The sequence below is a fragment of the Streptomyces sp. a15 genome (assembly GCF_059026085.1).
In genome coordinates this window covers 53,763-109,281 of sequence record NZ_JBWLKM010000005.1, presented here as the reverse complement: position 1 = coordinate 109,281, position 55,519 = coordinate 53,763, and the positions used below count along the sequence as shown (strand labels likewise).

Genomic DNA, 55,519 nt, shown 5'->3' with positions numbered 1-55,519 from the left:
TGAGCGGCACCTCGAAGACCGCGCCATAGGGGTCGGTCTTCACCGGCTTCAAAGGGTTCGACCAGTCGGTGGGGTTCGCGGCGCCCGTCCAGACGTGCAGGCCCCAGCCGTCGTAGTTCCCGTCGGCGCGGTGGTAGTGCAGGACGGCCTTGGACTTGTCCTGCGCCGGGTAGTCGGGCCGCTCGGTCCGTACGGCCTCCTTGCCCTGCTCGATCCAGATCTCGCCGGTCTTGCTGACGTCGATCGTGCGGTCGGCGGAGACGTCCTTGTTGCCGTCCTTGTCGATGACGAGGAAGCCGACGTTCGAGGCGCCGGGCTTCAGCTTGACGTAGGCGAAGGCGCCGTACGCGTCCCGGCCGATGAAGGGATGGCTGTCGGGCCAGTCGGTCGACTCGCCGTCGGCGAGGTCGCCCCAGGCGTACAGGCCCCAGTCGGCGTAGGCGCCGTCGGTGCGCTTGTAGTGGACGACCGCGTAGTCACGGGAGGAGGCGGAGGGGATCTCCTCGGCGGGCGGGGTGCCGGTCACGCTGTCGGCGGTGGCGCTCGCCGTGCGACCGGCCGAGTCGACGACAACCGCCTTGTAGCGCAGGATGGTTCCGGCCGGGACGTCCTTGCCGAGGGTCTGTGTGACCTGGTACGGGGCGTGGTCGGCGGAGCCGAGGGTCTGCCACTTCCCGTTGCCGACCTGGGCGGCGAAGACGACCCGGTTGAGCTGACCGCCGGCCACGTCGGCGGTGACCTCGACCGTGCCGGTGGCGCCGGCGGCGGGGGCCTTGAGGGTGATCGTCGGCTGGGTGGCGGGCCGGGCGAGCCTGCCGGCCGCCTTGAGGACGATCGCCGAGCCCGCCGGGACGGTGACGGTGATCTTCTTGTCGGCGTCCGACCTGACCGTGCTGTCGGTGCCGTGGATCCCGCGGAACGTCATGTCCGCCGAACCGGTCGCGAAGGTCGCCTGCTTCGCCTCGTCCGCGTTGTTGACGGCCACGACGTACTCGACGCCCGTCTTCGCGTCCGTACGGGAGAAGGCGTAGACACCGGAGCCGTCGGCCGCGTACCGCTCCGTCTGTACGCCGTCCGCCAGCGCCGGGTTGTCCTTGCGGAGCTTCGAGAGGGCGGCGAGCTGCCGGTAGAGCGGCGCAGTCGTGTCGTACGCGTCGTCCGCGTGCGTACGGTCGGTGCCGAGCCGGTCGTCGTCGAGGTAGTCCTCGGTCTTCGAGGCGAACAGTGTCTGGCGGGCGTCCTTGTCGCCGCCCGCGCCGGTGAAGCCCTGTTCGTCGCCGTAGTAGACGACGGGGTTGCCCCGGCTGAGGAACATCAGCTCGTTGGCGAGCCTGTCCTTGGCGAGCAGCTCGGCGTCGGTGGCCTTCGGGTTGTCCTGCTTCAGGAAGTACCCGATGCGCCCCATGTCGTGGTTGCCGAGGAAGGTGACCTGCTCGTACGCGTTGGCCTTGTCGGTCGTGTACTTGTAGTCGTCGCCGAAGACCGCGGCGAGCTTTTGCGCGCTGCCGCCCTGGGAGGCGTACTGCCGGGCCGCCTCCTGGAAGGGGAAGTCGAGCGTGGCGTCGAGGCGGCCCTCGGTGACGTACGGCGAAGTGATCGACGTGTCGGCCGAGTACACCTCGCCGAACATGAAGAAGTCCTCGCGCCCTTGCTTGGCGGCGTAGGCGTCGAGGGCGGTGGCCCACTGGGTCCAGAACTCCGTGTTGACGTGCTTCACGGTATCGATGCGGAAGCCGTCGATGTCGAAGTCCCGCACCCAGCGCTGGTAGATCTTCTCCATCCCGCTGACGACCTCGGGCCGCTCGGTCCACAGGTCGTCGAGGCCGGAGAAGTCGCCGTTCGTGGAGCTCTCGCCGGCGAAGGTGGAGTCGCCGCGGTTGTGGTACATCGTCGGGTCGTTGAGCCAGGACGGGACCTTGGCGCTGTTCGTGACCTTCGGCGTGCGGGGGAAGGAGTCGGCGTCGACCTCCGGGAAGTCCTTCGTACCCGCGTAGTCCGCGTCGTCGAACGGCTCTCCGTCCTTCGTCAGATACGGGAACGCGCCCTTGGAGAGGTAGTCGTAGGACTTCTCCTCGTAGTCGACGACGTCGGCGGTGTGGTTGGTGATGACGTCGAAGAAGACCTTCATGCCCTTGGCGTGCGCCTTGGAGATGAGGGTCTCGAGGTCCTTGTCGGTGCCGAAGTGCGGGTCGACCTGGGTGAAGTCGGTGATCCAGTAACCGTGGTAGCCGGCGGAGGCGTTCGCGCCCTCCCCCTGCACGGGCCGGTTCTTGAAGATGGGGGCCATCCACAGGGCGGTGGTGCCGAGGCCCTTGATGTAGTCGAGCCTCTTGGTCAGGCCCTTGAGGTCGCCGCCCTGGTAGAAGCCCTTGTCGGTGGGGTCGTAGCCGGTGCTGAGGCGGGAACCGGTCAGGCCGCCCCGGTCGTTGCCGGTGTCGCCGTTGGCGAAGCGGTCCGGCAGGACGAAGTAGAACTGCTCACGGGTGGCGTCGTGCCGGGCGGGCTCGGCGGCGAGCTTCGCGTCGGACGGCGGTGGGGGCGGGGCGTCGGCCCGGGCGGCCAGGGGCTGGACGAGCGCCGCGACCAACGCGGTCACGGTGACCGCGGCGACCCGGCCGGCCTGGGCAGTACGGCGCCTGGGCGCCGTCCATCTCGGTATCACGGACGTGGACTCCTTGCGATGACGGCTCTCTTGGGTCCGACCCCGCGCGACCGTATCGCCGAGGAAAGGCTTACAGCAAGAGTCCTGAAAGTTCTGGTAAGAACTTTCAGCAGCTCGACTTGCCCGCGTAGATCGCCAGGGCCGTGTTGGCGCCCAGCGTCGCGGTGAACTGGCCGCTCGAATTGACCGTCACCGTCGTGTTGTTCTGCACGTTGCAGTACGTCCCCGCGGGCAGCGAGGTCTGGTAGGTGCGGCTCAGGCTGCCCGACTCGTGGTTGATGGCGACATAGCCCTTGGCTCCCCGCCCGAAGGCGATGGCGTCGGCGCCGTTGTCCCACCAGTTGGTGAGCGACTCGCCGCGCACCGCGTTGCGGAAGGCGACCATGCGCCGGAGCTCCGGCCAGGCGTGCTGGCACTTCCAGCCGTCCTGCCAACAGGCGTTCACCGCACCGCCGTTGGGCGGCCCCGCGTCGGTGTCGGAGAACTCGTAGCCGGAGTTGATGTCCGGGGCGCCGTACGGATGGGCGAGCATGAAGACGTTGGCGAGCGTGTAGTTGGCGCCGTCCTTGTAGCTGAGCGTGGAGCCGTTGCGCTCGGTGTCGTGGTTGTCGACGAAGACACCGGAGACCGAGCTGTTCAGGTACCCCCAGCCCTCGCCGTAGTTCTTCAGGTAGGCGAGGTTCTCGCTGTTGAAGACCCGCTTGAGGTCGTAGGCGTAACGGAACTCCTGGACGTCGCCGTTGCCGGTGTACTCGGTGGGCTGGACGGCCTCTCCACTGCCGTGGATGACCTCCTGCTTCCAGTACACGGACGGGTTGCTGAGGCGCGACTTGATGTTCGCCAGGTCGGTCGCCGGGATGTGCTTGGCCGCGTCGATGCGGAAGCCGTCGACGCCGTACCCGAGCAGGGAGTTCAGGTAGCCGGCGATCGCCGAGCGGACGTAGTTCTCTCCCGTGTCCAGGTCGGCGAGGCCGACGAGTTCGCAGTTCTGGACGTTGGTGCGGTTGCCGTAGTCGCTGATCGTGGCCGTGCAGTCGTCGAAGTCGTAGGAGGAGTACAGGCCGGGGTAGGTGTACTTCGAGTACGACGAACCGCCCGTGCCGGTGCCGCTGCCCGCCGACATGTGGTTGACGACCGCGTCGACGACGACCTTCACACCCGCCGCGTGACACGTGTCGACCATGCTCTTGAAGGCGGTGGCGTCACCGAGCCGGCCGGCGATCCGGTAGCTGACCGGCTGGTACGAGGTCCACCACTGCGAGCCCTGTATGTGCTCGGCGGGCGGGGAGACCTGGACATAGCCGTACCCGGCCGGGCCGAGGGTGTTGGTGCACTCCTTCGCCACCGAGGCGAAGTTCCACTCGAAGAGGACGGCGGTGACGTCCTTGGTGCCGGGCGGCGCCGCCTGTGCGGTGCCGGCGGGGGCGACGAACGCGGCGGCGCCTGCCATGAGGGCGCATGCTCCGGCGAGGGCTCTTCTGGCCATGTGGGCCCCTTCTTCGTTGAAGGTTCTTGCTGAAAGCTTGCAAAGCCGTGCGGTGTCGCAGATCGTAGAGGCCCGCCTCCCCAAGCGGAAGGCGGGCCTCGAAGATTCCTGCAACTTCTTGCAGGGTCGGTCAGTTGACCGCTGTCAGTTGGCCGTCCACCACACGGTCGTGTCCGCCGGCAGCTTCGCCTCGCCGTCCGTCTCGGCGATCTCGCCGCTGGCGAGAAGCACACGGCCGTACGCCGGAGTCGTGACCGACTCGCCGCTGGTATTGGCGACACACACGAACTCGCCGCGGCGGAAGGCGAGGACGCCCTCGGGAGCCTTCAGCCACTCCACGGAGTCGCCCGCGCCGAGGTCGGGCTGTTCGCGGCGGGCGGCGAAGGCGGCGCGGTACAGCTCCAGGGTGGAGCCGGGGACACCGGTCTGAGCCTCGATGCTCAGCTCGCCCCAGCCCTCCGGCTGCGGGAGCCAGCTGCCGCCGCTGCCGAAGCCGTACGACGATCCCTCACGCGTCCACGGGATCGGCACCCGGCAGCCGTCGCGGAAGCCGTCCTGGCCGGCGCCCCGGAAGTACGCCGGGTCCTGGCGCACCTCGTCGGGCAGGTCGACGACGTCCGGCAGGCCGAGCTCTTCGCCCTGGTAGACATACGCCGATCCGGGCAGCGCCAGCATGAGGAGGGTCGCGGCCCGCGCCCTGCGCAGGCCGAGTTCGCGGTCGCCGGCCGTGCGGATCTGGGTGCCGAGGCCGGGCGGGTTGGCGAAGCGGGTGGCGTGGCGGGTCACGTCGTGGTTGGACAGGACCCAGGTGGCGGGGGCGCCGACCGGGCGCATCGCCTCCAGGGTGCGGTCGATGACCGTCCGCAGTTCCTCGGCGTCCCACTCCGTGCTCAGGTACTGGAAGTTGAAGGCCTGGTGGAGCTCGTCCGGGCGGACGTAGTTCGCGGTGCGCTCGACCGTCGGCGTCCACGCCTCCGCGACGAAGATGCGCTCGCCCGCGTATTCGTCGAGGATCGTGCGCCACTGCCGGTAGATGGCGTGCACGCCGTCCTGGTCGAAGAACGGCATGACATCGTTGCCCAGCAGCTTGAGCTGCTCGTGGGATCCGAGGTCGGGGAGCCCCTCCGCCTTCACCAGGCCGTGGGCCACGTCGATGCGGAAGCCGTCGACGCCCATGTCGAGCCAGAAGCGCAGGATGGAGCGGAACTCGTCGCCGACGGCCGGGTGATCCCAGTTGAAGTCGGGCTGCTCGGGGGCGAAGAGGTGCAGGTACCACTCACCGGGCGAGCCGTCCGGTTCGGTGACGCGGGTCCACGCCGGGCCGCCGAAGATCGACTCCCAGTCGTTGGGCGGCAGTGCGCCGTTCTTCCCCTTGCCGGGCCGGAAGTGGTAGCGGTCCCGCAGCGGCGAGCCGGGGCCGTCCGCGACGGCCCGCTTGAACCACTCGTGCTGGTCGGAGGAGTGGTTGGGAACCAGGTCGACGATGATCCTGAGGTCCAGGTCGCGGGCGGAGCGGATCAGCGCGTCGGCGTCGAGGAGGTTGCCGAACATGGGGTCCACGGCCCGGTAGTCGGCGACGTCGTAGCCGGCGTCGGCCTGCGGGGAGGCGTAGAAGGGGCTGAGCCACACGGCGTCCACGCCGAGGTCGCGCAGGTACGGCAGTCGGGAGCGGATGCCCTCCAGGTCGCCCATGCCGTCGCCGTTGCTGTCGGCGAAGCTGCGCGGATAGACCTGGTAGATCACCGCGTCCCGCCACCAGTCGCGGCGCTTGGCGACGGTGGCGACGGCGGAGTTTTCGGCCGGGTCGGCGGAGTGCTGGCTCATGGCGTCCTTGATGCGTAACGGGGTTCGGGTCACGTTTGGAATTGTGCGGCTTGCAGGTTTTCGGCGATTTACGGAAGCCTCGGGGTCTGCCGGGCAACGGATGTGAGGCGGCCGCGGTGACAGCGGGGTCGGATGGACACCGCGGCCGCCTGCCCGCGCGGTCAAGCGCGCGGGAGTCTGTTCGCGAAGGACGGTCAGCCCTTCGTGCCGCCCGCGGTGAGTCCGGTCACCAGGTTCTTCTGCACGAAGTAGAAGAACGCGGAGACGGGTATCGCGATCAGCACCGCGGTGGCGGCCATGAGATTGCGCTGCGCGTCGTGTTCGCTGACGAAGGTCTGCAGTCCGACGGCGAAGGTGTACTTCGTGTCGGACAGCATGAACGTCGCGGCGAACGCGACTTCCCCGAAGGCGGTGAGGAAGCTGTAGAAGGCGGCGACCGCCAGGCCCGGCTTGGCGAGCGGCAGGATCAGTCGCGCGAACGTGCCGAAGGGGGTCAGCCCGTCGACCCGTCCCGCCTCGTCGATCTCGAACGGGATGGTGTCGAAATAGCCCTTCATCAGCCATGCGCAGTACGGAACGGTGGTCGTGCAGTACACCAGGATGAGCCCAAGGTAGCTGTCGATGAGCTGCAGTTCCGAGAGGATCTGGTACATCGGCACCATGAGTACGGCCACCGGGAACATCTGCGTGACCAGGAGCACCCACATGAACTTCCGGTAGCCCGGGAAGCGCATGCGCGAGACCGCGTAACCGGTGGTCGCGGAGATGACCACACCGATGAGTGTGGTGCCGAGGGTGACGATCATCGTGGTCTGCAGCCAGTCGAAGAACTTCGTCTCCTGGAGCACGAACGTGTAGTTGTCGAACGTCATCTTCCCCCAGATGCGTCCGGGATGCAGGTAGTCGTCCTTGTCCGGGCCGAGGGACAGGAACACCAGCCAAGCGACCGGGAAGAGCGCGATGAGGCTCGCGGTGATCAGGATGCCGTGGGAGGCGAGGCGGACGGCGGGGGTGCTCTCGCCGCGCTTGGTGGCCTTGCGCGGCGCGGGCGCCATGGAGTCCTCCTTGTTCGCCGCGGCGGAGGTCTCGACGGTGGTCGTACTCATGGGGACTCCTGCCTCAGATCGCGAGCTGCTGGTCATTGCGGTTCAGCCAGCGGCGGTAGAAGGAGGTGAAGACGATCAGGATGGCCAGCAGCAGGATGCCGTAGGCCGCCGACTGCGCGAAGTCACGCGGCTGCTGTCCGAAGCCGAGGTACCAGGCCCAGGTGACGAGGATCTGCGCGTCGGGGGCGGTGTTGCCGAACAGCAGGAAGATGATCGCGAACTGGTTGAAGGTCCAGATGATGCCGAGGAGGACGACGGTGGAGCTGACGGACCTCAGGCCCGGCAGGGTGACGTACCGGAACTTCTGCCAGGCGCTCGCCCCGTCCATCTCTGCGGCCTCGTACAGCGAGGTGTCGATGGACTGCAGGCCGCCGAGCATCGACAGCATCATGAAGGGCACCCCGCACCAGGTGTTGACCATGATCGCGGAGAACCGCTGCCAGAAGGTGTCCTCCAGCCACAGCGGTGTCGGCAGGTGGAGGGTCTCCAGGAAGGAGTTGATGATCCCGCCGTCGGCGAGCATGAACCGCCAGCCGAAGACGGTGACGAAGGTCGGCACGGCCCACGGCAGGATCAGAACCAGCCGGTAGAAGGTGCGCCCGCGCAGCTTCAGGTTGAGCAGCAGGGCGAGGCCCAGGCCGATCGTGTAGTGCAGGGTGACGCAGAGCGCGGTCCAGACGATCGTCCAGATGAAGTGCGACCAGAAGCGGTCGTATGCCGTGTCGCCCCACAGGATGTCGGCGTAGTTGTCGAGGCCGATGAACTTGTAGGTGGCGTCGATGTGGTTGACGCCGATCGTGCGGGCGGTGTTGAGGCTGTTGGCGTCGGTGAGCGTGAGGTACAGGCCGTACGCCAGGGGGTACAGCACGAGGACGCCGAGGACGACCACCACGGGGGCGATCATCGCGTACGCGTACCAGTGCTTCTGATAGCCGTGCCGCAGGCGCCGGCCCAGCCCGGACTTCGGCTCGCGGTCACCGCGGCGCTTGCCGGTCGCGCGGTCGATGGCGACTGTCATTGGTTCGACACCTTCTTCGACACCTTCTCCGACACCTTCTGGAAGATCTTCGGCCTGCCCGGCCTGCACGGCCCGGTCACAGGCCGGTGGCCGCCGGATCCCTCCCCCGGTTCGCGGGGGATCCGGCGGCCACTCGGGGTCACTTGGCGAAGTCCGGGACCAGCTTGGCGATCGCGGTCTCGGCGGTGCCCAGGCCCTTGTCGAGGGATGTCTTGCCTCCGGCGATCTGCGGCAGCTCGGTGTCCAGCGGGCCCCACAGGGAGCTGTACTCGGGCAGCGCCGGGCGCGGCTGGGCGGCGGGCAGGACGCCCTGGAAGCCGGCGATGCCCGGGTCGGCCTTGACCTCGGCGGTGTAGGCGTCGTCGCGGGTCGGCAGGGTGGAGTTCTTCAGCGCGATGCTCGCCTGGGACTTCGCGGAGGTCATGAAGTTGACGAACTTCAGGGCCGCCTTCTGGTGGGCGGAGTCCGAGCCGGCGTACACCGAGAGGTTGTGGCCGCCGGTCGGGGCGCCCGCCTTGCCGGTGGAGCCGGCCGGGACGGTGGCGATGCCGAGGTTGTTCTTGTCCTTGAAGGCGGTGCCCTTGTAGAAGTTGGTGATCTCCCACGGGCCCTGGATGATCGAGGCGACCTTGCCGCTGACGAACGCCTCCTGGATGTGGGCGTAGGCGTCGGCGGTGGTGTCGGCCTTGTGCAGGCCCTTGCCGCCGAACAGGCTCAGCCAGGTCTCGTAGCCCTTCTTGGCGGGCGCCGAGTTGACGGTGACCTTCTTGGCGGCGGCGTCGACGGTGTCGGTGCCCTCGCCGTAGAGGAAGGTCTGCGCGTAGTAGGCCTGGGTGGAGCCCCAGTAGCCGTCGACGCCGGTCTTGTCCTTGATCGTGGCGGCGGCCTTCTTCAGGTCGTCCCAGGTCTTCGGGGCCTCGACGCCGGCCTTCTCGAAGAGCTCCTTGTTGTAGACCAGCGCGAGGGTGTCGGTGACCAGCGGCACGCCGTAGGTCTTGCCGTCGTACTTGGCCTGCTCGATCAGGTTGGGCTGGAACTTGCTCTCGTCCGCGAGGGCCTCGGTGCCGTCCAGCGGCAGGAAGTAGCCCTTCTTCGCGAAGGCGGGGGTCCAGCCGACCTCGGAGCGCAGGATGTCCGGGGCGCCCTTGGAACCGGCGGCGGTGTCGAACTTGTTCTGTGCCTGGTCGAAGGGCACGTTGACGTACTTGACCTTGACGTCCTTGTTGGCGGCCTCGAACTCCTTGATCAGGGCCTGGTACGTCGGCGCCTCGTTGGTGGCGTTGGAGGTGTCCCACCAGGTGATGGTGACCGGACCGTCGGCCGAGTCGCCGCCGTCACTTCCGCCGCAGGCCGTCGCCGCGAGGGCGAAAGACGCCACCAGCGCGGTGGCCGCTATGCCACGCCGCATGAGTTCTCCTTGAGGGTGAAAGCCCGTGTGCTCACAGAGGACGGCCCCGTCTGCCGCCTCTGTCGACTTGCCGACTGCGCCGTTGCCGCCGCCGGGCGTCGCCGAACGTAACAGCGATGTAAGCGGGTACGAAAGACCTTGCAGCAAAAAAGTGCAAGAGAGCTCCGAAGTTATCCGTGCGTGACCCGAGAGCGACCGCCGTGAGACGCTTATTTGCGGCCGTCGAGCAGTTGGGACGGGTTGTGCAAGACTCTGCAAGCTCTTGCCATCACTTTCACGAGGGAGCGCGATGACCCAGCAGCCCGGACCGGGCCGGCCAACAAGTCGCACACGGCGCCGGATTGGTGTGCAAGGCGAGACCTGGCCGGTACAGTCCACCCCTGTGACCACACGGCTTGCCGACATCGCTGCTCAGGCGGGGGTGAGCGAAGCGACCGTCAGCCGCGTCCTCAACGGCAAGCCGGGCGTCGCCGCCACCACCCGCCAGTCCGTGCTGGCCGCCCTCGACGTCCTGGGCTACGAACGCCCGGTGCGTCTGCGGCAGCGCAGCGAAGGCCTCGTGGGCCTCATAACCCCGGAGCTGGAGAACCCGATATTCCCGGCACTGGCCCAGGTCATCGGCCAGGCGCTGACCCGGCAGGGCTACACGCCGGTGCTCGCGACCCAGACCCCGGGCGGTTCCACGGAGGACGAGCTGACGGAGATGCTCGTCGACCGGGGCGTGGCCGGCATCATCTTCGTCTCCGGTCTGCACGCGGACACCTCCGCCGACATGCAGCGCTACGAGCAGCTGCGCGCGCAGGGCGTGCCGTACGTGCTGGTGGACGGCTTCTCGCCGAAGGTGCAGGCGCCGTTCATCTCCCCCGACGACCGGGCGGCGATGACCCTGGCGGTCACGCACCTGGTGTCGCTGGGGCACACGCGGATCGGCCTGGCGCTCGGTCCCAAGCGGTTCGTGCCGGTGCAGCGCAAGATCGAGGGCTTCGTCCGCACCATGCAGGACCTGCTGGGTCTGGGTACGGAGGCCATCGAGACGGAGTTCGTCCAGCACTCCCTCTACACCCTGGAGGGAGGCCAGGCCGCGGCCACCGCGCTCATGGAGCGTGACTGTACGGCGGTGGTGTGCGCCAGCGACATGATGGCGCTGGGTGCGATACGGGCGGCCCGGCAGCGCGGCCTGGACGTCCCCAAGGACATCTCGGTCGTCGGCTTCGACGACTCCCCCCTGATCGCGTTCACCGACCCGCCGCTGACGACGATCCGCAAGCCGGTCCCGGCGATGGGACAGGCAGCGGTCCGCACCCTCCTGGAGGAGATCGGCGGGACGCCCGCGCCCCACAGCGAGTTCGTGTTCATGCCGGAACTGGTGGTGCGCGGCTCGACCGCCTCGGCTCCCGGGGAACGCGGACGCCACTGAGGTCGCACGGCTCGTGAGGCTCGGGGCGCGGCTCGTTCTCAGGGTGGAGAAATCGACCTTTCCGCAGTGCGCTGGTAGGAGGTTTCAGGGGTCTTCCGGGCGTAGAAGGTGCGGCCCGGACCCGACCGGGGGATGATCGGCGGGGGAACGCTTTTCTGGCAGACTCTGTGCCTATGACTGAGACGACCGTGACGACGCAGGAAGGGCCCGACGAGGCCGTTCCGCAGCCCGTCACGGCCGGGACCGGGCCGGGTCTCCTGCACCGGCTGCGCACCCCGCGCCGACCTCGCTTCTGGTTCGAGATCCTCTTGATCGCGGTGAGTTACTGGACGTACTCGCTCATTCGCAACGCGGTCCCGGAGCAGCGGTCCGAGGCGCTGCGCAACGCCGACTGGATCTGGAAGGTCGAGCACCAGCTCGGTATCGCCGTCGAGGAGTCCGTCAACCATGGCGTGAACTCGGTGACTTGGCTCATCGTCGGGATGAACTACTACTACGCGACCTTGCACTTCGTGGTGACGCTGGGTGTGCTCGTGTGGCTCTACCGCAGGCATCCCGGCCGCTACGCCGCGACCCGCCTCGTGCTCTTCGCGACCACCGGTGTGGCCCTGGTCGGTTACTACCTGTATCCGCTCGCCCCGCCGCGGCTGATGAACGGCGGCGACTTCGTCGACACCGTCATGGTCCACCAGACGTGGGGCTCGATGGCCTCGGGCGACCTGAAGAACATGTCGAACCAGTACGCCGCGATGCCGTCGATGCACATCGGCTGGTCCCTGTGGTCCGGTCTGACGATCTTCGCGCTGGCGTCGGTGCCGTGGGTGCGGGTGCTGGGCCTGCTCTACCCGACGGCCACGCTGGTGGTCATCGTCGCCACCGCCAACCACTTCTGGCTCGACGCGGTGGGCGGCATGGCGTGTCTCGCCTTCGGCTTCACGGTGGCGCGGGTCTGGTACGGGGCGCTGCCGTACACGCTGCCGAAGCTGGTGCCGGCCCGCGGCGGGCCCTTGCCGCCGAAGAAGGCCTGGGCAGGCTCTTAGCCCGCCGCCTCCCGCAGCGCCCCGATGAACGCCTCCAGGGCCGGCTGCGGCGGGGCCGTCTCCCGTACCGCCGCGTGGATGCTGCGCACCGGTTCCGGGCGCCGCACCGGGCGTACGACCACGTCGGGATGGCGGCCGCCCAGGCCCAGCCGTGGGATCAGGCTGACTCCCAGGCCCGCCGCCACGAAGCCCTGCGCGGTCACGTAGTCCTCGCTCTCGACCACGAACCGCGGCCGGAACCCGGCGGCCTCGCAGGCGTGGAGCTGTGCGTCCAGGCACGGTCCGGGCCACTCGCTGCCGACCCAGGGCTCCTCGGCCAGCTCGGTGAGCGCCACGGACCGCCGCGCCGCGAGCCGGTGCCCCCTGGGGAGGACGGCGAGGTAGGGATCGTCCAGCAGGTGCAGCAGTCGTACGCCGTCGCTCCCGGCCCCCTCCCCCACCACCAGCGCCAGGTCCGCCCGCCCCTCCCGCACGTCCGGCAGCGGGTCCTCGGGGTCGGTCAGCCTCAGCTCGACCTGTACGCCGGGATGGTCGGCCCGCAGCCGTGCCACCGCCGGGGCGACCAGCGAGGCACCGGCCGTCGCGAAGTACCGCACCGACAGCCGGCCCGTGCGCCCCGCCAGCAGGTCGGCGAGCGCGGTCTCCGCCTCGGCGACCTGCCGGCCGATCGTGTCCGCGTACTCCGTGAGCAGCAGCCCGGCCGCCGTGGGCCGCACCCCGCGCCCGACCCGCTCGAGGAGCTCGGCCCCGGCCTCCTTCTCCAGCGCGGCGACCTGCTGACTGACCGCGGACGGCGTGTAGCCGAGCCGCGCGGCCGCCGCGGTCACCGATCCGCAGGCCACGACGGACCGCAGCACCTGCATACGCCTTACATCCAACATGCAGGACAGCTTAACGGTGCATGCACAATACTTCACTTGTCCTCACGCTTCCGTGGGCGGACCGTGGGGGCATGCAGCGCTCCTCCACCGTCCGCATGGCCGTGCTCGCCCTCCTGTGGGGCTCCGGCTTCCTGTGGATCAAAGTCGCCCTGAACCACGGCCTGTCCCCCGCCCAGATCACCATCGCCCGGTGCGCCCTCGGTGCGGCGGTCCTGCTCCTGCTCGCCCGCTCGGCGGGCCAGCGCCTGCCGCGGTCCCGCTCGACCTGGAAGCACCTGGTCGTCGCCGCCTTCTTCTGCAACGCGCTGCCCTTCGCCCTGTTCAGCGTCGGCGAACAGACCGTCGACTCCGGTGTCGCGGGCGTCCTGAACGCCACCACCCCGCTGTGGGCACTCCTGATCGGCCTGCTCCTCGGCACCGACCGGGCCCTGCGCCCCGTACGCCTGACCGGCCTGTCCCTCGGATTCGCCGGGACGCTGCTGATCTTCGCGCCCTGGCACCGGTCCGGGCTGCTGAGCTGGGGCGCCCTGGCGCTGCTGGCCGCCGCCGTGAGCTACGCCGTGGCGTTCGCCTACATGGCCCGCAAGCTCACCGCCGGCCGGGATCCGCTCGCCGTCTCCGCGGCCCAGCTCCTCACGGCGACGGCCTGGAGCGCCCTGGCCCTCCCGGCCGCGGGCCCCCTCGACACCGACCTCACCGGACTGCTCGCGATCACCGCACTCGGGGTCCTCGGCACAGGCGTCACCTTCTACCTCAACTACCGGCTGATCGCCGACGAGGGTCCGACGACGGCCGCGACGGTCGGCTATCTGCTGCCCGTCGTATCGGTGTCACTGGGCGCGCTGCTCCTGGACGAGAACGTGGGACCGCGGGTGCTCGCCGGAATGGCGGTCGTGCTGGTGGGGGTGGCGCTCACCCGCGGGCGGCGGGCGGCCGGGACAGTGGCGAGTGTCCCGGCCCCGAAGGCCTACGCCCCGTAGAACAGCTCGTCCACCACGCCCCGCGCCCGTCGTGCCGTACGCCGGTAGTCGTCGAGCATGTCGCCGACGTGCCCGGGGCCGTAGCCCAGGTACCGCCCCACCGCGCCCAGTTCGCGGGCGTCCGAGGGGAAGGTGTCACCGGCGCGGCCGCGTACGAGCATCACGGCGTTGCGTACGCGGGTGGCCAGGACCCAGGCCTCGTCGAGGGTGCCGGCGTCCTCGTCGGAGAGGAGGCCGGCCGTGCGGGCGGCGGCGAGGGCGGCGCGGGTGCGGGTCGTGCGCAGGCCCGCCACCCGCGCGCCGTGCCGCATCTGGATGAGCTGCACCGTCCACTCGACGTCGGACAGGCCGCCGGGCCCGAGCTTGGTGTGCAGCTTCGGGTCGGCGCCGCGCGGCATCCGCTCGGACTCCATCCGGGCCTTCAGGCGCCGGATCTCGCGTACGGCGTCGTGGCCGAGGCCGGCCGCCGGATAGCGCAGCGGATCGATCAGCTCGATGAAGCGGCCGCCCAACTCCTCGTCCCCGGCGACCGGTTCGGCCCGCAGCAGGGCCTGCGACTCCCAGCCGAGGGACCAGCGGCGGTAGTAGGCCTCGTAGGAGTTCAACGTCCGTACGAGCGGGCCGGACTTGCCCTCCGGCCGCAGGTCGGCGTCGATCAGCAGGGGCGGGTCGGCGCTGGGGATCTGGAGGAGGCGGCGCATCTCGGAGACGACCTTGTTGGCCGCCTGGGAGGCCTCGCGTTCGTCGACGCCGTCGCGCGGCTCGTGCACGAAGAGGACGTCGGCGTCGGAGCCGTAGCCGAGTTCGTGGCCGCCGAAGCGGCCCATGCCTATGACGGCGAACCGCGTGGGCAGGGTGTCCCCCCAGCCTCCCCCACTCTCAACTTCGTTCGAGCGGGGGGACCCCCATCGGACCACCGCGCGCAGCGTCCCCGAGAGGGTGGCCGCCGTCAGGTCGGACACCGCGCCGCCGACCCGGTCCACGAGGGCGCCCTGGTCTGCCTCGACCGGCTGGGACTCGGTGCCGTAGGAGCCGACGATGTCCGCGGCGGCCGTACGGAACAGCTCGCGGCGTCGGACACCGCGCGCGAAGGTGACCGCCTGCACGGCGCCGTCCGCGCGGCCCACCGCGGCGAGGATCTCCTGCTCCAGGGCCGCCCGGTCGCGCGGCTCCAGGCCGCCCGCGGCGCCGTCCCCGAGCAGGGCGACGGCCTCGGGCGCGCGCATCAGCAGGTCGGGGGCGAGGCGGCCGGCGGACAGGACCCGGGCGAGGTTCTCGGCGGCGGCGCCCTCGTCCCTCAGCAGCCGCAGGTACCAGGGGGTCCTGCCGAGCGCGTCCGACACCTTGCGGAAGTTGAGCAGCCCCGCGTCCGGGTCGGCCGAGTCGGCGAACCAGCCGAGCAGGACCGGCAGGAGCGTGCGCTGGATGGCCGCCTTGCGGGTGACCCCGGACGCCAGCGCCTCCAGGTGCCGCAGCGCCGCCGCCGGGTCCTTGTACCCGAGCGCGACCAGCCGTTCGCGGGCCGCTTCGGGGCTCAACCGGGTCTCGCCTGGGGCGAGTTGGGCGACCGCGTCGAGCAGGGGGCGGTAGAAGAGCTTCTCGTGCAGCCGTCGTACGACACTGGTGTGCCGTTTCCACTCGCGGGTCAGCTCCGCGACCGGGTCGGCGCGCAGACCGAGCGAGCGGCCCAGGCGCCGCAGGTCGGCCTCGTCCTCGGGGACGAGGTGGGTGCGGCGCAGCCGGTAGAGCTGGATGCGGTGCTCCATGGAGCGCAGGAAGCGGTAGGCGTCGTCGAGCTGGACGGCGTCGGCGCGGCCGACGTAGCCGCCGGTGGCCAGGGCCTGTAGGGCCTTGAGCGTGGTGCCGCTGCGGAGCGAGACGTCGGCCCGTCCGTGCACCAGCTGGAGGAGCTGGACGGCGAATTCGACGTCCCTCAGGCCGCCGGGGCCGAGCTTCAGCTCGCGTTCGATCTCGGCGACGGGGATGTTCTCCACGACGCGGCGGCGCATCTTCTGCACGTCGGCGACGAAGTTGTCGCGCTCGGCGGCCTTCCAGACGAGGGGTTCGAGGGCGGCGACGTACTCCTCGCCGAGCTCGATGTCGCCGGCCACCGGGCGGGCCTTGAGCAGGGCCTGGAACTCCCAGGTCTTGGCCCAGCGCTGGTAGTAGGCGAGGTGGCTGGAGAGCGTGCGCACCAGCGGACCGTTTCTGCCCTCGGGCCGCAGATTGGCGTCCACGGGCCAGATCGATCCCTCGACGGTGGTCTCCGAGCAGATCCGCATCAGGTGCGAGGCGAGCTTGGTGGCGGCCCTGACGGCCTTGCCCTCGTCGGCGCCCTCGGCGGCCTCGCCGACGAAGATGACGTCGACGTCCGAGACGTAGTTCAGCTCGTGGCCGCCGCACTTGCCCATCGCGATGACGGCGAGCCGGCACAGCGCCGCGTCGTCGGGCGCCGCCGCGCGGGCGATGGCGAGCGCGGCGCGCAGGGTGGCGGTGGCGAGGTCGGCGAGTTCGGCGGCGGTCTCCGCCAGGTCGGTGGTGCCGCACACGTCCCGGGCGGCGATGGACAGCAGGCAGCGGCGGTAGGCGACGCGCAGGGCGACCGGGTCGGCCGCCTCGGCCAGTCCCCGCTCGAACTCCTCCACCCCGGGATGCAGATCCCGCGGCTCGTACATGACGAGGGCGTGCCAGTCGCTCGGGTGCCGGGCGAGATGGTCGGCGAGCGCGGCGGAGGCGCCGAGCACCCCGAGCAGCCGGTCGCGCAGCGGCTTGGCCGCTATCACCGTGTCGAGCAGTTCCCGGCGGGCGGTGGGTGCGGGCTGCGCCTCCAGCAGCCGCACGAGACCGTGCAGGGCCAGGTCCGGGTCGGCGGTCGCACCCAGCGCCTCCAGCAGGACCGGGTCGTCCCGCACATGCGCGAGCTCCACGCTGTCCAGGAGCCGCTCGGCGGCGGAGGGATCGGTGAAGCCGTGCCGCAGCAGCCGCGTGAAGGTACTGCTCCTGCGCCCCGGCGCCGTCATGTCCGGCCTCCTGTCGGATCAAGGTCGTACGGGGCCGAGCCTAACCGGAGAGCCTGGGAGAAGCTCCGGGGCGGGCGGCGACGAGTCGGGGCGGCAGGTGGGGTCTGTACCGGTGCGGGCGGGGAAGGTCTGTGGTGAGACATGTCTGGAGGGCCGCCATGACCGACAAGGAAACCGAGCGGGCACCCGAGGCCCGGCTCGACCCCCGCTACAGCGACGAGGCCGCCACCGCGATCCCCTGGCCCGACGCCGAGGCACTGCTGTCCGCGGCGGAGCTGTTCTGGATCTCGACGGTACGGCCGGACGGGCGGCCGCATGTGACACCGCTGCCCGCGGTGTGGGCGCACGGCGCGCTGCACTTCTGCACCGGGCCCGACGAGCGCAAGGCGAAGAACCTCGCGCGCAATCCGCACGTCGTGCTGACGACCGGTACCAACATCTGGGACAAGGGCTACGACCTGGTGGTGGAGGGCGAGGCGGTGCGCGTGTCCGACGACGGCAGGCTGCGCGAGCTGGCCGCCGCGTGGGAGACGAAGTACGGCGAATTCTGGCGCTTCGAGGTACAGGAGGGGTATTTCCACCACGGTCCTGGACACGCCGTCGTCTTCGCGGTGGCGCCCCACACCGTTTTCGGCTTCGGTAAGGGGGAGCCGTTCAGCCAGACGCGCTGGCGGTTCGTCTGACACTCCCGTCAACGGCGACTTGGAGAACCATCGATGGACTTCACCCTCGAAGTGTTCCCGCTGCCCGTGACCGACATCGACCGGGCCCGGGACTTCTACCGGGACAAGGTCGGTTTCCACGTGGACATCGACCAGGAGGTCATGCCGGGCATGCGGATCGTCCAGCTGACCCCTCCGGGCTCCGGCTGCTCGATCGCCCTCGGCGACAGCATCTGGGAGATGGTCCAGGGGCAGCGCCCGGCACCCGGCTCCTACCAGGGCCTGCAGCTCTGCGTGAGCGACATCAAGGCGGCCCACGCCGAGCTGGTCGAACGCGGCCTGGAGGTCTCCGAGCCGGTCCAGTACACGCCCGACGACGGCGCGACCTTCATGTACTTCCAGGACCCGGACGGCAACGGCTGGGCGGTCCAGGAGTACCGGCGCCGGGTGACGGAGCCGCTGCACCAGGTACTGGCGAAACTGGCGGGACAGTAACGCCGCCAAGGGGCGCGGTGACCCCGCGCCCCACGGCGATTGCCTACAGCACCGGCAGGTTCTTCCGCAGCTCGAAGGCCGTGACCTCGCTGCGGTACTCCTCCCACTCCGACTTCTTGTTGCGCAGGAAGAAGTCGAACACGTGCTCGCCCAGCGTCTCGGCGACCAGGTCGCTGCGCTCCATCAGCGTCAGCGCCTCGCCCAGGTTCTGGGGGAGCGGCTCGATGCCCATCGCGCGGCGCTCGGCGTCGGAGAGGGCCCAGACGTCGTCCTCGGCGCCCGGCGGGAGCTCGTAGCCCTCCTCGATGCCCTTGAGGCCGGCGGCCAGGAGCATCGCGTACGCCAGGTACGGGTTGGCACCGGAGTCGATGGAGCGGACCTCGATGCGGGCCGAGCCGGTCTTGCCGGGCTTGTACATCGGGACGCGGACCAGGGCCGAGCGGTTGTTGTGGCCCCAGCAGATGTAGGAGGGGGCCTCGCCGCCGGCGCCCGCCGTGCGCTCCGAGCCGCCCCAGATGCGCTTGTACGAGTTCACCCACTGGTTGGTGACCGCCGCGATCTCCGCCGCGTGCTTGAGCAGGCCCGCGATGAAGGAACGGCCGACCTTGGAGAGCTGGTACTCCGCACCCGACTCGTAGAAGGCGTTGCGGTCGCCCTCGAAGAGGGACAGGTGCGTGTGCATCCCGCTGCCGGGGTGCTCGGAGAACGGCTTCGGCATGAAGGTCGCCTGGACGCCCTGCTCCAGCGCCACCTGCTTCATGACCAGGCGGAACGTCATGATGTTGTCCGCCGTGGAGAGCGCGTCGGCGTAGCGCAGGTCGATCTCCTGCTGGCCCGGGGCGCCCTCGTGGTGGGAGAACTCGACCGAGATGCCCATCGACTCCAGCATGGTGATCGCCTGGCGGCGGAAGTCCATGCCGATGTTCTGCGGGGTGTGGTCGAAGTACCCGGAGTTGTCGGCCGGAGTCGGCCGGGTGCCGTCCAGCGGCTTGTCCTTCAGCAGGAAGAACTCGATCTCCGGGTGGGTGTAGAAGGTGAAGCCCAGGTCGGAGGTGCGGGCCAGGGCGCGCTTGAGCACGTACCGCGGGTCCGCGAACGACGGGGAGCCGTCCGGCATCAGGATGTCGCAGAACATGCGGGCCGTGCCGGGGGCCTCCGCACGCCACGGCAGGACCTGGAATGTCGACGGGTCGGGCTTGGCGATCATGTCGGACTCGTAGACCCGGGCGAAACCCTCGATCGCGGAGCCGTCGAAGCCGATGCCCTCGTCGAAGGCCTGCTCCAGTTCGGCCGGGGCCACGGCCACGGACTTGAGGAAGCCCAGCACGTCCGTGAACCACAGGCGTACGAACCGGATGTCACGCTCCTCCAACGTCCGGAGCACGAACTCCTGCTGCTTGTCCATCTTCCGCTTCCCCATCCTTGCTGGTCAGGCCGCCTGTCTCCCGTACCACAGGAGGCGGTCGGGCACCCGAGCATCCCACCACAACACCATTTCATGCGCGTTGCGTGCCTTGATCGTCCGGCCGACCCAGGAGTGAACGCCTCACGTAGGGCGGGTGTACCGCTCTCCCGCCCATCTTGCCTGCTCGGACCCGTATACGTAATGCCGGGAGGTCCGGAACCTCCCGGGGGCCGGGTCCCCCGGTACCCGATCCTCCCCGGGTACCCGATCTTCGGCCATTCCTGTGCCCTCCCTACGAGAGTCCACTCCTCCCCGATTACCATCAGCGGACCCGACCGGCTCCCTTTCCCCAGAAGGACACACGCATGGGCTCCGCCAAGAACAGCAGCAGCGCCGCCCGCAAGGCCCGGATAGAGGAGATGCGGCGCGCCGAGCAGTCCCGTGACCGCCGCAACCGGATCCTCACCATCGCCGCCAGTGTGGTGGTCGTCACCGGCCTGGTGGTCGGCGGGGTGGTCCTGGTGAACTCGCAGTCCGACGACGACAGCACGGCGGCCGACGGGAAGACCACGGGGAAGTTCGTCACCGGCGCGGACGGGGTGAAGACCTGGGACACCAAGCTGAGCCAGACCCACGTCACCAAGGATGTGAAGTATCCGATGGAGCCGCCGGTCGGCGGTGACCACAACCAGGTCTGGATGAACTGCAACGGCGACGTGTACACCGAGGCGATCAACAACGTGAACGCCGTGCACTCCCTGGAGCACGGGGCGGTCTGGGTGACGTACACCAGCAAGGCCGCCAAGGCGGACGTGGAGGCGCTGGCGGCGAAGGTGAAGAGCACGCCGTACACGCTGATGAGCCCGGACGAGAAGCAGGCCGACCCGATCATGCTCTCCGCGTGGGGGCACCAGCGCACGGTGACGAGTGCCGACGACCCGAACGTCGCCAAGTTCTTCGAGAAGTTCGTGCAGGGCGAGCAGACGCCCGAGCCGGGCGCGGCGTGCACGGGCGGTCTGTCGAAGTGAGGTCCGCGTCCGTGGCCGTCGCCGTGGCGGGCGTGCTCGTCGCGGCCGGCGCCATCAGTTACGCCGTCGCCGAGGACGAGGGTTCGAGCACGGTGCCCACCGCCGACTCCGCGGACGCCGGGTTCGCGCGGGACATGGCGGTGCACCATCAGCAGGCCGTCGAGATGTCGTACATCGTGCGCGACCGCACCGACGACGAGGACGTGCGGCGCCTCGCGTACGACATCGCGCAGACGCAGGCCAACCAGCGCGGCATGATGCTGGGCTGGCTCGACCTGTGGGGGCTGCCGAAGGTGTCGGCGGACCCGCCGATGACCTGGATGGGCATGGGCGCCATGGCCTCCGGCAAGGACGGGTCGCTGATGCCGGGCATGGCGACCAACACCGAGCTGAAGAAGCTGGGCACGCTGAACGGCAAGCAGGCCGAGGTCTTCTATCTCCAGCTGATGACGGACCATCACAAGGGCGGGGTCCACATGGCCGAGGGCTGTGTGGACCGGTGCACGGTCGGCGTGGAGAAGCGGCTCGCGCAGGGCATGGTCAATGCGCAGGAGTCGGAGATCGGCCTGATGACGGACCTGCTCGAGGAGCGGGGCGCCGAGCCGCGTTCGTAGCGCGGCAATCCTCAAATGGCTTTGTCATTGCGTTAATTGGGCTCTTCTTGGCACGCGTATTCCCCTGGCGTGAACGGTTCGTCGCGAGAGTGGCCACCGTCGAGTGATCCACTCGCGACGAACCGCACAGGGGGCTCCATGAGATCCAACCGCGCCAAGGTGCGCGCCGGGGTGAGCATGGCGGCGACACTGCCGATGCTCGCGGGCGCGCTGGCGCTCGGCATACCCGCGGCACACGCCGTGGACAATCCGGGCCGGGACACGCTGGCCGGGACCAAGCCCGCGTGGGCCACGGCCAAGGCCGACAAGGGCGCGACCGCCGACAGCAGCGCGGTCTCGGCCCGGGTCTATCTCGCCGGCCGGGACGCCGCCGGCCTCGCCGCGTACGCGAAGGCCGTGTCCGACCCGTCCTCCGCCTCGTACGGCAAGTACCTGAGCACGCGAGCGGCACAGGACCGCTACGGCGCGACCGAGGCCCAGGTGGCGGCGGTCAGGTCCTGGCTGACGTCCGCCGGTCTCAAGGTCACGGGCGTCACGCAGCACTACGTGTCCGTCTCCGGTGACGTGTCCGCCGCCGAACAGGCCTTCGGCACCCAACTGCACAACTACGCCAAGGGTGCCAAGACCTACCGCGCGCCCGCGAAGACGGCCTCCGCGCCGGACAGTCTGAACGGTGCCGTCCTGACCGTCACCGGCCTGGACAACGCCCCGCACCTGGCGAGCCACAGCGACACGCTGCCGCCGCCGGACGCGGTGTTCAAGAACGCCGGGCCGTTCTCCTCGTACTACGGCTCCAACGTGGCGAGCACGCTGCCGGACGCGTACGGCGGGAAGATCCCGTACGCCGTCGAGGGTTACACCGGCAAGCAGCTGCGGGCCGCGTACGGCGCGGGCAGCTACACGGGCAAGGGGGCACGGGTCGCCATCACCGACGCGTACGCCTCCCCGACCATCGCCTACGACGCGGCCACCTACGCGAAGAAGCACGGCGACGCGGCCTACACGGGCGGACAGCTGAGCCAGGTCCTGCCCAAGAAGTACGCCCACACCGACGAGTGCGGGGCGGCCGGCTGGTACGGCGAGGAGACCCTCGACGTCGAGGCCGTGCACGCGGTCGCGCCCGCCGCGGACATCACGTACGTCGGCGGCGCGTCCTGCTACGACGACGATCTGCTCGACTCGCTGAGCAAGGTCGTCGACGGGCACCTGGCCGACATCGTGTCCAACTCGTGGGGCAGCATCGAGTCCGCCGAGACGCCCGACCTCCAGGCCGCCTACGACCAGGTCTTCCAGTTCGGCGCGGTCGAGGGCATCGGCTTCTACTTCTCCTCCGGCGACAACGGCGACGAGGCCGCGAACACCGGGACGAAGCAGGTCGACTCCCCGGCCAACTCGGCGTGGGTGACGGCGGTCGGCGGCACCTCGCTGGCGGTCGGCAAGGGCGACAAGTACCTGTGGGAGACCGGCTGGGGCACCGAGAAGGCCATGCTGTCCGCGGACGGCAAGAGCTGGACGGACTTCCCCGGCGCGTTCACCTCGGGCGCGGGCGGCGGCACCAGCGCGACGGTCGCCGAGCCCTTCTACCAGCAGGGTGTCGTCCCCGGCGCGCTCGCCACGGCCAACAGCGCCGCCGGCAACCGCGTGGTCCCGGACATCTCGGCGATCGCCGACCCGAACACCGGCTTCAAGGTCGGCCAGACGCAGACCTTCCCGGACGGGTCGCAGCAGTACAGCGAGTACCGCATCGGCGGCACCTCGCTGGCCTCGCCGGTCATCGCGGCCGTACAGGCCCTCGCCCAGCAGGCGCGCGGCGGCAAGGCGATCGGTTTCGCCAACCCGTCGATCTACGCGAAGTACGGGACGAAGGCGTACCACGACGTCACGGACAACCCCACGGGCTCCGGCCTCGCGGTGGCCCGCGTCGACTACACCAACAGCTACGACGCGTCGCAGGGCCTTCTCACCTCCGTGCGCACCCTCGGCGCGGACAGCTCGCTCAAGGCCGTGAAGGGCTACGACGACGTCACCGGCGTGGGTACGCCGGCGGGCGGCTATGTGGAGTCGTACCGGCGTCGCTGATCCGGTGAGCGGAACGGGATCTCTCTGATCCGGCAGTACGGGATCTCTCTGATCCAGCGGTACGGGATGGGGTGGTCGTGAAGTGGCCCACACTTCGCGCCACCCCATCGCGTCGCACTGACGATTACACTGGGCCCGTGCCTCAACTACGTCTCGCCCTGAACCAGATCGACTCACGCGTCGGTGACCTCGCCGGGAACACCGAGACGATCCTCCGCTGGACCCGGCACTCCGCCGAGCAGGGAGCGCACCTGGTGGCGTTCCCGGAGATGGCGCTGACCGGGTATCCCGTCGAGGACCTCGCCCTGCGCTCGTCCTTCGTGGAGGCGTCCCGCGCGGCCCTGCGCGAGCTCGCCGCACGGCTCGCCGAGGAGGGCTTCGGGGAGCTTCCGGTGGTCGTCGGCTACCTCGACCGGTCCGAGTCCGCGCAGCCGAAGTTCGGCCAGCCGCCCGGCGCGCCCCGCAACGCGGGAGCGGTGCTGCACCGCGGCGAGGTGGTCCTGACCTACGCCAAGCACCACCTGCCGAACTACGGCGTCTTCGACGAGTTCCGCTACTTCATGCCCGGCGACACCATGCCGGTCGTGCGCGTGCACGGCATCGACGTGGCCCTCGCCATCTGCGAGGACCTCTGGCAGGACGGCGGCCGCGTGCCGGCGGCGCGCTCCGCCGAGGCCGGGCTGCTGCTGTCCATCAACGCCTCGCCGTACGAGCGCGACAAGGACGACACCCGGCTGGAACTGGTCCGCAAGCGCGCCCAGGAGGCGGGCTGCACCACCGCCTACCTCGCCATGATGGGCGGGCAGGACGAGCTGGTCTTCGACGGCGACTCGATCGTCGTCGACAAGGACGGCGAGGTCGTCGCGCGGGCGCCGCAGTTCTCCGAGGGGTGTGTGGTGCTGGACCTCGACCTGCCGGCCGCCTCGGTGGACGCGCCGACGGGTGTCGTGGACGACGGTCTGCGCATCGACCGGGTCGTCCTGTCCGAGGACCCGCTGCCGGCGTACCAGCCCGAGCTCGCCGGGGCCTACGCGGACCGTCTCGACGACGCCGAGGAGGTCTACTCGGCGCTGGTCGTGGGCCTGCGGGCGTACGTCGCGAAGAACGGCTTCAGCTCGGTCCTGATCGGCATGTCCGGCGGTATCGACTCGGCGCTGGTCGCGGCGATCGCGTGCGACGCGGTGGGCGCCCAGAACGTGTACGGCGTGTCGATGCCCTCGAAGTACTCCTCCGAGCACTCGAAGGGGGACGCGGCGGAGATGGCCCGGCGGACCGGGCTGAACTTCCGTACCGTGCCGATCGAGCCGATGTTCGACGCGTACATGGGTTCGCTGGGCCTGACCGGGCTGGCGGAGGAGAACCTCCAGTCCCGTCTGCGCGGCACGATGCTGATGGCGATCTCCAACCAGGAGGGCCACATCGTCCTCGCGCCCGGCAACAAGTCGGAGCTGGCGGTGGGGTATTCGACGCTGTACGGCGACTCGGTGGGCGCGTACGGGCCCATCAAGGACGTCTACAAGACGTGGATCTTCCGCCTCGCCCAGTGGCGCAACAAGGCCGCGGCCGAGCGGGGCCAGACCCCGCCGATCCCGGAGAACTCGATCACCAAGCCGCCGAGCGCGGAGCTGCGGCCGGGGCAGGTCGACACGGACTCCCTGCCGGACTATCCGGTGCTGGACGGGATCCTCGAGCTGTACGTCGACCGGGACCAGGGCGCCGACGCGATCATCGCCGCCGGGTACGACCGGGAGCTGGTCGTGAAGACACTGCGGATGGTCGACACGGCGGAGTACAAGCGGCGGCAGTACCCGCCGGGTACGAAGATCTCGGCGAAGGGGTTCGGCAAGGACCGCCGGCTGCCGATCACGAACGGCTGGCGGGAGTCGGTGTAGTCGTCGCGCCCGCGCGGGCCGGCGGTGCGCGGGGACGGCGGCTCGGTCACCGTCCCCTCTCTCCCCCGCCGCTCCCCGTCGCGGCGCGCCGCAGGGGGCTTGCCTGAGCGGCGGTGTTCAGACGGCGCCGGCGCCGCCACAGCAGCACGAGCAGCGGGAGCAGGAGCACTGGGAGCAGGCGCAGCGCCCAGGTGCCGGCCGACACGGGCTCCTCGGGCGGGACGAGGCCGGCCGCCTGGCGCGGAGTGGGTGAGCCGAGCCAGACGGTGTCGTCCCCGTCGGCGGACGACGGCGCCTTCAGCGAACGGTCGATGCTGTCCGGGAGCCCGGCGAAGTCCGCGGTGAAGCGCTCGTCCGCGACCTTCTTGACGGACAGGTCGGTGAGGTCGACACCGCCGTAGACATAGGTGCGTACATAGGTGGTGTCACCGCTGGTGGTCCTGTCGGTGACCTTGAACTCGCCCTTCTCGTACGAGTCGACGTACCGGTCGAAGGTGTCGGTGGGCTTCCAGTCGGCGGTGGTCTGCCAGTCGTCGACCTCGCCGGTGTCGATGAGGTCGCCGTACGTGGTGTCCTTGGCCCGGCTCAGCTCGCGGTACCACTCGGCTGCGACCCGGGCGAGATAGACACGGCGCAGCGCGGCGTACTCGGGCGCGGTGTTGATGGCGTGCTTGAGCTCGGGGAGGATGAGGCTGCGGAAGTGCTCCTCGTTGCGGTCCTCGGTGGCCTGGTCCTGCTCGGGGCACGTGGCGGTGTCGGACTCCCCGAGCCGCTCCAGGTACTCGGTCTCCATTTTGACGTCGAGCGGCGCGTCGAGGATGTAGAGCTTGTCGCCGTCCTGGTGCACCGATGCGGGCGCCGGCAGGATCCAGTTGCGGAACGACATGCAGTCGCCCTGGACACCGTCCCAGAACCTCTTGCCGAGCGCGGTGTGGGGATGGATCAGCTCGCCGACGGTCTTCTTCATCCGCAGATCGGCCTCCAGCAGGACGCGTCCGGCGTCCGTACGCCCCAGCTGGTCGTCGACGATGCGGTCCGGCTCGTTGGGGTTGAGGTTGACCCAGAAGTCCGAGGGGTTGAGGGAGAGCCAGACGAAGAAGGCGTCGGAGCTCTGAGACGCGGCCGCGCGGCCGGTGGAGGTGCGGGCGTCCCCCTTCAGGGGGTTGAAGTCGGCACTGAACGAGTACTGCAGACCGCTTCCGTCACCGGGGTCCGAGAGGTAGCGCAGCTCCATGCTGGAGAAGTCGATGCCGCCGTTGCCCATGCCGGGGGCGGCAAGCATGCCGCCCAGGCCTGTGCCGGCGCGTGCGGAGTCGGTGGAGTCCTCGGGGTGGCATGGACCGGCGGCTTCGGCTGCCGCCACGAGGACGAGCGACTGCCGCTGTGACTGGGCGTTCGCGGGTGGGCAATCCGTGGGATGGACAAAAACGGTGGCGAGCAGGGAGCCGCGTTCCTTCGCCAGCTCCCTCCGCACCTGTCGGAAGTCGAGTTCCAGTTGCTTGTAGGCGTCGTTGCCGCGGGCCTCCCGCAACAGCTTGAACTGCTCTCTTACCTTCGCTTCCTCCCGGTTCTGCGCCTTGGGGCCCGAGGGCGCGGCTTCCCGGCGCGCTTGCTCGATGGCCTTCTTCTCGTGGGCGACGTCGTCGACACTGAGGCCGTACCTGCGCGCGTAGACGGTCGGGACGTCGGGTGGGTACAGACGGGCGCATCGCTCACACTGCTGACGTTCGGAGCCGCCCAGGATCACGGCTTCCTTACCGATCTTGTTCCTGTCCAGGATCTGTTGGACGACCTTCTCGGAATGCTCTTCGTTCTTGACGTTCAACGCGCTGACAGCGATGACGTGGCTCAAGCCCCCGCGCTCCAGCCTCCGGACGACCTCGGGCTTCAGATAGGCCCGAACGGAATCGAGCGTGGCGGGGGTTGTCCGCCACGCCTCACCGCCCGTGACATCGAGGTTGGTCTCCTCCATGACCTGAGCGATCTGGGCAGCGGTCAGAAGCGACGGGTCGAGGTAGACGACCGCGCCGTTGCGGCTCGGGTCGAAGGCCAGGTCCCTGTCCCCCACGCGCATCACTTCGCTCAACGACCCGTTCCGTATTTCGCGCAGGAGAAAGCGCAGCTCTGCGATGGACCGGAGTACCGGTTTCAGCAGGGGGTTTCCCTTCTGCCCCGACAGGTCGACCCCCTCCGCCGCCCCGGGTGGCCGCTCTGTGTCGGCCGCCCCGGGCTGCACCGCTCCGAGCGACACCAGCAGCGCCAGGAACAGCGCCGTCAGTCCTCGTAACCATGGACGTCCGAACCGCGTGCGTCCGATGAGCGGCCTCATCTACCGTCCGCCTTCCGGTACCGTCCGCCTTCCGGGGACGGGGACGCGGAGGGGGACGGGGGCGTACCCCCGCCGGAGCCCCCGCCGTCTCCCTCTCCCTCTCCTTCTTCCTGTCCTTCTTCCTGTCCCTCTTCCGCTTCCTCCGTCGGTCCACCGGCCGCCCCCTGGCTGAACACCTCGTCGATCGCGGCCAGATCGGCGTCCGTGGCGGCCCGCGACCGGGAGAGCGCGGAGGCGAGCCACAACCCGGCGGCGAGGACGAGGAACGCCCACACTCCGGCCGCCGCACCGCCGGCGACTCCCTCGGGGCACTCTCCGACCCGCAGGGGCAGACCACCGTGGTACGTGGGGGCCGCGCACTCCGCGGAGGCGGGCGAGGGTGTGCCGAGGACGAGCAGTGCGGTGGCGGCGGCCAGAGCGGACAGCCGCACGGTACGGGGAGCGATCATGACAGTGCCTCCCGGGCGGGCAGCGAGGGTGTTCCCGAGGATGTGGGAGCACCCACACCCTTCAATTCCAGTACTCGATCCCGCAGTTGCCGCTCCGGCGGGATGAAGGAGTCGGCGCCGGGACGTTCGCGGTGCCGGCTCTGGACGGCGAGGTCGAGCTGTGCCTGCTGGAATCGCAGGAGGTGCCGCAGCCCTGCCGTACCGTCGCGGCGCCACACCCGCAGCTCCAGCAGGAGGCGGCGGCGCGGCGAGAGCAGCAGCCCGATCTCCGGCTCGGTGACCGCACCGTGGCCCAAGGCGGCCTCCCTGTGCAGCGCATGGGCCAGCCCCGCGGCCTGGGCCTTGAGCCCGCGGCGCAGGATCAGCACGTACAGCGCCACGAACACCCCCGAGGTGATGACCGTCATCACCGGGATGCCGACGAGCAGACCGAGAGTCTCGTTGGAGTACCAGTCCGCCCTGCGCAGGTCGAGCTGCATCAGCACCACGTCCGTCTCGAAGTGCCCGCCCACCGCGGCCAGCAGTCCACCGCCGACGACCAGCAACCGGTCCCGGCGGGCGGGGAGCCAGCGGGCCGCGCCGATTCCGGCGCCCGCGAGCGCGGTGAACGCCACGTGCACCGTCATCAGTCCGACCACCTGCCGGTCCCAGAACTGGGTGAAGTGGTGGTCCGGGTTGACGAAGCCCAGGTAGTGGACCGTCTCCGTGAGGTTGAAGCCGAGTCCGACGGCTGCGCCGAGGACCACTCCCGAGACCACGCCGTCGATGTGCCGGCGGAAGAGCAGGAAGAGGACGGCGACTCCGGCCGCCTTGCCGAGTTCGGTCACGAGGGCCGAGCTGAAGGGGAACAGGGTGTAGAGCTCGCGGACGCTGTCCTGGGGGCGATCCCAGTAGCGGGAGGTGAAGTAGCCGGGCATGGACCGCTGGAACCAGGTGATCATGACGAGGCCGAACCCGCCGCCGATCAGCGCTCCCCACCCGAATCCGGTCAGCAGCAGCCATCCGGGCATCCGCCGGTAGAGCTGCACCCGGTGGACGAGGAGGAGAGCCGCCGACGTGGGTGGCAGGCAGAGCAGCAGCTGCGGCAGATTGCCGCCCATGCTGGCCAGCGGCATCGCCGCGAAGGGCAGCAGCAGGGCGGCGAGGATGCCGAACTGGCAGGCGCGGGTGGTGCGTTCGGCCCGGGCAAGGGCCGTGAGGTCCCCCTCCGGTGTGCCGCCGCGCCGGGTGAGCACCAGGCCGAGGCCGAGCAGGGCCGCGGTGCCCCAGCCGATCAGGAGGAGGACCCGCGTCACCTTGAAGGGCGTCGGCTCGGGCAGCAGGAACAGCCTGATCCAGGACGAGTTCGAGGTGATGTCCGGTGCGGTCCAGAAGAGGATCTGGCCGAGCCCGTACGCCACGGACAGTGCGAGCGCCACGACGATGGCACCCACCGTCCCGTTCCGGGGCACACGCGTGGGAGGCCTGTCGGGCATGGGCGGTACGACTCCGGCTGCCAGGATCATGAGGCACCTCCGGCCTGCGGAAGCTCGGGCAGACTGGGAAAGTCCGAGGGGAGACTCGGCATGCTGGGGAAGTCCGTGGGCAAGCTCGGCATGCCGTCCGTGGGGAAGTCCGTGGGCAGGTCGGTGGGGAAGTCGCTCGGCAGGGGCGTCGGGATCGTGTAGTCGGTCGGGAGACCGGAGGGCAACTCGGTGGGGAATCCGCTCGGCAGAGAGGTCTGCCCGGGAGTCGGCATGGACGGCATGGTCTCCGGCAACGGGAGCACCGTGTCGGCGGAGAGGCCGACGATCGCGGCGACCACGGCGGCGGCGAACCCGATCCCGCCGATCGCGGTCATCAGCCGCACATAGGGCCGGGGCCCGTGTTCGGGCCCGCCGGGTGGGCCTGCTTCCGTGTCGTCCGGTGGCTCGGTGACCGGACCGGGCTCGTTCGCGTCGGCTGTCATGGCCCTCCCCCGTACTTCCCGAACGTTGGTGAAGTCCGTGCGTTGCCGCGCGGTCGGCTGAACGGCCTTCAGACGCAGCGGACTTGACGTGATCACACCAGTATGGCCAACAGGGCGCACGGTGATGGCAGTTCACGTCACGTACTGTTACTCAACGCGTAAAAATCCGGTGTTCCGGAACGACGGTCGACTTCACAAGGCGCTGTCAGTCATGGGCGGGCATGCTCTCCGCCGTGGACCGGAGTGGTCCGCGCATGACCGCCCTCACCAGCGGGACCGCGCGGCCATCACGTCCAGACGCCGAGTCGCAGCAGCGGCCCAGTGACGCTCGCCCGGCTTCGGTGGGGGCACCCAACTCCGGTGGGGGCACCCGGCCGCGACCGAGAGCGGGCCGCCATCACCCGCCGGTCACCGGTTCGGTGACGCCGTCCCTTGTCGTGGCGGCTGCCCCCCACCGATGCGACGACCGGAGCCACGGTCATGGACCGTCGCCCCGCGGCGTCCGACGGGCGCCGGCTGCCTCAGGTCGCCGGCAACCCCGGTCCAGTAGCTGGACCGGGGTGTGGCTCCTGACGGCCGCTCCGGTATCCCGCGGTCCGGCCGCGCCCCGAACCCCCGCCGCCCTGAGACGCCGGGCGATGCACGTCAGTGCCGCGCCGCCTCCATGTCCTGGGGGACATGCGACGCGACCAGCCGTTCCCGAACCGTCGAAGGCGCCTGGCGGCGATCCACGACGTACGCCGCCCCGGCCACCGAAAGACCGAGCACGGCCAGCCCCGCCCCGGCCAGCGCCGGAGACGTCACCCCGAACCCCGCGGCCAGCGCGACGCCCCCGATCCACGCACCCCCGGCGTTGGCCAGGTTGAACGCCGCCTGGTTCGCGGAGGACGCCAGGGACGGGGCGGCCGAGGCCTTCTCCATCACCATCAGCTGCAACGGCGAGCCGGTCACGAACGCCGCCGTGCCGAGCAGCACGACCGCCAGGCCCGCGCTCCACTCCGCGCTCATGAGCAGCGGGAACAGCGCCAACACGGCCACCAGGGCGATCAGTCCGCCGAACAGCGTGCCCCGCAGGGAGTGGTCGGCGAGGCGTCCGCCCAGCAGGTTGCCGGCGGTCGCGCCGACGCCGAACAGCGCCAGCAGCAGCGTCACGCTGGAGTCGGCGAAGCCGGCGGCGTCGGTGAGCATGGGCGTGATGTAGCTGTACGCGGCGAAGAGGGCTCCGAAGCCGGCGACGGTCGTGCCGAGCGCCAGCCAGACCGGGAGGGAGCGCAGGGCGGCGAGTTCGCCGCGGACGCCGACGCGCGGGGCGTGGGCGTCGTCGTGCGGGATGAGCTTGGCCAGGGCCGCGATGGCGACCACGCCGATCGTGCTGACGCCGAGGAAGGTCGCCCGCCAGCCCAGCTGCTGGCCCATGAGCGTGGCGACGGGCACGCCCGCGATGTTGGCGACGGTGAGGCCGAGGAACATCAGGGAGACCGAGCGGGCCTTGCGCTCCGGCGCCACCATCGTCGTGGCGACGACGGCACCCACGCCGAAGAAGGCGCCGTGCGGGAGGCCGCTGAGGAAGCGGGCCGCCAGGAGCCAGTGGTAGTCGGGGGCGAAGGCGGAGAGCGCGTTGCCGGCCACGAACAGGACCATCAGGCCGATCAGGACCTTGCGGCGGGACATGCGCGCGGTGACCGCGGCGAGCAGCGGGGCACCGACGACCACGCCCAGCGCGTACGCGGAGACCAGATGGCCGGCCTCGGGGAGCGAGATGTTCAGGTCGTCCGCGACGTCGGGCAGCAGGCCCATCATCACGAACTCGGTCGTACCGATGCCGAAGGCGCCCACGGCGAGGGCGAGCAGGGCCAGGGGCATGAGGGGACCATTGCCTTTCGAGGGAGAGCGGAGTTCCGTACGAAGCATATGTTCAAGTACGGAACAAAGACTCCCTCGGCCGGTATTCCAGCAGGTGACGTCAGGATGACGTGTCGACGTTCACACGCGCGGCCACCGGAAGGTGGTCGCTCCCGGTCCGCGGAAGCGTCCAGGAGCTCAGCGGCTCGATGCCCTTCACCATGATCTGGTCGATCCGCGCCATCGGGAACGACGCCGGCCAGCTGAACCCGAAGCCGCTGCCCGCCGCGCCCTGCGTGGAACGCATCTGGGCGGTGACGGCGTTGAGCGAGCGGTCGTTCATGGTGCCGTTCAGGTCGCCGAGCAGCACGACCCTGGTCAGCTTCTCGTCGGCGATGGCCTCGCCGAGGGCGTCGGCGCTCTTGTCGCGCTGCCGGGCCGTGAACCCGGCCTCCAGCTTCACCCGTACCGACGGGAGATGGGCGACGTACACCGCGACCTGCCCGGCGGGCGTGGTCACCGTGGCACGCATGGCGCGTGTCCAGCCCAGCTTGATGTCGACGGGACGGACCCCGGTGAGCGGGTACTTGCTCCACAGCCCGACGGTGCCCTGCACCGAGTGGTACTTGTACGTCGACGCCAGCGCCTTCTCGTACGTCGGGACCGCCGCGTCCGTCAGCTCCTCCAGGGCGACCACGTCCGCGCCGGAGGCGGCGACGTCGCGGGCGGTGCCGGAGGGGTCGGAGTTGTCGGCGTTGACGTTGTGCGTGGCCATGGTGAGGTCACCGCCGCCTGCGGCCTTGTCGCTGAGGAGGCCGCCGAAGAGGTTCAGCCAGACGACCGACGCGAGCAGCACCGCGACCAGGGCGGTCGCGGACTTCCGTACCAGGGCGAGGACCAGCAGCACCGGCACGGTCAGACCCAGCCAGGGCAGGAAGGTCTCGATGAGGCTGCCGAGGTTGCCGACGCGGTTGGGGATCTGCGCGTGCAGCAGCATGACCAGGGCGACCAGCACCGCGAGCGTGGCGACGACCAGGCCGCGGCGCCAGATGCGCTTGTCACCGCGCCAGCCGGCCAGGAGGCGGTCCGTCAGGCGCCGGAATCGGGCTCCCCGGCGCTCGGGTCCCGAGCCTCCGTTGTCCGTCTCCGTCATGTACGCCTGCTGCGCCATACCGTCGCCTCACTGCCTGCCGTGCACACCGTTCGCCCCCCGTGTCCTACGACCCTAGGGGATGATCGCCGCTGTTCCTGCCGTCCCATGACGGCCGTACGGGCACGAGGACGTACAAGTCGGCGCCGCGAGTTCCGGTCACGCCGGGGGAAAGCGCCCTCTGTGACGAAACGCGCACACGGGGGCGGGACAGCCCTACGCGGAGGGCGAACTGACGGGCGGTGAACTGACGGGCCGTAGGCCTTCCAGCACCATGTCGACGATCTGTTCGGACAGGCCCGCCGGGAGATCGGCGTCCGGGCGCATGACGGTGCGTACGAGCATGGGGCCCGCGAACATGTCGTTCATCAGCTCGACGTCGATGTCCCCGCGCAGCTCGCCGTTCTCCTGTCCGCGACGCAGCACGTCGATCTGGATCCGGCGGCGCGGTGCGATGACGGTCGCGTGGTAGGCGGCCCAGACCTTCGGGCTGCTCTTCATCTGGGCGTAGACGCTGTGCAGAAGCGCGGACGAGCGGGTCATCAGCCCACGTTGGCGCAGTTGTTCGAGGAGGGCCACGAGGTCGTCGCGCATCGACGTGCCGGGGAGTTCCGGGTCCGCCGGCTCCGCCGTGCGCACGACGTCGACGAAGAGTTCCTCCTTGCCGCTCCAGCGGCGGTAGATGGTGGCCTTGCCGACGCCCGCGGTACGGGCGATGCGCTCGATGGACAGCTCGGCGAGCGGAACGCCCTCCTCCAGGAGCTTCATCACCGCCTCGACGATGGCGCGCTCCACGGCCTCGCTGCGGGGACGCCCCCGTGCGGGGCCGTCCTGCGCGGGTCGGCTGTCGGCGAGGCTGCTCACGTTCGCTGGTCCCTTCTGTGGCCTGGGGTGATTCTCCCCCGTGTACGGCCGCTATTCCGCCGCCACCAACTCCTGCTCCTCCTCGTCCCGCCGGGGCGCCGACACCTTCCCCGGCAGGTACAGGGCGACGACGACCGCGCCGACGACCGCCACGCCCGCTCCCCACAGCGCCGTGACGTGCATGGCGTGCAGGAACGCGTCGTTGGCGGAGCCGACGAGTGCCTCGCCCCTGGGGCCGAGCTTCGCGGCGGCACCCAGGGTCGACTCGATGGACTCCCCCGCGGTGTGGCGCAGGCCGGCGGGCAGCGCGCCCAGCTTGTCCTCGATGCCGCCGCGGTACGCCGTGGACAGCACCGAGCCGAGTACGGCGATGCCCAGCGCGCCGCCGACCTGGCGGAAGGTGTTGCTGAGCGCGGAGGCGGAGCCGGCCTTCTCGCGAGGCAGGGCCTGCATGATGACGACGCTGACCGGCGTCATGATGTGGGCCATGCCGGTGCCCATGAGGAAGAAGATCACCTCGAGGATCCAGATCGGGGTGTCCGCCTCCAGCGTGGCGAACGCGGCCAGCATCGCGGCGATGATCAGCATGCCGGCCGTGGTGGTGGCCTTGTAGCCGAAGCGGTCGACGAGCAACCGGGCGCGCGGCGCGAAGATCATCTGGGCGGCGGCCAGCGGCAGCATCAGCAGACCGGTCTGCAGCGGGGAGTAGCCGCGCACGCTCTGGGTGTAGAAGACCGAGAAGAAGGTCACGCCCATCAGCGCGAAGAAGACCAGCGCGATGGCGGCGATCGCGGCCGAGAAGACCTTGTTGCGGAAGTAGGTGACGTCGATGGACGGGTGGCTGCTGCGCTTCTCGAACACGACGAAGGCGACGAGGACCAGGACACCGGCGGCGATGGTCGCCAGAACCGTCGGGTCGGTGAAGTCGGCGATCTGGCCGCCCTTGATGATGCCGTAGACGAGCAGGACGAGGCCGACGACGGACAGCACGACGCCGACGGGGTCGAGCCGGCCGGGGTTCGGGTCGCGGGAGTCGGGCACCAGCCACAGCATCAGCGCGACGGCGATGACGACGATCGGCACGTTGATGAGGAAGACCGAGCCCCACCAGAAGTGGTCGAGCAGCACACCGCCGGTGATCGGCCCGATGGCGATGGCCAGACCGACGCCACCGGCCCAGATCCCGATGGCTTTGGGCTGCTCCTCGCGCTCGAAGACGTTCATCAGGACGGCGAGGGTGGCCGGCATCACGAAGGCGGCGCCGAGACCCATCAGCGCGCGGAAGGTGATCAGCTCGCCCGGTGAGCCGGAGGAGGCGGCGAGGGCGGAGCCGATGCCGAACACGACGAGCCCGCCCATCAGGACCTTCTTGCGGCCGAGCCGGTCGCCGAACAGGCCGGCGCTGAACAGCAGGCCGGCGAAGACCAGGGTGTACGCGTTGATCGCCCACTCCAGCTCGCCCTGGGTGGCGCCCAGGCCGGTGGGGGCGGGTGTCGAGATCGTCTTGATGGCGACGTTCAGGATCGAGTTGTCGAGCACCACGATCAACAGACTCAGCATCAGGACGCCGAGGATCAGCCAGCGGCGCCGGTGCACCGCTTCCGGTATCCGGGACCGGGAGTCAGGAACTGCGGTAGTCATGCGTTCGAGCGTAGGTCTATTTCGATACGGCACCGTCTCGTATCGTAAATATTTTACCCAGCTCTTACGTGCCGGAACCCGTCACCCGGACCTCCGCGGGCCCTCCCCTAGCCCTCCCTGGCACGAGGTGCCACCATGGAGGGGATCCGGGGACGCCGTAAGGGCGCCTCGAGATGACTGAAGGAGCCGTTGCAATGACGCAGCTTTCGGCTGCCCAGCCTGCGCAGCAGAAGCCCTCCGACGGCAGCAAGGCGCTGTACGGGGGCAAGGGCACGCGCCGTATCACCGTTCGCGACATCGCCGCCGCCAAGGAGCGCGGCGAGAAGTGGCCCATGCTCACCGCGTACGACGCGATGACCGCGTCCGTCTTCGACGAGGCCGGCATCCCGGTCATGCTCGTCGGCGACTCGGCGGGCAACTGTCACCTCGGGTACGAGAGCACCGTGCCCGTCACCCTCGACGAGATGACCATGCTCTCCGCGGCGGTCGTACGCGGCACGCAGCGCGCCCTGATCGTCGGCGACCTGCCCTTCGGCTCCTACCAGGAGGGTCCGGTGCAGGCGCTGCGCTCGGCGACCCGGCTGGTGAAGGAGGCCGGGGTCGGGGCCGTGAAGCTGGAGGGCGGCGAGCGCTCGCACCGGCAGATCGAGCTGCTGGTGGAGTCCGGCATCCCCGTGATGGCCCACATCGGGCTGACCCCCCAGTCCGTCAACGCCATGGGCTACCGCGTCCAGGGGCGCGGCGAGGAGGCGGCCCAGCAGCTGCTGCGGGACGCGAAGGCCGTGCAGGACGCGGGCGCGTTCGCGGTGGTCCTGGAGCTGGTTCCGGCGGAGCTGGCGGCCGAGGTGACGCGGGTACTGCACATTCCGACCGTCGGGATCGGCGCGGGTCCGGAGACGGACGCGCAGGTGCTGGTGTGGACGGACATGCTCGGGCTGACCGGGGGGCGGATGCCGAAGTTCGTGAAGCAGTACGCGAATCTGCGTGAGGTGATGGGGGACGCGGCGAAGGCGTTCGCTGAGGACGTGGTGGGCGGGACGTTCCCGCTCGAGGAGCACAGCGTCCACTGAGCCACTGCGGCACCACTGCAGCCCGCCGATCTTCCCCCGTCGGCGGGCTGTTGCCGTCCGGGCTCCGACCGTCCCTGGGGGCTCCGCCCCCAGACCCCCGGCCTGTGCCCACCCACCACCCGTCTCGGTTGGCCGAGAGGTGCACCAACAGACCCAGCCGTCGGTGCCCTGTAGGTGGCTGTCGGCGGACTGTCGGTCGTTTGTCGGTGGGGACTGACAAGGTCGTCCCCATGACGCGAATCGACAAGAACCCCAGTGGCGCCGGCAGCGCCGTGACCGTGCGGGGGCTGGTCAAGCACTACGGCGAGACCAAGGCGCTGGACGGGGTCGACCTGGATGTGCGGGAGGGCACCGTGATGGGGGTGCTCGGGCCGAACGGGGCCGGGAAGACCACGCTCGTGCGGATCCTGTCCACCCTGATCCAGCCCGACGCCGGACAGGCGACCGTCGTCGGCTACGACGTCGTACGGCAGCCCCGGCAGCTGCGCCGGGTGATCGGACTGACCGGGCAGTACGCCTCCGTGGACGAGAAGCTCCCCGGCTGGGAGAACCTGTACATGATCGGCAGGCTCCTGGACCTGCCGCGCAAGGACGCCCGCGCGCGGGCCGACGAACTGCTGGAGCGGTTCTCGCTCACCGAGGCGGCCAAGCGTCCGGCGGCGACGTACTCGGGCGGCATGCGGCGGCGGCTGGACCTCGCCGCGTCGCTGATCGGACACCCGGCCGTGCTCTACCTGGACGAACCGACGACCGGTCTGGACCCGCGTACCCGCAACGAGGTGTGGGACGAGGTGAAGCGGATGGTCGGCGACGGCGTCACCGTCCTGCTCACCACGCAGTACATGGAGGAGGCCGAGCAGCTCGCCTCGGAGCTGACGGTCGTCGACCGCGGCAAGGTGATCGCGAACGGCGCGATCGAGGAGCTGAAGGCGAAGGTCGGCGGCCGTACCCTGCGCATCCGCCCGCTCGACCCGCTGCAGCTGCGCCCCCTGGCCGCCCATCTCGACGAGCTGGGCATCATCGGCCTCGCGTCCACCACCGTGGACACCGAACGCGGTGCCGCCCTGGTCCCGATCCTCAGCGACGAGCAGCTGACCGCCGTGGTCGGCGCGGTCACCGCGCGCGGCATCACGCTCTCCTCCATCAGCACCGAACTGCCCAGCCTGGACGAGGTGTTCCTGTCCCTCACCGGCCACCGCGCCAGTGCCCCGCAGGACGCCCCGCCCGCCGACGACCGCCAGGAGGTCGCCGTATGAGCGCCACCGCACTCGCCCCGACCGACCTCGGGGCAGACGCCCGGATCCCGCTGCGCGGCCATCTGCGCCACACCGGTGCGCTGGTCCGCCGCAACCTGCTGTGGATCCGCCAGGACCCGGAGTCGATGTTCGACGCCATCCTGTTCCCGGTCATCTTCACGCTGCTGTTCGTGTACGTCTTCGGCGGGTCCATCGGGCAGTCGCTCGGCGGTGGGCAGGAGGCGTACGTGCAGTACGTCGTGCCGGGTCTGATGGCCATGATGGGCATGAACATGGCCCAGGGGGTCGGCACCGGCTTCAACCAGGACTTCAACACCGGTGTCATGGACCGCTTCCGGTCCCTGCCGATCGGGCGCGGCTCGGTGCTGTTCGCCAAGATCGCGGTGGAACTGATGCGGATGCTGTTCGCGACCGTGGTCCTGATGATCGTCGGCGTGCTGGTGGGCTTCGACATCACCAACTGGACCGGTCTGCTCGCCGCCGTGGGGCTGTCCGCCGTCTTCGGCTCGGCCCTGATGTGGGTGTTCCTCACGCTCGGCGTGGTGATGAAGAACGCGCAGTCCGTGCAGGCCATGGGCTTCCTGGTGCTGATGCCGCTGCAGTTCGGCTCGTCGATCTTCGCGCCGACCCAGTCGATGCCGGGCTGGCTGCAGAACTTCACCGACTACAACCCGCTGTCCGCGCTCGCGGACGCCGCGCGCGGACTGATGGTGGGCGGTCCGGCCGCGCACGACGTGTGGCTGACCCTCGCCTGGTCGGCGGCCATCACGGCGGTGATGGCGCCGGTCGCCATCCACAAGTTCCGGACCAAGGCCTGACCCGACGCCCGCAGCACGACGGGTGCGCGTCAGACCAGGGCGGCGGCCTCCGCGAAGGAGAGGCCGCCGCCCTCGGCGTACGCCGCCTCGTACGCCTCGTCGCCGAGCGCGGCGCGGGTCAGCTGCTCGGCCCGGCCGCGAATCTCGCGTTCCATGGCCGACATGAAATGGCGGGGCGGCAGCAGGGTCTCGGCGGCGCCCATGCAGCGGGCGGCGTCACGGGCGCGGTGTCCGCCGTCGAGACCGGCGAGGGCCGTCGCGGCGGTGACCAGGTAGGAGGAGCGCATCGACGGCGCGATGGCGATGGCCAGCGGGTCGTCGGCCTGCTGCAGCGCCCGCCGGACCTTGGTCAGAGCGTCCTCGTGCCGGTCGTCCAGAGCGTCCAGCCAGGCCTCCGCCCCGAGGATGTAGGCATCGAAGATCACGAACAGGGCGAGCTTGAACTCCTCGCGCAGCAGCCGGAGTTGTTCGCGTGCCTCGGGGATCCGGTCGGTCATCCCGAGCCGGCCGGCGAGGAAGAGCCGGGCGGCGGGCATCGCCTCGTTGCCCGAGCCCTCGTTGCTGTCGATCACCTCGCGCAGCAGGCGCTCGCCGCGCTCGGCCGCGCCGGCCTCGATCAGCGCGCTGCCCAGCCGGGCGGAGAGCACCCCCTTCTGGGCGCGGGCGCCGAGCCGCTCCGCCTGCGCGATCGCCGCCTCGAAGTCGGCGGCGGCAAGCCGGTACTCGCCGCTGCGTTCCCGGGCCTCGCCGCGTGCGGAGAGCGCCTCGGCGATGCCCCAGAGGTCGCCCAGGCGCCGGTAGATCTCCAGCGCCTCGTCGGCGTCGCGGGTCGCGTCGCCCGCCCAGTCGGTGCGGTTGGCGAGCAGGTTGGCTCGCATGTGCAGACTGGCGGCGAGCTCCCACTCGTAGTCCGGCGCGTCGCGGCAGGTACGGACACTGGCGTCGATCACCTCGCGCACCTTGCCCATGTCGCCGGTGAGCATGACGGCGAAGAACCAGAGGGAGCCGGGGTTGCGGCAGGTCTGCGGCAGCCCGGGCCGGTAGGTCCGGGCGATCACCCGCAGCTTCTCCTGCGCCTGCGGGGTCTGCCAGGCGTCCATCTCCATGTCCATGCAGGCGAGATGGACGAGGTGGACACCGCGCCGGGCCTCTTCGAGGACCTCGCCGGTCCACGGGAGCGGAACCTGCGTGCAGCGCTCCCACAGCGGGGCGGCGGGGCGGACGGGCGCCGCGAACGGGTCGGGGCCGAGGGCCAGCACCTCGCGCGACCAGTTGCGGGCGGCCAGGCGCAGGTCGCGCATCTGCCAGTACCAGCACATGGACAGGACCAGACACAGCGCCTCCTGCTCGTCGCCCGCCGCGACGGCGTGCGTCAGCGCGAGGCGGATGTTCTCGCCCTCGCGCTCCAGCCGGGCGATGGCCGCGCGTTGGCCGGCGCCCCGGAGCAACGGGTCGGTGGTGCGGGCGAGTTCCCGGTAGTACGTCAGATGCGCGCGCTCGGCCTCCTCCCGGGCCCCGGCCTCGTCGAGCCGTTCGCCCGCGTACTCGGCGACGGTCTCCAGGAGCCGGTAGCGCATGCCCGCGTCGCCCGAAGGGGCGGCCACGACAAGGGACTTGTCGACGAGCGAGCCGAGTGCGTCGAAGGCGGCGGGTCCGCAGACGGCCTCGGCGGCGGCGAGGTCGCAGCCGCCGGCGAAGACGGACAGCCGCCGCAGTACGTCCCGTTCGCCCTCGTCGAGCAGTTCCCAGGACCAGTCGACGACCGCCCTGAGTGTCTGCTGGCGGGGCAGGACCGTACGGCTGCCGGAGGTGAGCAGCCGGAAGCGGTCGTCGAGCCGGTCGGCGATCTGGCGCGGGGTCAGCAGGCGCAGCCGGGCGGCGGCCAGCTCGATGGCCAGCGGCAGACCGTCCAGGCGCCGGCAGATCTCGGCGCAGGACTCGGGGTCGTCCTCGATCCGGAAGCCGGGCCGGGCCGCGGCCCCGCGCTCGGCGAGCAGCCTGAGCGCGACGGGCTCCGGCAACGGCTCCACGGGCCGCAGCAACTCCCCCGGTACGCCGAGGGGTTCGCGGCTGGTGGCCAGCACCGTAAGACCGGGGCAGCGCTCCAGCAACTCCTCCACCAGCCGGGCGGCGGCCTCCACGACGTGCTCGCAGTTGTCGAGGATCAGCAGCATCCGGCGCCTGCCGCAGTGCTCGGCGAGCCGCTCGACGGGATCGTCGTGCCGCTCGCCCCCGGCCCGCATGGCCTCCGCCCCGGCGCCGTACAGCACGGTCTCCCGCGCCCCCACGGCGGTCAGCACGGCCTCCGGTACGGCCTCCGGGTCGTCCACCGGCGCGAGCTCGGCCAGCCACACCCCGTCCCGCGCCGACTCTCCCACCGCCTCCGCGGCCTCCTGCGAGAGCCGCGTCTTCCCGGCCCCACCGGGCCCGAGCAGGGTCACGAGCCGGGCGGCGGCGAGATCCTCCCGGATGGCATCGATGTCGGCCTCCCGGCCGACGAAGGAGGTGAGGCGGGCGCGGAGGTTGCCCGGGGGCGGAGGTACGGGGGCGGGCAGGGGTCCGCCGGGGGTGTGGGAGCCGGGGGTGTGGACTGCCGCCCCATGTCCGGACAAGCCCTGCGGGCCGCCCCCGGCGCCGGACGGCGTACCGAACGCGCCCTCGTCGGCTGCGCCTGGCAGCGGCCCGTGCACGCGCCCGTCGGCGGTGCCGTACGGCGGGACGGACGGGTCGCCCCCGTCGCCCCCGCTTCTCCCGTCAGCCGCGCGGGACGGCCCGGTCGCCCGCACGCCGGAGCCCGGTCGAGGCCCACGCGCCGACGCCGCGGAGCCGTCCGGCCGCAGCAACTCCCCGTACAGCGCCCTCAGTTCCGGGCCCGGGTGCGCCCCGAGCCGCTCCCCCAGCAGCCGTCGTACGGCCTCGTAGGCGGCCAGCGCCTCCGCCGTGCGGCCGGCGTCGCGCAGGGCGCGCAGGCGCAGGGCCTGGAGGGGTTCGTCGAGGGGGTGGGTGTCGCACAGGGCGGTCAGTTCGGGCAGGGACTGTTCGGCGTGGCCGAGGGCGAGGGCGGCGGTGTGGCGGGCGCGCAGGACGTCGAGGCGGCGGGTCTGCCGGCGGGCCGCCTCGGCGGTGCGGTCGGGCAGGTCGGCGAGGGCGGGGCCGCGCCACAGGGCGAGGGCGTCGTCGAGGACGACGGCCGCCTTCGCGGGGTCGCCGTCGGCCAGCGCACGGGTGCCCTCGTCGGCCAGCCGCTCGAAACGGTGCAGGTCGACGTCGTCGGGCGCGGCGGTGAGGCGGTAACCGCCGTCCACCGAGGCGATCGCGTCCGCGCCGAGCGCCCGCCGCAGCCGCCCGACCAGCGCCTGCAGCGCGCCCGTCGCGTCGGCGGGCGGGTCGCCGTCCCCCCACACCTCCTCCACCAGAAGCCCCGCGGGCACGGTCCGTCCGGCCCGCAGCGCCAGCACGGTCAGCAGCGCACGCAGCCGCGCCCCGCCTACGGGGACGGGCGTGCCGTCGGGGCGGAGGGCCTGGGTGGTGCCGAGGATGCGGTAGCGCACGGGGTCCATTGTCTCCGGTGGCGTCGGGGCCGGTCACGGGGTTCCGGCGGTGCGGTGCGGCGCGCGGCGCCGGGGGTGGGGACGAGGCGTCACTTCAGCGGGTCAGGGGGTCGGCGGGTTCCGCGCAGTCCGGCTGCCGACCCCCCGTAGAACACGTGCACAAGCCCCATGAGCCCTACCCTCCATGGAACCCCTGGGGGACCGCGAGACGTTTTCCCCGTGCGCCCGGTACCGTCGGGCAGTCCCACCGCGTGCACGAGAGTCCAGGGAGCCCCATGACCACCGCCACCACCCGCCACAGTGAACGGCGGATCAGTCCCGTCTTCCTCGGGATCCTCGCCGTGACGGCGGTGACCGGCTGGGCCACCTGGACCGGGTTCGCCGAGCAGCCCGGATTCTCGGTGTTCCTGTTCGTGACGGCCGCGTGGATCGTCTCGCTGTGCCTGCACGAGTACGCGCACGCGCGCACCGCCCTGCACAGCGGCGACATCTCGGTCGGCGCGAAGGGCTACCTCACGCTGAACCCGCTGAAGTACACGCACGCACTGCTGAGCATCGTGCTCCCCGTGATCTTCGTGATCATGGGCGGGATCGGTCTGCCCGGCGGTGCCGTGTTCATCGAGCGCGGCCGGATCCAGGGGCGCTGGCGGCACAGTCTGATCTCGGCGGCCGGTCCGCTGACGAACGTCCTGTTCGCGATCGTCTGCACGGCCCCGTTCTGGCTGGACGCCCTGGACGGCGTGCCGGCCGACTTCCGCCTGGCCCTCGCCTTCCTCGCCCTGCTCCAGATCAGCGCCGCGATCCTGAACTCCCTGCCGGTCCCGGGCCTGGACGGCTACGGCGTCATCGAGCCCTGGCTGTCGTACAACCTCAAGCGCCAGGTGGAGCCGTTCGCGCCCTTCGGCCTGCTGTTCGTGTTCGCGCTGCTGTGGCTCCCGGCGGTCAACGGCGTGTTCTTCGACGTGGTCGACTCGATCCTGAAGAGCCTCGGGATCCATGAGTTCGAGACGTACTGCGGTCAGTACCTATACAACTATGTATTCAGCTTCATCCGGGACGTGGGACCCAACATCGGCTGTACTTCCTGACCTGCGAAAACGAAGAAGCCCCGCCCACCTCCACGGGGGAGGAAGTGGTCGGGGCCCATACCGCCCCGGGCAGTCCCCTGCGGCAGGGACTCCACCGACGGGCGGCGCCTCGTCCCTGTTCGACAGCGCTAGGTCAGGGACGAGAAGTTCAGGACGCATGCAGGGACCGGGAGGGCCGACCTCACCAGCTGTCCGGCCCCTGCCGCGCCCACCGCGATCCGGACGCACAGGCGCCCAGTCCGCGGGCTCAGGGTGTGTTGTTCCTCGGCACGAGCCGCCAACTCGCGGTACTGACGGTGCGGAATGTGTCGTGCCCGACGCGTATGGAGTGGTGCTGAGACGTCCACTCCTGGACGCTGCTTTCGTCCGTGCTGGCCTCAAGGCAGCGCACGCATTCGACGAATTGCTGAACCGGGAGGCCAGTGGGCGCCAGGGTCATCGTCAGCGGAGGATAGGTGGCCGTCATCGCCGCACCTCGTCACTCCAGAGGATTCGCTGACTGGTCAGCCAGTCGCTGTTGAGATCCTCTTCCGTCGCGACGCGCGTCCACTTCGGGTCGACGTCCCATTCACGCCCTCCCCCTCGGGGACGCAGAAGGTATCGGCCGCTGACCACACCACGGAACTCACCGATGACACTTCGAGCGGTGTCCACCATGACTGTCCCGACGGCCGGCAGTTCTCTTGATTCAGGGCGTGACACGACGCCTCCTAATCCCTGCATGTGATCACCCACTGTGCGCGGAATGGCACTGCCAGTGTGACGAGAGTAGAGCCGGTAATGCAACCCGAACGACCAACTCTGCAAAATTGCACTCACGATGATTCGTCGTCGCGTTCACTGTGGAAAGCTGTAGCCACGTCAGGCGGCTGACGGAAAGATGTGTAACGAGCAGGGAGGGGGAAGGGTGAGCGAGCCGACAGTTCGTAAGCGTCAGCTGGGCAGTGAACTGCGCCGGCTACGCGAGGGTGCCCACCTGAAGCTGAGCGACGTCGCAGACCGCGTAGGGCTCCCGGCGTCCAAAGTCAACCGTATCGAGCTGGCCCGCCTCGGCATCAAGCCTGCCGATCTTGGCTCGCTCCTCGACCTCTACGGCGTCGACGACGCCGCGAAGCGCGACGTCCTCCACTCCATCGCCCGGCACGGCAGCGTCCGCGGATGGTGGCAGACGTACCGAGACACCATCTCACCGTCCTACGCCGACCTGATCAGCCTGGAGGCTGACGCCAAGTCGATGCGGACGTATCAGTCAACTCTCATCCCGGGACTACTCCAGACGGCTGCATACTCCCGCGCGACGATCGACGCCCTCAGCATGACGTCCACCCCCGACGAGGTGAACGCGCTGACGCAAGTGCGCATGGCTCGACAGTCCGTGCTGTCCCGTCCGGAGCCGCTGGAGCTCTGGGCGGTGATCCACGAGGCTGCGCTCCGTCCCCGGGTCAAGAGCGACCCGAAGATGATGAAAGAGCAACTACAGAAGCTGCTCGATCACGCTGTACTTCCGCAGGTCTCAATTCAGGTGCTGCCGGTTGACGCACCGCCCCACGTGGGGATGCTCGGCAGCTTCGCCGTCATAGGGTTTCCAGAGACGGCAGACCTCGACGTTGCGTACCTGGAGAACCTGACGGGCGCCCTGTACGTCGAGGATCCTGCGGAAGTCAGTCGGTACGGGAGTGCCTTCGAGCGGCTACGCGCGGCGGCTCTTCCGTTCGACGAATCGGCCGACCTCATCGAACGACTGAAGGACACGATCTAATGACCATCATTCCTGACGCCTCCGCCACTGGCTTCGTGTGGCGATCGCCGCGTGCGAGCGGCAACCAGGGCGACTGCGTGCAGGTCGCTGACGGCGCCATCCCCGCAGCTCTCCCTGTGCGTGACTCGAAGGTGCCCGCCGGCCCGGCGGTCGTCTTCAGCGACACCCACTGGGGGCTGTTTGTTGACGCCCTGAAGCGTGGCGACCTCGTCTGACGTACAACGCAAAGAAGGCCCCTGCCGGTTGGCGGGGGCCTTCCTGTTGATCAGTGTCACTGCTGCGGAAGCTTGATGTTCCGCTTGTCTCGTCCGGTCGCCGTGAGGTGCGGGTTTTCGCGCTTGAACCGCTCGACGAACTCACGCACCCGGGCACGGTCCAGGGTGTCGGGGCGTACGGCCGGGAAGTCGGGCCCCTGCATGCCGTAGACGCGCATGAACCGTGCCCAGTACTCCAGGCTGCCGTACGGCGGCTTCGTCCCGTCGGGGTCGCGCATGGACGGGTAGGTCATCGTCCCTCCGCCTCGTCGGCCGCGCGGAGGAGAGCGGCAGCGAGTTCGCGGGCTTGCGCGGGGGTGAAGTCGACAACGCCCACGTCTTCGCTGATCTCCTCGTTGACGAGGACACGCACCAGCCCCGTAGGAACGCGGGTGACGGCCCCCGCCCAAACAGTCACACGGCCGTTGTCTTCGCCTTCGATCAGTGATTCCATCGTTCCCTCTCCTCACACGCCTACGGGGCGCTTCATGTCCGCCCGCAGGGAGAGGACGGCGACGATGGTGAACGCAACGGTAGGGACGCCCGCGCCCACAACGGCGTTGATGGCCTCCGGGTCGCCCAACAGGAGTGCGGCACTGGCCACGGCTTCGATCAGCCATCCGACGATGGCGAAGCCGAGCGTAATCTTCGTTTCAGGCTGCATGGCGCCACTCATGATCTCTCCTCACACGCCCGCAGGGCGCAGGTTGTAGACCTTACGGACCTCGTCGAGGTCGACGCGCGGTCCGTCAGTGGTCTGGTATTTGCTCAGCCTTGCACGCGGGCCGTTGGCAGCTCCGCGGATAGTCACCGGGTCGACGTCGGCAACGGCGGCAGCCTCCGCGTAGGTGACGAGGTTGGGCTTCTGAGGCTCGTTCACGACCTCCTCGACCTCTTCATCCACCGGCTCCCCCTCAGCCTCTCCAGCGGCCTCCTGTGGCTCCTCGTCGGTCGCCTTGCCGGAGTGGACGAGGAGCGAGCCACCGAGGAACGCCACGGCCGGCCAACCGGCGACGAGGACGCGGAGCTGCACGGGGAGGTTGGTCATGTCGAGGACACCGGCCGTCGCGATGTTCGCCCCCAGTGACGCCGCGAGGGAGACGAGGAACCAGCACCACGCGCCCACCTTCGGCACGTCGGGCGTCCGGATTCGCTTCCACGCCATGACCATCAGCAGATCGACGCTCACGGGGTAAGCCCATGCCTTCCATCCGCCCTGCCCTGCGGCCTCCGCAATGTCGTGGATGTGGGCGAAGGAGAGTGCGGCAGCGATGACGGCCTGAATCAGGATGGGGTCCAGGCGACGCAGGTGGGCTCTCATGGCTCCTCGGTTCGTGTGCGTGGCGGTGTGAGTGGCTGGTGTGCCGGAGCCCCTGTCACCGGAATTGACAGGGGCTCGGATGGGGCTCCGGCTACTTCGTCTCGCAGCGCGGGCAGAAGGTGTAGAGGTGGGCGTACTCGCTCGTCTCGATCTCGTGTCGACTCCGCAGGCGCGGACCCTCCGTCTGCGACATGGGCCGGGCGTGCCATCGGATGTTCTTACGGCACTTCGCCCGGTAGTCGGCACCCTGCACCGCCGGCCCTTCGCCCTGGAACTTGTGGAGCAGCATGGACGCCGCCACGGTTCCCCACTCCTGCACGCCGTCCGCGGCGGGCTCTTCGACGGGGGTGGGCTCGGGCATGCCGCCGTCCTGGCGGGACAGGGTGACCTTCCGGCCGTCCTTGTACCAGATCATGTAGAAGCCACTCACGGCGGTCATCTCGGCCACCTCGCGCTTGCCGTCCATCATGCAGCGGTTGGCTTCGGCCAGGCCGACTTCCTTGGTGACGTTGGCTGCGGTGCCGTTCTCGGTTCGGATGAAGTAGGTCATCGTCTCGCCCTCCGTCAGTGCTTCGCGTTGCTCTGACTATGACACAGTTATGTCGGCCACCACAACACCTAGCGTCAAACGTTTTGCGCTCCCTCCGCGATCAGCGCGACCAACTTCCCACCAGGCAGCGTCACCACGTACCCGCGGCGGACCCTCGTCAACTCGTGCCGGCGCCGGATGGCCTGGCGGAGGAAGTGACGGTGTGCCACGTCGTCGAGGACGCAGGAGCGGCCACCTTCGAAGGTGAGGCGGTACGTCATGCCGCATCCGCCACGGTGCGCGTAACGGTCAGCGGCTTGTCCGCGGGGATCGTCGCCCCTCCCCCGCCTGCGAACTGGACGTAGACGTGCCCACGGGTCATCACGGGCCACACGTCACGGAGCGCCGTGCGCTGGTGGGTGTGAAGGGTGAAGACGTCGCCCTGGCGGATGTTGCGTGCGGTGATGTGCAGTTCGGTGGATTCCATGGCTCCTCCTGCGAGTGTCTCGCGTTACAGGAAGAGCCCCTGTCACCGTAATTGACAGGGGCTCTGGGGGTCAGGCGGCGAGTGCCGTGACCGGCGTCCCCGCCTCACGTAGAGCGGTGACCCTCGCCTCCGCCTCTCGGAGGTCGCTCTCCGCCCACGCGTTGCGAGTAGAGGCGGCGACGAACTCACGCAATCTCAAGTACTTGACCGTTGCGGCCGTCTGCTCGTCGGCCACCAAGTCCTCTGCACTGCGGGTGAAGTCGAGGTGTGCCAGCTCCGTCATCGCCACCTCTCGCGCCCGTGCCCGGGTCTTGAACAGGGGGCCGATGTGGCGCCCGTTGGGGTACTCGTCGGAGGCGGAGGCCAGATGGTTCAACGTCCACCCCTTTCCATACCGGCAGGGTGCCAACCCGGGGAGAACCTCGTCGACGCGCTCCGTCGCGCCCATCGACGCTGCGGCCTCCGTCGTGGCGTACTCGCCGGGGGCCACCTCGACGAGGTACTCCGGCACTGTCTCCGTGAACCGGACGGGCGGGAACGGCTTCTTCATCGCCGCCACGTCGTAGGTTCCGTGGCTGGGAAACACGCCCCGCTCCCAGCGTGCCGCCATCTTGGAGAACGCGCCATCTCCTCCGTCGCCCACGGCCGACGCACGCTCGCGAAGACTTGCAGCGCCTGCCTGCCGCATCTCGACGAGGGCCGCCTTCACGGCCTTCAGGTGCGCCGCCTCCAACTGCCTGACGGTGCGGATCTTGCCACCGAGCTCCGTGCGGATGACGCGCTCGACGCCCGCGACGCGGAGGAGGGTCTCTCGGAAGTTGGTGGGCGTCGCGGTCATGTTCGCTCCTTCGTGAGTGCCTTGCGTTGCTCTGACTATGACAGACTTATGTCGGCCACCACAACACCTAGCGCAAAACGTTTGACGCTACTTCCGGTGCAGCAACGAAAACCCCGTCCCGCTCCCCTCGCAGGACTGAAGCACGAGATCCGGGCTTCCCGCGAACGACGGTATGGCGCCTCCCTGACGTCCTATCGTCAGGTGCCCGTACACCTCGTACGTCCCGGCGAGGGGGCCGGAGATGACGCGCACCGTGCGTCCGACGGGGACGCGCGAGAGCCACTGATACCCCATGTAGTTATGGCCGGCGAGGATCCGCCCCGCGTACATCGTCAGCGAGCCTGCGTCGATGCACTCCTGTGCGTGGCCCGTGCAGTCGCGGTAGAAGCTGACCCGGATGTCCGCCGGGGGCGTGGCTATGGGCCGCGTCGTGGCGGGCGTCGTCGACGGCCTGGCGACGCTCGGGGAGGGCAACGGCGTCAGTGTCGCGCGCTTCCCGTCGCGGTCCGTCCTCGTCGTCTTCCGCGGCTCCGGGCGGTACGGCGACGGGGAGGCTGGTGAGGGCGTCACAACGGGCGCGGAGACGACGTCGGCGAGTGCCGGGTACTCCGGAGCCTGCGCGTTGGGGGCGCAGATGAGGCCGACGGCTGCCACGGCGGAGATGCTGAGTCCGACGATTGCGGCAGGGATGGCGTGGGCGCGTCTCATGGTTGCTCCTTACTTCGCGCGGACGGACGAGAAGAGAACGACCGTCGTGTACCGGTGGAGCTTTACCTTCTCCCCGCGGGCGAGCATGCGGGCCAGGGTGCGGTACTCCCGGTGCGCCTCCTCCGCGTCGTCGTACTGCTCGACGTCGACCTTTCCGTCCGCCCTGACGTGCTCGACGATGTGGTGTTCCTCGAACTGCATGGATGCTCCTGAGTTGGAAGTGGCTACGAAGTGCCCCGCCGCGGATTCGAGACGAGGCGAGGTGCTAGCGATCGGGGTAGGCCGTCAGCTCCCAGACCACAACGGCCGCCATGATCAGTACCGGAACGCCGAACACGATTACGGCTGCCGCGACCGATCCGACCCCTACCGTCAGCAGCAGGGCCGGGAACGGCAGCAGGAGGGTCACCCACTGACTCAGCAAAACCCAACGACTCTTCATCGCTCCTCCTTCGTTCAGATCTCCTGTGTGCCCCGCCGCGGATTCGAACCGCGCGCCCGCCGGCACTGGGGGTGCCGGGTTGGTGGGCGATGCCTAAGCGGGGCGGGTACTTCACTCCCAAGGGGCGGGCAGGCACTCTGGTCCGCCATCGGTCAGGATCCGGTCCAGACGCACCCACGCCCGACGAAAAGTGCTCGCTCTCGGAAGCTCATCCGTGTGAGTGCGGAGCACATCCAGCAACTCGTCAGTGCCCATCTCGTCCAGCTCTTCGCGGTCCATCTCTCCTCCTTCGGCCTGCCCGTCAGCGCGGGCAGGCCACTTCCTACGGACGCCCCACGGAGGGCGTTTCGGCTATTCAGGCAGAGGCGCCCACGGTAGGTTCAGCGCCTGAGTGTGAGAGATCCACGCATCGAGCTTGACGCTCACCGGCTCCCATTCCTCGACGGCGAGGTTGTTGCCCCATTGCGGGTTGCCGTAGTTCCGCACGTAGTCCGCCAGGGCGGCTATGCAGTTGTCACGGGTCCGTGGGGAGGTGACGACGCCCTCCTGACCGGGCTTGCCGTAGTCAGTCATGACAGACCACCCGAAGAAGCTCGCCTCCGCGATCCATACCGTGTAGCGGCCGAAGTGCGACCAGTCGTATGAGAGTCGCGTTGCCCGTGCCCGCGGGATGCTGCTCAGTTCCTCCGCGGTGATCTGCGTCCTGGTGTCCATCTCTCCCCTTCGTGATCTGCCTCGTCAGGCCCGGTAGACCAATCCCACCCGACGCCCCGGAGGGCGTTTCGGCTAGAAGTACTGCGCCACACGGTGCTTCCGTGCCGCGCGCTGCACTGCACGAACAGCCTGGAGTGCCGTGGTGCATGCCTTAGGAGTGCGGTACTCGTTGTCGTCAACGGGCACGTACCTGCACCCCGAGTACAGTTCCCAGATCCAGTAACCGCGCTTGTGGCTGTACTCGACCCGAGCCCGGATCAGGTCGTCACCAGCCTCGTAGTGCGAGAAACCCGCATCTCGCACATGGACGGTCGCCCACTTGCCAGGGACGTCGGTGAGGACGCCAGTGACTTCCTTACCCGACCAGTCGGTAATGGTGGCCATAACATCCCCTCCCCTGGGGCGCCCCGTATGGAGCGCCCCTTCCGTCAGTGCCTTGCGTTGCTCTGACTATGGCACAGTTATGTCGGCCACCACAACCCCAGGAGCGACAAACGTTTGGCGCTACTTGCCGACGGCGAACCGCAGAAGGCTGTCCTGATCTCCCTGCCGGATCGTCCCGCGCTCGTTGATGACCTCCAGCTTCCAGGAGGAGCCGGCGCGGAACGCCTTCGCGACGGCGATAGCGTTCCCGGAGCCGAGCAGCGAAGGCCAGATGTCGGCCACCTGCGCCGTGCTGCCGCCCGAGGAGTCGTAGACCTTGAAGGAGACGTTCGCGGCCTTGCGGAAGTCGCTGCCTCGCTTGTACGCGGCGCAGACGAAGACGACGCTCGTCACCTGCGGAGGGACGCGGGTGAAGTCGACCTCCAGGAGCTCGTCATCCCCCTCGCCGTGACCGGTCTGGTTGTCGCCCGTCGACGTCACGGCGCCGTTCTGGAGGGGGTCGGTGACGTCGAGGCCGGCGTAGCGGACGGGATCGTTGCCCGACATGAGGATGGCGAAGGCGTCGAGGTCCGTCCCGCGCGTCTTACGGGCGAAGCCCATCAGTCCGCCAGATCCGCCCGTGGTGGTGTCCCAGGAGGCTCCGATACCCATCTTCGTGACGCCGTCGAGGTCCGCGGGGCCGTCGGCCTTGGTGAGGGTGTGGATCGCGGGTGCAGTGGTCATGTCTCTCCTCTGTGAGTGTCTGATGCAGCGACAAACGTTTAGCGCTACGCCCGGTCGGCCAGCTCGCGGGCGAGGGTGATGATGTCGGCTCCGGTGTGCACGCTGCTCACGAGCAGCTTCTTCGCCTCCGCCATGTGGTCGGCGAAGGTGGGAGCAGGGGTGTTGGCCGCCGGCTCATCGACCTTGCGGACCGCTCCCGCCCACGCGATGAAGTACCCCTGCTCGTCGACGATGCGGAAGGGAAGGCGCGGGTCGCGGCTGTCGACCTCATCGACGATTCCCGCTCCGCCCTCCTCGTGGCGACTGCACGCCTCCGCGCGCACGATCTCCACCCGGTCACCGACCTTGATGGGGGCGGCCTCCGCCACCTCTCCCCCGTCGATCTCGTCGGCCAGGGCGAGGATCCCGCGGGCGAAGGTGCGGGCCTCGTTGGGGCGGAGGTAAACCTCCATCAGGTTCTCGTCGTCCTTCAAGGCGGCAACCTCTACGTCACCCTCGTCGACCTGCGCCTTCATGGTGTCGTAGGACGACAGCCGGCACTGTGCGATGTACTTGGTCATGTCTCTCCTCGTGTGTGATTGACGCAGTGCCAAACGTTTAGCGCTGCTCGGGTCAGACGGTCTCGATCGAAAAACCTTCGAGCGGCGTTGAGTCGATCCGGGTCTCCACCGCGTACATCACGTCGTCGCCCCAGAGGGCGGCCTCGTCGGGGCGAACGCCCTGGACGTCGTAGTCGTCGAGGGAGGGAAGTCGGTTCATGGTCGTCAGTCCTGTCGGTGTCAGTAGCGGGTGTGTCTTACGCGGCCAGGCCGTGAACGTCGGCAACCCTGCGGGCGTTGTCGGCGCCCGAGCGGCGCAGGCCTCGGAGGGTGGACGCCGTGACGCCCAGGTCGTCACGGGTCTGCGTGTCCTCCTGGCGGCTCATCTGCACGCCGTAGAAGGCACGGAGCGCGAATGCCTGACGCTGCGGGATCTGCGTCATGAGCCACCGGGCCAGGTCGCGACGCTCCGCGGGATCGGAGATCTCGGAGGCGGGATCGGCGATGACGTCGGTGAGAGTCAGGCCGGAGCCGTCACCGTCGTCGGAACCCGCGGGGGCGTCCAGGCTCTCCGTCCCTGCCAGTGCCTCGACGACCGACATGAAGCGCTCACGCTCCATACGGTTCTTCGCGTTGGAGCATGTGGAGAGGATCTCCCACGCCTGGTCGACGTTGCCGCCCCCCTGCCACAGCGCGCGCTTTACGCGAAGCACTGCCGTCGGGTCGACGGTAAGGGCGGTCGTCGACTTGACGTGCTCCTCCGCGATGCAACGTCGTGCGGCCTGGAAGACGAAGCTCGTCAGCTTTGCCGACGACGCCTCGGAGTCGTAGGCGCGGACGTGCTGGATCAGAACCGCGCGGGCCTCCTGGAGGAGATCCTCCGCGTCCTCCCGGCTCGCACCGGAGGCAACGGACCGGATCATGCCGGAGAACATCGGATCGAACGCCTGGACGATCTCCCACATGGCGTCACTGTCGCCCGACTGCGCGGCCTTGATCTGCTCGTCCGTAACCTCGACGCGGCTCATGTCGTTCTCCTCCGTGTATGCCTGGCGTTACTGACGTAATGGGGCGCCAGAGCGGAAATGTTTGGGTGAGTGTTAGTGACGTGGGTCACACAGTGATTTGGGTAAACGAAAGCCCCCGTCCCGCGTACCGGACGGGGGCGAACGCCGGAGCGTCAAACGTTTCGCGCTAGTCAGACAGGGAGGTGATGGATCATGAGCCCGAACGTCTCGGCAATCATCACGTCAGCCACGGCCTTCGGGCACCTGTCCCAGCCGGTGAGGCAGTACAGGGCGGTTGCGGCGGCCCATTGGAGTACGACGCTGTAGGCGGGAAGGCCGTCGAGGAGCCCTGACACTTCCTCGATCAGCTCCACCGCGTCGTCAGTGTCCTGCGGCCCCGTTACGATGATCAACTGTTGTTCCCCCTGGAACCTGAAGGGCCGTGTCCTCCCCCTCCCAGCGGGCTAGGGCACGATCCATGGATGCGGAGACGCCAAGAACTTTCGCTACTGCGTAAGGCAGCTCCTTGACGCCGTTCTTCAGTTCTGCTTGAAGAGCAATGCGACACTCATCGAGTGCACACACTTCGGTCGGGCGGGACGGTCCGCGCGTCGCCTGCCGGCCTCCGTCCGCATCCACTCCAGACCGTCGGCGGCCTGGCAGGGTTACTGCGTCGTCGTAGACGGTCATGAACTGTCGAATCTCGGTCACGGCCTCTGTCAGCCGGTCGAGGAGTTCGATCATTCGTTGTCCGTCTGCGACTTGATCAGGACTGTAAGTCACACAACCTCCACAGGCAATCATCAAGCGGCCGGATCAGCTCCGTTATCTCGACCGCTATACGGGGCTTTGTCTAGTTCTGCGATTCAGGTCAGGCGACCTGGTTATGTCGGCCACCCAATCTCACCTGGGGTTATGTCGGCCGCCACAAGTCGGAATAGACCATTCCGTCGTAATGAAGTCGTAACATTGCGAAGAACTTGTGAAGGCGATGGACGCCCCGTCAGGCTTCGCTACGTAACCGCGTCGTCGTCGACGGTGAAGCTCTCACCTGTGGTTTCTGACAGCCACTCAGCAACGTCCCGATCGGCCTTCGTCCGGTTGCACCAGGCGCACGCGGGCGCAAGGTTGAACCATTCGTGAAGGCCGCCCCTCGCAAGCGGATGAACGTGGTCCACCTCCGCTACAACCATCGGGCTGAATGCGGAGTCGCAGTAGGTACAGGACCAGTCCTCAGACTCCTCCCACCGTCGCAGAGCGTCACGCCGGGAGGGGTACAGGGGCGGTTCAGGGGGACGCAAAGAGGGCGTGATGCGCATGGGACGGGCTACCGACCGCGCGGCAGAGGGGCGAAAACCCGCCACCGCACGGTCAACTGTGGTCGCACGTCCCGCAATAGGAGGCGCGAGACGTGCGGGCGTCATGCGCGTGCCTTCTCCGCCGCGTGCGCCTCGTCGGGATGCGCCGCGTACCAGGGGTCGTTACTCGTCATCGTGCTCGCCTTCTTCATGTACAGGGATCCCCAGCTCTGCCCGCCAACATCGGGATCGGTACCAATCGGGATGCCACGGATGGTTGTTGCCATCGCCTCCCCGATCTCCCGTGCGACGGTCTCCGCCTCCCGCTCCGGAGCATCCGCGACGATCTCGTCATGGACGGGAAGCAGCACGTGAGGCGTGAGGCCGCGAGCGTGGATCTCCAACATGCCCTGAGCGAAGATGTCCCGGGCCGTCGACTGGATCTCCCCGTTGAACGAGGCATAGGCCGCGTCACGGTCGAAGACGAGTCGCCGGCCGGACGGGGTGCGGAGCGTGTAGCCGTTGCGGATGACCTTGCCCTGAAGCTGCCGGATGTACCGAGCGAGTCGCGGGTACGTCCGCTTGTAGCCACGCACGGCGTCCTGTGCGGCAGCCAACGACAGGCCCGTTTGGGCCGCGATCGTCTTCGCTCCTCCTCCGTAGGCGACGCCCAGTTGAACGACCTTCGCCACCTTCCGCTGTCCAGGCGTGAAGTCGGATCTGTACACCGACGCTGCCGTCAGGTTGTGGAGGTCGTCGCCCCGCAGGATCGCGGCCGTCATCTTCTCGTCGCCCGACAGAGCCGCCATGACGCGCGGTTCCACGGACGAGTAGTCGACGGAGATGACCCGGTTTCCCTCGTCGGTGACGACGCAGTGCCGGACCTCCCACTTGCCCGACGGGAGCTGTTGGAACGGCGGGTCACTGATAGCCATTCGCGCTGTACGTGCGGCGAGTGCGCCGATCTTGGGATGTACGCGGTCGTTCTCGTCCGCTGTGCGGAGCATCGCATCCGCATAGGACATCTTCCACTTGGATGCGCGCTTGCTCCGCAGGATGGCCATGGCCAGCGGGTTGGGAGTGCGCGACTCGATCGGCTCCCAATCCTTGTCGACGTCGGCCAGGCGCTTCAGCACCTTGCCGTCGACCTGGACCGCACCGCCAGCCGTCCGCTCCGGGATTTTCTCCCCCATGCCGAGAAGGGCCTCGGAGACCTGGCGGGTTGAGTTGATGTTGACGACCCCGTACTTCTTAGCCTCCGCAGCCCACCGGGCCGACTCCTCAGCCAACTGCGCGGAGAGGTGCGACGTGTACTCGCGGTTGATCCGCATTCCACGTCGCTCGACGAGGGCGCAGACGAAGGCGACTTGGTGTTCGAAGGGGATTAGCGCCGGATTGATGCCCAACTCCCGCACCCGTTGCTGCACCTTGGGCAGGAGGCGGGATGTCAGAATCACATCCCCACCGGCGTAGGAAAGATATTTAGGGTTGTT

The 55,519-nt window shown here is 69.4% G+C and carries 55 protein-coding genes and 2 other RNA genes (2 of these 57 only partly in view); 15 read left to right on the top strand and 42 right to left on the bottom strand.

Translation table 11 applies throughout. The features are described from left to right. The 6 genes from pulA to AC5P09_RS07930 all read right to left on the bottom strand — a co-directional run. Positions 1–2,662, bottom strand: partial view of a pullulanase-type alpha-1,6-glucosidase gene (gene pulA, locus AC5P09_RS07955; protein WP_493873129.1) — the beginning only. The gene continues 2,726 nt to the left of window position 1, outside the view; only the first 2,662 of its 5,388 coding nucleotides appear in the window; it begins with the start codon at positions 2,660–2,662; its stop codon lies beyond the left edge, outside the window. A gap of 106 nt (positions 2,663–2,768) precedes the next feature. After that, complete coding sequence (locus tag AC5P09_RS07950; protein ID WP_493873128.1) at positions 2,769–4,148, bottom strand: alpha-amylase; 1,380 nt, start codon at positions 4,146–4,148, stop codon at positions 2,769–2,771. Between the two features lie 144 nt (positions 4,149–4,292). Further along, complete coding sequence (locus AC5P09_RS07945; protein WP_493873305.1) at positions 4,293–5,972, bottom strand: glycoside hydrolase family 13 protein; 1,680 nt, start codon at positions 5,970–5,972, stop codon at positions 4,293–4,295. Between the two features lie 194 nt (positions 5,973–6,166). Beyond that, on the bottom strand, positions 6,167–7,078 hold the full coding sequence (locus AC5P09_RS07940; protein WP_493873127.1) for a sugar ABC transporter permease: 912 nt from the start codon (positions 7,076–7,078) through the stop codon (positions 6,167–6,169). A gap of 13 nt (positions 7,079–7,091) precedes the next feature. Next, entirely contained in the window at positions 7,092–8,096 is a 1,005-nt protein-coding gene (locus tag AC5P09_RS07935) for a carbohydrate ABC transporter permease (RefSeq protein WP_493873126.1), read from the bottom strand. Between the two features lie 139 nt (positions 8,097–8,235). Next, positions 8,236–9,504 (bottom strand): extracellular solute-binding protein, encoded by a 1,269-nt coding sequence (locus AC5P09_RS07930; protein ID WP_493873125.1) that lies wholly within the window; start codon positions 9,502–9,504, stop codon positions 8,236–8,238. 382 nt (positions 9,505–9,886) lie between these two features. Between AC5P09_RS07930 and AC5P09_RS07925 the strand changes: the two genes are divergently transcribed. Together AC5P09_RS07925 and AC5P09_RS07920 are read left to right on the top strand one after the other, a co-directional pair. Next, the gene (locus tag AC5P09_RS07925; protein WP_266440557.1) at positions 9,887–10,921 is read left to right on the top strand and encodes a LacI family DNA-binding transcriptional regulator; all 1,035 of its coding nucleotides are present in this window, start codon (positions 9,887–9,889) and stop codon (positions 10,919–10,921) included. Between the two features lie 173 nt (positions 10,922–11,094). Next, the gene (locus AC5P09_RS07920; protein WP_493873124.1) at positions 11,095–11,961 is read left to right on the top strand and encodes a phosphatase PAP2 family protein; all 867 of its coding nucleotides are present in this window, start codon (positions 11,095–11,097) and stop codon (positions 11,959–11,961) included. On the opposite strand, the gene AC5P09_RS07915 is transcribed toward AC5P09_RS07920, so the two are convergent. Further along, positions 11,958–12,842 (bottom strand): LysR family transcriptional regulator, encoded by an 885-nt coding sequence (locus tag AC5P09_RS07915; RefSeq protein WP_493873123.1) that lies wholly within the window; start codon positions 12,840–12,842, stop codon positions 11,958–11,960. The genes AC5P09_RS07920 and AC5P09_RS07915 overlap by 4 nt on opposite strands. Positions 12,843–12,913: 71 nt before the next feature. Here AC5P09_RS07915 and AC5P09_RS07910 point away from each other — a divergent pair, with 71 nt between their 5' ends. Continuing rightward, positions 12,914–13,822, top strand: coding sequence for a DMT family transporter (locus AC5P09_RS07910; RefSeq protein WP_493873122.1), 909 nt, complete (start codon positions 12,914–12,916; stop codon positions 13,820–13,822). Here the strand turns inward: AC5P09_RS07910 and AC5P09_RS07905 are convergent. Further along, positions 13,810–16,842 (bottom strand): bifunctional [glutamine synthetase] adenylyltransferase/[glutamine synthetase]-adenylyl-L-tyrosine phosphorylase, encoded by a 3,033-nt coding sequence (locus tag AC5P09_RS07905; RefSeq protein ID WP_493873121.1) that lies wholly within the window; start codon positions 16,840–16,842, stop codon positions 13,810–13,812. The genes AC5P09_RS07910 and AC5P09_RS07905 overlap by 13 nt on opposite strands. Before the next feature lie 158 nt (positions 16,843–17,000). On the opposite strand from AC5P09_RS07905, the gene AC5P09_RS07900 reads away from it, so the two are divergent. Both AC5P09_RS07900 and AC5P09_RS07895 read left to right on the top strand, forming a co-directional pair. Next, a complete protein-coding gene (locus tag AC5P09_RS07900) occupies positions 17,001–17,525 on the top strand; it encodes a pyridoxamine 5'-phosphate oxidase family protein (RefSeq protein ID WP_493873120.1) in 525 nt (174 codons plus the stop codon). 33 nt (positions 17,526–17,558) lie between these two features. Next, entirely contained in the window at positions 17,559–17,999 is a 441-nt protein-coding gene (locus AC5P09_RS07895) for a VOC family protein (protein WP_493873119.1), read from the top strand. Positions 18,000–18,042: 43 nt separating this feature from the next. On the opposite strand, the gene AC5P09_RS07890 is transcribed toward AC5P09_RS07895, so the two are convergent. Next, entirely contained in the window at positions 18,043–19,404 is a 1,362-nt protein-coding gene (locus AC5P09_RS07890; RefSeq protein ID WP_493873118.1) for a glutamine synthetase family protein, read from the bottom strand. Positions 19,405–19,769: 365 nt separating this feature from the next. Here AC5P09_RS07890 and AC5P09_RS07885 point away from each other — a divergent pair, with 365 nt between their 5' ends. The 4 genes from AC5P09_RS07885 to AC5P09_RS07870 all read left to right on the top strand — a co-directional run bounded on the left by AC5P09_RS07885 (position 19,770) and on the right by AC5P09_RS07870 (position 25,017). Next, entirely contained in the window at positions 19,770–20,432 is a 663-nt protein-coding gene (locus AC5P09_RS07885; RefSeq protein ID WP_493873117.1) for a thioredoxin-like domain-containing protein, read from the top strand. Positions 20,433–20,443: 11 nt separating this feature from the next. Beyond that, the gene (locus tag AC5P09_RS07880; RefSeq protein ID WP_493873116.1) at positions 20,444–21,046 is read left to right on the top strand and encodes a DUF305 domain-containing protein; all 603 of its coding nucleotides are present in this window, start codon (positions 20,444–20,446) and stop codon (positions 21,044–21,046) included. A 138-nt stretch (positions 21,047–21,184) separates the two neighbouring features. After that, positions 21,185–23,125 carry a S53 family peptidase gene (locus AC5P09_RS07875; RefSeq protein WP_493873115.1) on the top strand — a complete coding sequence of 647 codons (1,941 nt, stop codon included), beginning with the start codon at positions 21,185–21,187 and terminating at the stop codon, positions 23,123–23,125. Positions 23,126–23,262: 137 nt separating this feature from the next. Continuing rightward, positions 23,263–25,017, top strand: coding sequence for an NAD+ synthase (locus AC5P09_RS07870; RefSeq protein WP_493873114.1), 1,755 nt, complete (start codon positions 23,263–23,265; stop codon positions 25,015–25,017). Positions 25,018–25,063: 46 nt separating this feature from the next. Here the strand turns inward: AC5P09_RS07870 and AC5P09_RS07865 are convergent, their stop codons facing one another. The 8 genes from AC5P09_RS07865 to AC5P09_RS07830 all read right to left on the bottom strand — a co-directional run bounded on the left by AC5P09_RS07865 (position 25,064) and on the right by AC5P09_RS07830 (position 35,240). Continuing rightward, complete coding sequence (locus AC5P09_RS07865; RefSeq protein WP_493873113.1) at positions 25,064–27,103, bottom strand: hypothetical protein; 2,040 nt, start codon at positions 27,101–27,103, stop codon at positions 25,064–25,066. 239 nt (positions 27,104–27,342) lie between these two features. Beyond that, on the bottom strand, positions 27,343–27,795 hold the full coding sequence (locus AC5P09_RS07860) for a hypothetical protein (protein WP_493873112.1): 453 nt from the start codon (positions 27,793–27,795) through the stop codon (positions 27,343–27,345). Further along, positions 27,792–29,228, bottom strand: a complete 1,437-nt coding sequence (locus AC5P09_RS07855) for a PrsW family glutamic-type intramembrane protease (protein WP_493873111.1) — start codon at positions 29,226–29,228, stop codon at positions 27,792–27,794. Before AC5P09_RS07855 ends, AC5P09_RS07860 begins: the two co-directional genes overlap by 4 nt. Positions 29,229–29,296: 68 nt before the next feature. After that, positions 29,297–29,743 carry a hypothetical protein gene (locus AC5P09_RS07850; protein WP_493873110.1) on the bottom strand — a complete coding sequence of 149 codons (447 nt, stop codon included), beginning with the start codon at positions 29,741–29,743 and terminating at the stop codon, positions 29,297–29,299. A gap of 645 nt (positions 29,744–30,388) precedes the next feature. Beyond that, a complete protein-coding gene (locus tag AC5P09_RS07845; RefSeq protein WP_493873109.1) occupies positions 30,389–31,606 on the bottom strand; it encodes an MFS transporter in 1,218 nt (405 codons plus the stop codon). A gap of 100 nt (positions 31,607–31,706) precedes the next feature. Next, the gene (locus AC5P09_RS07840) at positions 31,707–32,756 is read right to left on the bottom strand and encodes an endonuclease/exonuclease/phosphatase family protein (protein WP_493873108.1); all 1,050 of its coding nucleotides are present in this window, start codon (positions 32,754–32,756) and stop codon (positions 31,707–31,709) included. A 195-nt stretch (positions 32,757–32,951) separates the two neighbouring features. Then, positions 32,952–33,599, bottom strand: coding sequence for a TetR/AcrR family transcriptional regulator (locus tag AC5P09_RS07835; RefSeq protein WP_493873107.1), 648 nt, complete (start codon positions 33,597–33,599; stop codon positions 32,952–32,954). 51 nt (positions 33,600–33,650) lie between these two features. Then, positions 33,651–35,240, bottom strand: coding sequence for an MFS transporter (locus tag AC5P09_RS07830; RefSeq protein ID WP_493873106.1), 1,590 nt, complete (start codon positions 35,238–35,240; stop codon positions 33,651–33,653). A 194-nt stretch (positions 35,241–35,434) separates the two neighbouring features. Between AC5P09_RS07830 and panB the strand changes: the two genes are divergently transcribed. From panB to AC5P09_RS07815, 3 genes are all read left to right on the top strand, one after another. Then, on the top strand, positions 35,435–36,310 hold the full coding sequence (gene panB / locus AC5P09_RS07825; RefSeq protein WP_493873105.1) for a 3-methyl-2-oxobutanoate hydroxymethyltransferase: 876 nt from the start codon (positions 35,435–35,437) through the stop codon (positions 36,308–36,310). A 230-nt stretch (positions 36,311–36,540) separates the two neighbouring features. Continuing rightward, positions 36,541–37,566: an ATP-binding cassette domain-containing protein gene (locus AC5P09_RS07820; RefSeq protein ID WP_493873104.1), complete on the top strand. Its 1,026-nt coding sequence runs from the start codon at positions 36,541–36,543 to the stop codon at positions 37,564–37,566. Continuing rightward, on the top strand, positions 37,563–38,384 hold the full coding sequence (locus tag AC5P09_RS07815) for an ABC transporter permease (RefSeq protein WP_493873103.1): 822 nt from the start codon (positions 37,563–37,565) through the stop codon (positions 38,382–38,384). Before AC5P09_RS07820 ends, AC5P09_RS07815 begins: the two co-directional genes overlap by 4 nt. A 29-nt stretch (positions 38,385–38,413) precedes the next feature. On the opposite strand, the gene AC5P09_RS07810 is transcribed toward AC5P09_RS07815, so the two are convergent. Continuing rightward, entirely contained in the window at positions 38,414–41,944 is a 3,531-nt protein-coding gene (locus tag AC5P09_RS07810) for an AfsR/SARP family transcriptional regulator (RefSeq protein WP_493873102.1), read from the bottom strand. Between the two features lie 266 nt (positions 41,945–42,210). On the opposite strand from AC5P09_RS07810, the gene AC5P09_RS07805 reads away from it, so the two are divergent. Beyond that, the gene (locus tag AC5P09_RS07805; protein ID WP_493873101.1) at positions 42,211–43,023 is read left to right on the top strand and encodes a site-2 protease family protein; all 813 of its coding nucleotides are present in this window, start codon (positions 42,211–42,213) and stop codon (positions 43,021–43,023) included. A 247-nt stretch (positions 43,024–43,270) separates the two neighbouring features. On the opposite strand, the gene AC5P09_RS07800 is transcribed toward AC5P09_RS07805, so the two are convergent. Next, complete coding sequence (locus AC5P09_RS07800) at positions 43,271–43,462, bottom strand: DUF7848 domain-containing protein (protein ID WP_493873304.1); 192 nt, start codon at positions 43,460–43,462, stop codon at positions 43,271–43,273. 468 nt (positions 43,463–43,930) lie between these two features. On the opposite strand from AC5P09_RS07800, the gene AC5P09_RS07795 reads away from it, so the two are divergent. Together AC5P09_RS07795 and AC5P09_RS07790 are read left to right on the top strand one after the other, a co-directional pair. After that, the gene (locus AC5P09_RS07795; protein ID WP_493873100.1) at positions 43,931–44,782 is read left to right on the top strand and encodes a helix-turn-helix domain-containing protein; all 852 of its coding nucleotides are present in this window, start codon (positions 43,931–43,933) and stop codon (positions 44,780–44,782) included. Beyond that, a complete protein-coding gene (locus AC5P09_RS07790; RefSeq protein WP_493873099.1) occupies positions 44,782–44,997 on the top strand; it encodes a DUF397 domain-containing protein in 216 nt (71 codons plus the stop codon). Before AC5P09_RS07795 ends, AC5P09_RS07790 begins: the two co-directional genes overlap by 1 nt. 56 nt (positions 44,998–45,053) lie before the next feature. On the opposite strand, the gene AC5P09_RS07785 is transcribed toward AC5P09_RS07790, so the two are convergent. From AC5P09_RS07785 to AC5P09_RS07675, 23 genes are all read right to left on the bottom strand, one after another. After that, the gene (locus AC5P09_RS07785) at positions 45,054–45,290 is read right to left on the bottom strand and encodes a hypothetical protein (protein ID WP_493873098.1); all 237 of its coding nucleotides are present in this window, start codon (positions 45,288–45,290) and stop codon (positions 45,054–45,056) included. After that, positions 45,287–45,490: a hypothetical protein gene (locus tag AC5P09_RS07780; RefSeq protein ID WP_493873097.1), complete on the bottom strand. Its 204-nt coding sequence runs from the start codon at positions 45,488–45,490 to the stop codon at positions 45,287–45,289. The genes AC5P09_RS07785 and AC5P09_RS07780 overlap by 4 nt, the downstream gene beginning before the upstream one ends. 12 nt (positions 45,491–45,502) lie before the next feature. Next, positions 45,503–45,712, bottom strand: a complete 210-nt coding sequence (locus AC5P09_RS07775; protein WP_493873096.1) for a hypothetical protein — start codon at positions 45,710–45,712, stop codon at positions 45,503–45,505. Between the two features lie 9 nt (positions 45,713–45,721). Further along, positions 45,722–46,357: a DUF2637 domain-containing protein gene (locus AC5P09_RS07770; protein WP_493873095.1), complete on the bottom strand. Its 636-nt coding sequence runs from the start codon at positions 46,355–46,357 to the stop codon at positions 45,722–45,724. Positions 46,358–46,448: 91 nt separating this feature from the next. Beyond that, complete coding sequence (locus tag AC5P09_RS07765) at positions 46,449–46,907, bottom strand: hypothetical protein (RefSeq protein WP_493873094.1); 459 nt, start codon at positions 46,905–46,907, stop codon at positions 46,449–46,451. A gap of 256 nt (positions 46,908–47,163) precedes the next feature. Next, entirely contained in the window at positions 47,164–47,373 is a 210-nt protein-coding gene (locus AC5P09_RS07760; RefSeq protein ID WP_493873093.1) for a hypothetical protein, read from the bottom strand. 70 nt (positions 47,374–47,443) lie between these two features. Beyond that, a complete protein-coding gene (locus AC5P09_RS07755) occupies positions 47,444–48,211 on the bottom strand; it encodes a hypothetical protein (protein WP_493873092.1) in 768 nt (255 codons plus the stop codon). Positions 48,212–48,298: 87 nt separating this feature from the next. Continuing rightward, positions 48,299–48,919 (bottom strand): hypothetical protein, encoded by a 621-nt coding sequence (locus AC5P09_RS07750; RefSeq protein ID WP_493873091.1) that lies wholly within the window; start codon positions 48,917–48,919, stop codon positions 48,299–48,301. A 9-nt stretch (positions 48,920–48,928) separates the two neighbouring features. Next, positions 48,929–49,120 carry a hypothetical protein gene (locus AC5P09_RS07745; protein WP_493873090.1) on the bottom strand — a complete coding sequence of 64 codons (192 nt, stop codon included), beginning with the start codon at positions 49,118–49,120 and terminating at the stop codon, positions 48,929–48,931. Positions 49,121–49,184: 64 nt separating this feature from the next. Beyond that, positions 49,185–49,361, bottom strand: a complete 177-nt coding sequence (locus AC5P09_RS07740) for a hypothetical protein (protein ID WP_493873089.1) — start codon at positions 49,359–49,361, stop codon at positions 49,185–49,187. A gap of 111 nt (positions 49,362–49,472) precedes the next feature. Beyond that, positions 49,473–49,640 carry a hypothetical protein gene (locus AC5P09_RS07735; RefSeq protein ID WP_493873088.1) on the bottom strand — a complete coding sequence of 56 codons (168 nt, stop codon included), beginning with the start codon at positions 49,638–49,640 and terminating at the stop codon, positions 49,473–49,475. Positions 49,641–49,649: 9 nt separating this feature from the next. Continuing rightward, an RNA gene (locus AC5P09_RS07730) (hammerhead ribozyme type II) lies at positions 49,650–49,714 on the bottom strand. Then, a complete protein-coding gene (locus AC5P09_RS07725) occupies positions 49,713–50,075 on the bottom strand; it encodes a hypothetical protein (protein WP_493873087.1) in 363 nt (120 codons plus the stop codon). The genes AC5P09_RS07730 and AC5P09_RS07725 overlap by 2 nt, the downstream gene beginning before the upstream one ends. A gap of 10 nt (positions 50,076–50,085) precedes the next feature. Beyond that, an RNA gene (locus tag AC5P09_RS07720) (hammerhead ribozyme type II) lies at positions 50,086–50,149 on the bottom strand. Next, the gene (locus tag AC5P09_RS07715) at positions 50,148–50,459 is read right to left on the bottom strand and encodes a hypothetical protein (protein ID WP_493873086.1); all 312 of its coding nucleotides are present in this window, start codon (positions 50,457–50,459) and stop codon (positions 50,148–50,150) included. The genes AC5P09_RS07720 and AC5P09_RS07715 overlap by 2 nt, the downstream gene beginning before the upstream one ends. A gap of 120 nt (positions 50,460–50,579) precedes the next feature. Further along, positions 50,580–51,164, bottom strand: a complete 585-nt coding sequence (locus AC5P09_RS07710; RefSeq protein WP_493873303.1) for a TerD family protein — start codon at positions 51,162–51,164, stop codon at positions 50,580–50,582. Positions 51,165–51,226: 62 nt separating this feature from the next. After that, positions 51,227–51,742, bottom strand: coding sequence for a hypothetical protein (locus tag AC5P09_RS07705; RefSeq protein WP_493873085.1), 516 nt, complete (start codon positions 51,740–51,742; stop codon positions 51,227–51,229). 52 nt (positions 51,743–51,794) lie between these two features. Then, the gene (locus tag AC5P09_RS07700) at positions 51,795–51,941 is read right to left on the bottom strand and encodes a hypothetical protein (RefSeq protein ID WP_493873084.1); all 147 of its coding nucleotides are present in this window, start codon (positions 51,939–51,941) and stop codon (positions 51,795–51,797) included. A gap of 37 nt (positions 51,942–51,978) precedes the next feature. Beyond that, positions 51,979–52,749, bottom strand: coding sequence for a helix-turn-helix domain-containing protein (locus AC5P09_RS07695; RefSeq protein WP_493873083.1), 771 nt, complete (start codon positions 52,747–52,749; stop codon positions 51,979–51,981). Positions 52,750–52,919: 170 nt separating this feature from the next. Further along, entirely contained in the window at positions 52,920–53,141 is a 222-nt protein-coding gene (locus AC5P09_RS07690) for a hypothetical protein (protein WP_493873317.1), read from the bottom strand. Continuing rightward, the gene (locus AC5P09_RS07685) at positions 53,110–53,472 is read right to left on the bottom strand and encodes a DUF7169 domain-containing protein (RefSeq protein ID WP_493873082.1); all 363 of its coding nucleotides are present in this window, start codon (positions 53,470–53,472) and stop codon (positions 53,110–53,112) included. The genes AC5P09_RS07690 and AC5P09_RS07685 overlap by 32 nt, the downstream gene beginning before the upstream one ends. Positions 53,473–53,741: 269 nt before the next feature. Then, positions 53,742–54,047: an HNH endonuclease gene (locus AC5P09_RS07680; RefSeq protein WP_493873081.1), complete on the bottom strand. Its 306-nt coding sequence runs from the start codon at positions 54,045–54,047 to the stop codon at positions 53,742–53,744. A 101-nt stretch (positions 54,048–54,148) separates the two neighbouring features. Further along, on the bottom strand, positions 54,149–55,519 hold the 3' portion of the coding sequence (locus AC5P09_RS07675) for a DNA polymerase (protein WP_493873080.1). The gene runs 438 nt beyond the window's last position; only the last 1,371 of its 1,809 coding nucleotides appear in the window; the start codon falls outside the window, past its right edge; the stop codon is at positions 54,149–54,151.

Bases quoted from the DNA above. Each gene is read 5' to 3' on its own strand.
- AC5P09_RS07910 (WP_493873122.1), top strand. From the start codon at position 12,914: ATGCAGCGCTCCTCCACCGTCCGCATGGCCGTGCTCGCCCTCCTGTGG.
- AC5P09_RS07740 (WP_493873089.1), bottom strand. From the start codon at position 49,361: ATGAAGAGTCGTTGGGTTTTGCTGAGTCAGTGGGTGACCCTCCTGCTG.
- AC5P09_RS07950 (WP_493873128.1), bottom strand. From the start codon at position 4,148: ATGGCCAGAAGAGCCCTCGCCGGAGCATGCGCCCTCATGGCAGGCGCC.
- AC5P09_RS07775 (WP_493873096.1), bottom strand. From the start codon at position 45,712: ATGAGTGGCGCCATGCAGCCTGAAACGAAGATTACGCTCGGCTTCGCC.
- AC5P09_RS07810 (WP_493873102.1), bottom strand. From the start codon at position 41,944: ATGGACCCCGTGCGCTACCGCATCCTCGGCACCACCCAGGCCCTCCGC.
- AC5P09_RS07785 (WP_493873098.1), bottom strand. From the start codon at position 45,290: ATGACCTACCCGTCCATGCGCGACCCCGACGGGACGAAGCCGCCGTAC.
- AC5P09_RS07945 (WP_493873305.1), bottom strand. From the start codon at position 5,972: ATGAGCCAGCACTCCGCCGACCCGGCCGAAAACTCCGCCGTCGCCACC.
- AC5P09_RS07890 (WP_493873118.1), bottom strand. From the start codon at position 19,404: ATGGACAAGCAGCAGGAGTTCGTGCTCCGGACGTTGGAGGAGCGTGAC.
- AC5P09_RS07895 (WP_493873119.1), top strand. From the start codon at position 17,559: ATGGACTTCACCCTCGAAGTGTTCCCGCTGCCCGTGACCGACATCGAC.
- panB (WP_493873105.1), top strand. From the start codon at position 35,435: ATGACGCAGCTTTCGGCTGCCCAGCCTGCGCAGCAGAAGCCCTCCGAC.
- AC5P09_RS07860 (WP_493873112.1), bottom strand. From the start codon at position 27,795: ATGATCGCTCCCCGTACCGTGCGGCTGTCCGCTCTGGCCGCCGCCACC.
- AC5P09_RS07930 (WP_493873125.1), bottom strand. From the start codon at position 9,504: ATGCGGCGTGGCATAGCGGCCACCGCGCTGGTGGCGTCTTTCGCCCTC.
- AC5P09_RS07905 (WP_493873121.1), bottom strand. From the start codon at position 16,842: ATGACGGCGCCGGGGCGCAGGAGCAGTACCTTCACGCGGCTGCTGCGG.
- AC5P09_RS07815 (WP_493873103.1), top strand. From the start codon at position 37,563: ATGAGCGCCACCGCACTCGCCCCGACCGACCTCGGGGCAGACGCCCGG.
- AC5P09_RS07680 (WP_493873081.1), bottom strand. From the start codon at position 54,047: ATGCGCATCACGCCCTCTTTGCGTCCCCCTGAACCGCCCCTGTACCCC.
- AC5P09_RS07850 (WP_493873110.1), bottom strand. From the start codon at position 29,743: ATGACAGCCGACGCGAACGAGCCCGGTCCGGTCACCGAGCCACCGGAC.
- AC5P09_RS07770 (WP_493873095.1), bottom strand. From the start codon at position 46,357: ATGAGAGCCCACCTGCGTCGCCTGGACCCCATCCTGATTCAGGCCGTC.
- AC5P09_RS07920 (WP_493873124.1), top strand. From the start codon at position 11,095: ATGACTGAGACGACCGTGACGACGCAGGAAGGGCCCGACGAGGCCGTT.
- AC5P09_RS07750 (WP_493873091.1), bottom strand. From the start codon at position 48,919: ATGAGACGCGCCCACGCCATCCCTGCCGCAATCGTCGGACTCAGCATC.
- AC5P09_RS07780 (WP_493873097.1), bottom strand. From the start codon at position 45,490: ATGGAATCACTGATCGAAGGCGAAGACAACGGCCGTGTGACTGTTTGG.
- AC5P09_RS07685 (WP_493873082.1), bottom strand. From the start codon at position 53,472: ATGATCGAACTCCTCGACCGGCTGACAGAGGCCGTGACCGAGATTCGA.
- AC5P09_RS07725 (WP_493873087.1), bottom strand. From the start codon at position 50,075: ATGGACACCAGGACGCAGATCACCGCGGAGGAACTGAGCAGCATCCCG.
- AC5P09_RS07735 (WP_493873088.1), bottom strand. From the start codon at position 49,640: ATGGACCGCGAAGAGCTGGACGAGATGGGCACTGACGAGTTGCTGGAT.
- AC5P09_RS07790 (WP_493873099.1), top strand. From the start codon at position 44,782: ATGACCATCATTCCTGACGCCTCCGCCACTGGCTTCGTGTGGCGATCG.
- AC5P09_RS07800 (WP_493873304.1), bottom strand. From the start codon at position 43,462: ATGACCCTGGCGCCCACTGGCCTCCCGGTTCAGCAATTCGTCGAATGC.
- AC5P09_RS07805 (WP_493873101.1), top strand. From the start codon at position 42,211: ATGACCACCGCCACCACCCGCCACAGTGAACGGCGGATCAGTCCCGTC.
- AC5P09_RS07700 (WP_493873084.1), bottom strand. From the start codon at position 51,941: ATGAACCGACTTCCCTCCCTCGACGACTACGACGTCCAGGGCGTTCGC.
- AC5P09_RS07840 (WP_493873108.1), bottom strand. From the start codon at position 32,756: ATGGCGCAGCAGGCGTACATGACGGAGACGGACAACGGAGGCTCGGGA.
- AC5P09_RS07705 (WP_493873085.1), bottom strand. From the start codon at position 51,742: ATGACCAAGTACATCGCACAGTGCCGGCTGTCGTCCTACGACACCATG.
- AC5P09_RS07695 (WP_493873083.1), bottom strand. From the start codon at position 52,749: ATGAGCCGCGTCGAGGTTACGGACGAGCAGATCAAGGCCGCGCAGTCG.
- AC5P09_RS07715 (WP_493873086.1), bottom strand. From the start codon at position 50,459: ATGGCCACCATTACCGACTGGTCGGGTAAGGAAGTCACTGGCGTCCTC.
- AC5P09_RS07885 (WP_493873117.1), top strand. From the start codon at position 19,770: ATGGGCTCCGCCAAGAACAGCAGCAGCGCCGCCCGCAAGGCCCGGATA.
- AC5P09_RS07745 (WP_493873090.1), bottom strand. From the start codon at position 49,120: ATGCAGTTCGAGGAACACCACATCGTCGAGCACGTCAGGGCGGACGGA.
- AC5P09_RS07940 (WP_493873127.1), bottom strand. From the start codon at position 7,078: ATGAGTACGACCACCGTCGAGACCTCCGCCGCGGCGAACAAGGAGGAC.
- AC5P09_RS07900 (WP_493873120.1), top strand. From the start codon at position 17,001: ATGACCGACAAGGAAACCGAGCGGGCACCCGAGGCCCGGCTCGACCCC.
- AC5P09_RS07875 (WP_493873115.1), top strand. From the start codon at position 21,185: ATGAGATCCAACCGCGCCAAGGTGCGCGCCGGGGTGAGCATGGCGGCG.
- AC5P09_RS07830 (WP_493873106.1), bottom strand. From the start codon at position 35,240: ATGACTACCGCAGTTCCTGACTCCCGGTCCCGGATACCGGAAGCGGTG.
- AC5P09_RS07820 (WP_493873104.1), top strand. From the start codon at position 36,541: ATGACGCGAATCGACAAGAACCCCAGTGGCGCCGGCAGCGCCGTGACC.
- AC5P09_RS07845 (WP_493873109.1), bottom strand. From the start codon at position 31,606: ATGCCCCTGGCCCTGCTCGCCCTCGCCGTGGGCGCCTTCGGCATCGGT.
- AC5P09_RS07765 (WP_493873094.1), bottom strand. From the start codon at position 46,907: ATGACCTACTTCATCCGAACCGAGAACGGCACCGCAGCCAACGTCACC.
- AC5P09_RS07915 (WP_493873123.1), bottom strand. From the start codon at position 12,842: ATGTTGGATGTAAGGCGTATGCAGGTGCTGCGGTCCGTCGTGGCCTGC.
- AC5P09_RS07760 (WP_493873093.1), bottom strand. From the start codon at position 47,373: ATGGAATCCACCGAACTGCACATCACCGCACGCAACATCCGCCAGGGC.
- AC5P09_RS07935 (WP_493873126.1), bottom strand. From the start codon at position 8,096: ATGACAGTCGCCATCGACCGCGCGACCGGCAAGCGCCGCGGTGACCGC.
- AC5P09_RS07755 (WP_493873092.1), bottom strand. From the start codon at position 48,211: ATGACCGCGACGCCCACCAACTTCCGAGAGACCCTCCTCCGCGTCGCG.